General features: G+C 55.0%; 47 protein-coding genes and 2 pseudogenes. 39 read left to right on the top strand and 10 right to left on the bottom strand.

The features are described 5' to 3' along the window. Window positions 1-215 precede the first annotated feature (215 nt). Window positions 216-1,736, bottom strand: coding sequence for a BCCT family transporter (locus tag B4113_RS17935; RefSeq protein ID WP_033023181.1), 1,521 nt, complete (start codon window positions 1,734-1,736; stop codon window positions 216-218). 193 nt (window positions 1,737-1,929) lie between these two features. Here B4113_RS17935 and B4113_RS17940 point away from each other — a divergent pair, with 193 nt between their 5' ends. The 13 genes and pseudogenes from B4113_RS17940 (at window position 1,930) to B4113_RS17995 (ending at window position 16,940) form a co-directional block, all read left to right on the top strand. Further along, window positions 1,930-3,279: an MDR family MFS transporter gene (locus tag B4113_RS17940; protein ID WP_061912724.1), complete on the top strand. Its 1,350-nt coding sequence runs from the start codon at window positions 1,930-1,932 to the stop codon at window positions 3,277-3,279. Window positions 3,280-3,608: 329 nt separating this feature from the next. After that, the gene (locus B4113_RS17945; protein ID WP_033844861.1) at window positions 3,609-5,306 is read left to right on the top strand and encodes a methyl-accepting chemotaxis protein; all 1,698 of its coding nucleotides are present in this window, start codon (window positions 3,609-3,611) and stop codon (window positions 5,304-5,306) included. 439 nt (window positions 5,307-5,745) lie between these two features. Then, window positions 5,746-6,690: a tRNA (adenosine(37)-N6)-dimethylallyltransferase MiaA gene (miaA, locus tag B4113_RS17950; RefSeq protein WP_033843558.1), complete on the top strand. Its 945-nt coding sequence runs from the start codon at window positions 5,746-5,748 to the stop codon at window positions 6,688-6,690. A gap of 36 nt (window positions 6,691-6,726) precedes the next feature. Further along, window positions 6,727-6,954, top strand: coding sequence for an RNA chaperone Hfq (hfq, locus tag B4113_RS17955; RefSeq protein ID WP_033023186.1), 228 nt, complete (start codon window positions 6,727-6,729; stop codon window positions 6,952-6,954). Between the two features lie 699 nt (window positions 6,955-7,653). Next, window positions 7,654-8,586, top strand: coding sequence for a stage V sporulation protein K (spoVK, locus tag B4113_RS17960; RefSeq protein WP_033023188.1), 933 nt, complete (start codon window positions 7,654-7,656; stop codon window positions 8,584-8,586). Window positions 8,587-8,787: 201 nt separating this feature from the next. Then, entirely contained in the window at window positions 8,788-10,362 is a 1,575-nt protein-coding gene (locus B4113_RS17965; RefSeq protein ID WP_061912725.1) for a fatty acid--CoA ligase, read from the top strand. A gap of 24 nt (window positions 10,363-10,386) precedes the next feature. Then, window positions 10,387-11,532, top strand: a complete 1,146-nt coding sequence (locus B4113_RS17970; protein ID WP_033843562.1) for an acyl-CoA dehydrogenase family protein — start codon at window positions 10,387-10,389, stop codon at window positions 11,530-11,532. 15 nt (window positions 11,533-11,547) lie between these two features. Next, the gene (locus B4113_RS17975) at window positions 11,548-12,621 is read left to right on the top strand and encodes a CaiB/BaiF CoA-transferase family protein (RefSeq protein WP_033843563.1); all 1,074 of its coding nucleotides are present in this window, start codon (window positions 11,548-11,550) and stop codon (window positions 12,619-12,621) included. Window positions 12,622-12,624: 3 nt separating this feature from the next. Beyond that, a complete protein-coding gene (locus B4113_RS17980; RefSeq protein WP_033843564.1) occupies window positions 12,625-14,244 on the top strand; it encodes a long-chain fatty acid--CoA ligase in 1,620 nt (539 codons plus the stop codon). A 14-nt stretch (window positions 14,245-14,258) separates the two neighbouring features. Further along, window positions 14,259-14,480: pseudogene (locus tag B4113_RS17985) on the top strand (3-hydroxyacyl-CoA dehydrogenase NAD-binding domain-containing protein); the annotation flags it as partial. Then, window positions 14,474-14,572 (top strand): annotated as a pseudogene (locus tag B4113_RS21325) (3-hydroxyacyl-CoA dehydrogenase family protein); the annotation flags it as partial. The pseudogenes B4113_RS17985 and B4113_RS21325, both read left to right, overlap by 7 nt. Before the next feature lie 195 nt (window positions 14,573-14,767). Further along, the gene (locus B4113_RS17990) at window positions 14,768-15,919 is read left to right on the top strand and encodes a thiolase family protein (protein ID WP_172418812.1); all 1,152 of its coding nucleotides are present in this window, start codon (window positions 14,768-14,770) and stop codon (window positions 15,917-15,919) included. Window positions 15,920-16,061: 142 nt separating this feature from the next. Next, a complete protein-coding gene (locus B4113_RS17995; RefSeq protein WP_033843566.1) occupies window positions 16,062-16,940 on the top strand; it encodes a DMT family transporter in 879 nt (292 codons plus the stop codon). Window positions 16,941-17,032: 92 nt separating this feature from the next. Here B4113_RS17995 and B4113_RS18000 read toward each other — a convergent pair whose 3' ends face one another. Beyond that, window positions 17,033-17,647: a trimeric intracellular cation channel family protein gene (locus B4113_RS18000; RefSeq protein ID WP_033843567.1), complete on the bottom strand. Its 615-nt coding sequence runs from the start codon at window positions 17,645-17,647 to the stop codon at window positions 17,033-17,035. Between the two features lie 265 nt (window positions 17,648-17,912). Between B4113_RS18000 and hflX the strand changes: the two genes are divergently transcribed. The 4 genes from hflX to glnA all read left to right on the top strand — a co-directional run bounded on the left by hflX (window position 17,913) and on the right by glnA (window position 22,297). Further along, window positions 17,913-19,157, top strand: coding sequence for a GTPase HflX (hflX, locus tag B4113_RS18005; RefSeq protein ID WP_033843568.1), 1,245 nt, complete (start codon window positions 17,913-17,915; stop codon window positions 19,155-19,157). A 16-nt stretch (window positions 19,158-19,173) separates the two neighbouring features. Then, window positions 19,174-20,445, top strand: coding sequence for a methionine gamma-lyase family protein (locus tag B4113_RS18010; protein WP_033843569.1), 1,272 nt, complete (start codon window positions 19,174-19,176; stop codon window positions 20,443-20,445). Window positions 20,446-20,521: 76 nt separating this feature from the next. Further along, window positions 20,522-20,923 (top strand): MerR family transcriptional regulator, encoded by a 402-nt coding sequence (locus tag B4113_RS18015; protein WP_033023211.1) that lies wholly within the window; start codon window positions 20,522-20,524, stop codon window positions 20,921-20,923. Between the two features lie 39 nt (window positions 20,924-20,962). Continuing rightward, a complete protein-coding gene (glnA, locus tag B4113_RS18020) occupies window positions 20,963-22,297 on the top strand; it encodes a type I glutamate--ammonia ligase (protein WP_033023213.1) in 1,335 nt (444 codons plus the stop codon). A 496-nt stretch (window positions 22,298-22,793) separates the two neighbouring features. Here glnA and lexA read toward each other — a convergent pair whose 3' ends face one another. Next, window positions 22,794-23,417, bottom strand: a complete 624-nt coding sequence (lexA, locus tag B4113_RS18030; RefSeq protein ID WP_033023215.1) for a transcriptional repressor LexA — start codon at window positions 23,415-23,417, stop codon at window positions 22,794-22,796. 151 nt (window positions 23,418-23,568) lie between these two features. On the opposite strand from lexA, the gene yneA reads away from it, so the two are divergent. The 8 genes from yneA (at window position 23,569) to B4113_RS18070 (ending at window position 31,916) form a co-directional block, all read left to right on the top strand. Beyond that, entirely contained in the window at window positions 23,569-23,874 is a 306-nt protein-coding gene (gene yneA, locus B4113_RS18035; protein ID WP_033023273.1) for a cell division suppressor protein YneA, read from the top strand. Between the two features lie 19 nt (window positions 23,875-23,893). Further along, window positions 23,894-24,625, top strand: a complete 732-nt coding sequence (locus B4113_RS18040; protein WP_231559815.1) for a recombinase family protein — start codon at window positions 23,894-23,896, stop codon at window positions 24,623-24,625. Between the two features lie 105 nt (window positions 24,626-24,730). Further along, window positions 24,731-24,961 carry a DUF896 domain-containing protein gene (locus B4113_RS18045; protein WP_033023217.1) on the top strand — a complete coding sequence of 77 codons (231 nt, stop codon included), beginning with the start codon at window positions 24,731-24,733 and terminating at the stop codon, window positions 24,959-24,961. 117 nt (window positions 24,962-25,078) lie between these two features. Then, complete coding sequence (gene tkt, locus B4113_RS18050) at window positions 25,079-27,085, top strand: transketolase (RefSeq protein ID WP_033843572.1); 2,007 nt, start codon at window positions 25,079-25,081, stop codon at window positions 27,083-27,085. 429 nt (window positions 27,086-27,514) lie between these two features. Next, window positions 27,515-27,952 carry a sporulation inhibitor of replication protein SirA gene (sirA, locus tag B4113_RS18055; RefSeq protein WP_033843573.1) on the top strand — a complete coding sequence of 146 codons (438 nt, stop codon included), beginning with the start codon at window positions 27,515-27,517 and terminating at the stop codon, window positions 27,950-27,952. Between the two features lie 90 nt (window positions 27,953-28,042). Continuing rightward, window positions 28,043-28,255 carry a YneF family protein gene (locus B4113_RS18060; protein WP_033023223.1) on the top strand — a complete coding sequence of 71 codons (213 nt, stop codon included), beginning with the start codon at window positions 28,043-28,045 and terminating at the stop codon, window positions 28,253-28,255. 122 nt (window positions 28,256-28,377) lie between these two features. Further along, complete coding sequence (locus B4113_RS18065) at window positions 28,378-30,141, top strand: ABC transporter transmembrane domain-containing protein (RefSeq protein WP_033844863.1); 1,764 nt, start codon at window positions 28,378-28,380, stop codon at window positions 30,139-30,141. After that, window positions 30,138-31,916 (top strand): ABC transporter ATP-binding protein, encoded by a 1,779-nt coding sequence (locus tag B4113_RS18070; protein WP_033843574.1) that lies wholly within the window; start codon window positions 30,138-30,140, stop codon window positions 31,914-31,916. Before B4113_RS18065 ends, B4113_RS18070 begins: the two co-directional genes overlap by 4 nt. 85 nt (window positions 31,917-32,001) lie before the next feature. Here B4113_RS18070 and B4113_RS18075 read toward each other — a convergent pair whose 3' ends face one another. Next, on the bottom strand, window positions 32,002-32,181 hold the full coding sequence (locus B4113_RS18075) for an aspartyl-phosphate phosphatase Spo0E family protein (RefSeq protein WP_033843575.1): 180 nt from the start codon (window positions 32,179-32,181) through the stop codon (window positions 32,002-32,004). A gap of 357 nt (window positions 32,182-32,538) precedes the next feature. Here B4113_RS18075 and B4113_RS18080 point away from each other — a divergent pair, with 357 nt between their 5' ends. From B4113_RS18080 to B4113_RS18090, 3 genes are all read left to right on the top strand, one after another. Further along, on the top strand, window positions 32,539-33,246 hold the full coding sequence (locus tag B4113_RS18080; protein ID WP_033843576.1) for a cytochrome c biogenesis CcdA family protein: 708 nt from the start codon (window positions 32,539-32,541) through the stop codon (window positions 33,244-33,246). A gap of 105 nt (window positions 33,247-33,351) precedes the next feature. Next, a complete protein-coding gene (locus tag B4113_RS18085) occupies window positions 33,352-33,708 on the top strand; it encodes a response regulator (protein ID WP_033023231.1) in 357 nt (118 codons plus the stop codon). A gap of 115 nt (window positions 33,709-33,823) precedes the next feature. Beyond that, window positions 33,824-34,303, top strand: a complete 480-nt coding sequence (locus B4113_RS18090; protein ID WP_033843578.1) for a cytochrome c biogenesis protein CcdC — start codon at window positions 33,824-33,826, stop codon at window positions 34,301-34,303. 75 nt (window positions 34,304-34,378) lie between these two features. Here the strand turns inward: B4113_RS18090 and B4113_RS18095 are convergent, their stop codons facing one another. After that, complete coding sequence (locus B4113_RS18095) at window positions 34,379-34,813, bottom strand: DUF2621 domain-containing protein (protein WP_033023234.1); 435 nt, start codon at window positions 34,811-34,813, stop codon at window positions 34,379-34,381. A gap of 428 nt (window positions 34,814-35,241) precedes the next feature. On the opposite strand from B4113_RS18095, the gene B4113_RS18105 reads away from it, so the two are divergent. The 6 genes from B4113_RS18105 (at window position 35,242) to B4113_RS18130 (ending at window position 41,934) form a co-directional block, all read left to right on the top strand. Further along, window positions 35,242-35,892 (top strand): cell wall hydrolase, encoded by a 651-nt coding sequence (locus B4113_RS18105; protein ID WP_033843579.1) that lies wholly within the window; start codon window positions 35,242-35,244, stop codon window positions 35,890-35,892. Between the two features lie 148 nt (window positions 35,893-36,040). Then, window positions 36,041-38,974, top strand: a complete 2,934-nt coding sequence (locus B4113_RS18110) for a sigma-54-dependent transcriptional regulator (protein WP_231559816.1) — start codon at window positions 36,041-36,043, stop codon at window positions 38,972-38,974. Between the two features lie 145 nt (window positions 38,975-39,119). Then, window positions 39,120-39,422, top strand: coding sequence for a PTS sugar transporter subunit IIB (locus B4113_RS18115; RefSeq protein ID WP_033843580.1), 303 nt, complete (start codon window positions 39,120-39,122; stop codon window positions 39,420-39,422). A gap of 17 nt (window positions 39,423-39,439) precedes the next feature. Then, a complete protein-coding gene (celB, locus tag B4113_RS18120; protein WP_061912727.1) occupies window positions 39,440-40,792 on the top strand; it encodes a PTS cellobiose transporter subunit IIC in 1,353 nt (450 codons plus the stop codon). Between the two features lie 14 nt (window positions 40,793-40,806). Further along, window positions 40,807-41,547: a chitin disaccharide deacetylase gene (gene chbG / locus B4113_RS18125; protein WP_033843582.1), complete on the top strand. Its 741-nt coding sequence runs from the start codon at window positions 40,807-40,809 to the stop codon at window positions 41,545-41,547. A gap of 75 nt (window positions 41,548-41,622) precedes the next feature. After that, window positions 41,623-41,934, top strand: coding sequence for a PTS lactose/cellobiose transporter subunit IIA (locus B4113_RS18130; protein ID WP_033843583.1), 312 nt, complete (start codon window positions 41,623-41,625; stop codon window positions 41,932-41,934). Window positions 41,935-42,568: 634 nt separating this feature from the next. Here B4113_RS18130 and B4113_RS18135 read toward each other — a convergent pair. Then, the gene (locus B4113_RS18135) at window positions 42,569-42,715 is read right to left on the bottom strand and encodes a small acid-soluble spore protein P (RefSeq protein WP_011230843.1); all 147 of its coding nucleotides are present in this window, start codon (window positions 42,713-42,715) and stop codon (window positions 42,569-42,571) included. A 116-nt stretch (window positions 42,716-42,831) separates the two neighbouring features. Between B4113_RS18135 and B4113_RS18140 the strand changes: the two genes are divergently transcribed. Beyond that, window positions 42,832-43,092 (top strand): hypothetical protein, encoded by a 261-nt coding sequence (locus B4113_RS18140; protein ID WP_033843584.1) that lies wholly within the window; start codon window positions 42,832-42,834, stop codon window positions 43,090-43,092. A 71-nt stretch (window positions 43,093-43,163) separates the two neighbouring features. Here the strand turns inward: B4113_RS18140 and sspO are convergent, their stop codons facing one another. Next, the gene (sspO, locus tag B4113_RS18145; RefSeq protein ID WP_008879509.1) at window positions 43,164-43,313 is read right to left on the bottom strand and encodes a small acid-soluble spore protein O; all 150 of its coding nucleotides are present in this window, start codon (window positions 43,311-43,313) and stop codon (window positions 43,164-43,166) included. 234 nt (window positions 43,314-43,547) lie between these two features. On the opposite strand from sspO, the gene acnA reads away from it, so the two are divergent. Next, complete coding sequence (gene acnA, locus B4113_RS18150; RefSeq protein WP_061912728.1) at window positions 43,548-46,268, top strand: aconitate hydratase AcnA; 2,721 nt, start codon at window positions 43,548-43,550, stop codon at window positions 46,266-46,268. Between the two features lie 36 nt (window positions 46,269-46,304). On the opposite strand, the gene sspL is transcribed toward acnA, so the two are convergent. Then, window positions 46,305-46,442 carry a small, acid-soluble spore protein L gene (gene sspL, locus B4113_RS18155; protein ID WP_061912729.1) on the bottom strand — a complete coding sequence of 46 codons (138 nt, stop codon included), beginning with the start codon at window positions 46,440-46,442 and terminating at the stop codon, window positions 46,305-46,307. Window positions 46,443-46,523: 81 nt separating this feature from the next. Between sspL and B4113_RS18160 the strand changes: the two genes are divergently transcribed. Further along, window positions 46,524-46,967 (top strand): divergent PAP2 family protein, encoded by a 444-nt coding sequence (locus B4113_RS18160; protein WP_061912730.1) that lies wholly within the window; start codon window positions 46,524-46,526, stop codon window positions 46,965-46,967. 337 nt (window positions 46,968-47,304) lie between these two features. On the opposite strand, the gene B4113_RS18165 is transcribed toward B4113_RS18160, so the two are convergent. After that, entirely contained in the window at window positions 47,305-48,231 is a 927-nt protein-coding gene (locus B4113_RS18165; RefSeq protein ID WP_061912731.1) for a DMT family transporter, read from the bottom strand. A gap of 197 nt (window positions 48,232-48,428) precedes the next feature. On the opposite strand from B4113_RS18165, the gene B4113_RS18170 reads away from it, so the two are divergent. Both B4113_RS18170 and B4113_RS18175 read left to right on the top strand, forming a co-directional pair. Continuing rightward, a complete protein-coding gene (locus B4113_RS18170) occupies window positions 48,429-49,094 on the top strand; it encodes a ribonuclease H family protein (RefSeq protein WP_061912732.1) in 666 nt (221 codons plus the stop codon). A gap of 6 nt (window positions 49,095-49,100) precedes the next feature. Continuing rightward, entirely contained in the window at window positions 49,101-49,316 is a 216-nt protein-coding gene (locus B4113_RS18175) for a zinc-finger domain-containing protein (RefSeq protein WP_061912733.1), read from the top strand. A 486-nt stretch (window positions 49,317-49,802) separates the two neighbouring features. On the opposite strand, the gene B4113_RS19265 is transcribed toward B4113_RS18175, so the two are convergent. Continuing rightward, window positions 49,803-49,988 carry a hypothetical protein gene (locus B4113_RS19265; protein ID WP_235598036.1) on the bottom strand — a complete coding sequence of 62 codons (186 nt, stop codon included), beginning with the start codon at window positions 49,986-49,988 and terminating at the stop codon, window positions 49,803-49,805. Window positions 49,989-50,426: the final 438 nt, after the last annotated feature.

Consider the following 50,426-nt stretch of genomic DNA (forward strand, 5'->3'; position numbering starts at 1 on the left):
TAAATCACCGGCCTCCTAAACATATCACCGAAGGCGGTGGAAGGCTGCTCGCATAAAGCGCTTTGTGGCTTTGGCGGGCGGCCTTTTCTTATGCTTTCGGTCTATGACCTTTGCTGTCGCTGTCTATTAGGAGGACGGTGTGAATGATAGCGTTTGACAATCATTAGGTCTATAAATAAGAAAAGGTGTCCTTAAAAGCGGGACACCGTTAGTCATTATTCGATAGGTTTTTGCGTTTTTCGCGCCGTTTCTTGCTGGAAGGAACGGATAAGGGCCAGAACGATCAAAATCATAATGATCGCAAATGGAAACGCGGCGATAATGGATGCTGTCTGCAGCGATTCAAGTCCGCCGACGAACAGAAGGATGGCCGCTATCGCTGATTGGACAATGCCCCAAACGAATTTGACCGAGTTTGGGGGGTTTAAGCTGCCATTGGTCGTCTGCATGCCAAGCACAAACGTTGCCGAGTCGGCCGATGTGACAAAAAACGTGCAAATGAGCAAAATGGCGATGCCCGAAAGCAATGTAGCGAGCGGGAAATGTTCGAATGTAAAAAACAAGGCAGTTTCGATCCCTTTTTCATTCATCACTTTGCCAATGCCCGCATGCTGGAACTGCTCGAGGTAAAGAGCCGAGCCGCCGAAAACAGAAAACCAAAGGGCACTGAAAATCGTTGGAACCGCCAAGACACCGATCATAAATTCACGGATCGTGCGCCCGCGGGAAATGCGAGCGATGAACGTCCCGACAAACGGCGCCCACGCGATCCACCACGCCCAATAAAAAATGGTCCACACTTTCGGCCAATCATTTTGTTCAAACGGGTTCAGCCGAAAACTCATCGACGGGAGGTTTTGTAAGTACGTCCCGATTGTTGTTGTGAACACATCCATAATAAAATTCGTCGGCCCGGCAAACAGCATGAAAACCATGAGCAGCAACGCGAGCGCGATATTTAAGTTACTCAGCCATTTTATGCCTTTGTTAAGGCCGGTTTGCGCCGAAAGCATAAATAGGGCGGTGACAACGACAATGATGAGCAGCTGGGTCGAAAAGCTGTTTGGAATGCGGGGAAACAGCTGATGCAATCCCCCGCTAATTTGAATGGCTCCCAGACCTAGCGAAGTGGCGATGCCAAACACGGTTGCGTAGACGGCCAACGTATCAATGGCTACCCCGAGGCCGCCTTCTATGCGTGTGCCAAACAGCGGGCGCAGTGTGCGGCTAACAACGCCGGCGTCTCGTTTGCGAAACTGGAAGTAAGCGAGCGCTAAGGCCAAGACGCCGTAGATTGCCCATGGATGCAACCCCCAATGGAAAAACGAGTAGCGCATCGCCAGACGGGCCGCTTCCGTTGTCGCCCCTTCCCCGGTTGGCGGCGTGTAATAGTGGGACACCGGTTCGGCCACTCCCCAAAACACTAACCCGATTCCCATTCCGGCGCTAAACAGCATGGCAAACCATGTCATATAGCTGTATTCCGGTTTTTCTTCGTCGCGGCCAAGACGAATATTTCCGTAGCGAGAAAAAATGAGAAATAAACAAAACGCTAAAAACAAGGAAGCGCTGAGCAAATAAAACCAGCTGAATTTATCGATTAGAAACGTGTGCACCGCGCTGCTGACCGCGTTTAAATTGTAGCGCGGCCATAAAGATTCCGGAATCATCCCCCAAATAGTAAACGCAATGGCAATCACAATCGAGATCGAAAAGACAATCGTTGTTTTTTTCATTTCTCTCCTCCTTACTGGTGCAATGATATGATGGGAGTCACGTTAGCGGTTTTGGGGATTTCCATTTATAGGGTAGCAAAATTCGACAACCAACACAAATGATTCAAATGTTCAATGCATATCATTTGGTGCTCTCATTTTTTATCATGTAAAATAAACTGTTCGTAGTTTACTGAAAAAGGAGGTCCTTCGCATGAACAGCCGCTTATCGGTCATGGTCAGCATCGTCTTGGCGATGCTCGTCGCGTCGATGGATACGACCATCATGAATACGACAATGCCGATCATCGCGAACGAACTCGGCGGATTTTCTTTGTACGCGTGGGCGTTCGCATCGTACATGATTACGACGACGGTCTTGTCGCCGATCGCTGGCCGCCTCTCGGACTTGTTTGGCCGCAAAAAAGTATTCAGCTTTGGCATTATGTTCTTTTTCATCGGCTCGCTTCTTTGCGGCTTGTCACAAAGCATGGTGCAGCTGGTGGTGTTCCGCGCCTTGCAAGGGGTGGGGGCCGGGTTTATGATGCCGTTTCCGGCGATTATCGCCGGCGATTTGTTTCCGGTGGAAAAGCGCGGAAAAATCCAAGCGTTTTTTACGGCCATGTGGGGCATTTCGGCCGTGCTCGCCCCGCTGCTCGGCTCGTTGTTTGTCGAGTATGCGACATGGCGCTGGATCTTTTACGTCAACATCCCGATTTGCTTGCTTTCGCTTTTGACCTTGCTTCCGTATCAAGAAGTATATGAACCGAAGCGGGCTTCGGTCGACTATATGGGCGCGGCGCTGTTTGCGGCGGCGATCAGCTTGCTTTTGCTTGTGACGGTCGTTGAACGAGGGCAATGGTGGTACGGTGCGGTCGGGGCGCTGTTGCTTGTCGCCTTTTATTATTTTGAAAAACGGCAGCCATCTCCGCTCGTGCCGCTGTCGCTTGTCCATCATCGGACGCTGAAATGGATGAACATCAACGGCTTTGTCAGCTGTGTCGCTTTGTTTGGGACGTCAAGCTACATTCCGCTGTTTTTGCAAAATGTCGCCCACTTGTCTGTGTTTATGAGCGGCGTGGCGCTGCTTGGCTCGTCGGTCGGCTGGATGATCGCTGCCGTGCCGGCGGGGAAGTGGATTTTGCGCTATGGCTATCGCTTGCTTTTGATCATCGGCAACGTGCTACTTGTCGTTTCCGGCCTTTTGCTTGCCTTGCTGAACGAAAGCCACGGGTTTTGGTACGTCTTTTTCATCATGTTTTTGCAAGGACTGTCGTTCGGCTTGACGTCGACCGTTGGGATCATCGGTTCGCAGCAGCTGGCTGACGTTCATGAAAAAGGAATTGCGACGTCGTTTTTTATGTTTTGCCGCAATATCGGCACGGCGATCGGCGTCACGGTCATGGGGGCGCTTTTGGCCCAGGCTCCGACCTTTATAACCGGCATTCACCACCTGTTTTTGTTTGGCTTCATCGGCAGCATCGTTGCTCTTGCGACGTCGTTTTTGATCCGCGATCAAGCTGAGGCGGGCGGCAACACACGGAAGCCGGAAGAGACGGCGTAGGCGGTTAAGGTGTCCTCCGCCGCGATCGACAGCCAACCCGGCCGAACGAGCCGGAATGGACAGCGTAGGCGGTTAAGCCCGGGAAAAAAGGATTACAGCCGGCGACAGCCAAAAGGGAGCGGCGGTCGCCTTCCGGTGTGCGAACGGGCAGCGCAAGCGCAACGGATAACACGGGTCGGGGTCGTTGGGACCGGACCGCGATGCACCGGCGCGCCGGTTTGGCCGCGAAAAAAAAGAGGCGGCTCTCCTGCTCGAACAGACTAAACATTGCCGGCGCGTGATCCGATAATATAGAAGGAGAGGTAGAAATTTACTCGCAGATGGGGGATATGTCAATGAAATTGACCGTTCGTAAAAAACTGTTCGCCGGCTTTGGCCTCGTTTACGTACTCATCGCACTGTTGGTCGGTTTCGCCTATTACGAAAATTCCGTACTGGACCGTACATATACGGACGTCATCGAAAAAAGGGTGCCCAAGCTAGTCAACACGAAAGAACTTGAGGTGCTTGTCCGCCGCGAGGTTGGCAGCATGCGCGGCTACTTGCTGACTGGGGATGCCACATCCAAAGAAAACTTCGAAAAAGCGCATAAAGCGTACAAACAAACGAGCGAAAAACTGGCCGCTTCGTCAACCCAAGAAGCGACAAAACAGCGGCTGGCCGAACTCGATTTGCTTGAACAGCAGTTTTATGAGCTCGGGCAAAAAACGTTTGAATTAAAGGACCAAAACAAGACTGAGCAATATACGGCGTTGATCGTGACAACCGGCCGCGATTTGACCACGCAGTTTGAACAAAAAATTGATCAATTGGCCGCGTTGCACGAGCGCGAGATGAAACAGGCGAACCGCGATGCGAGCGCATCGGCGGCGGCGGTTCTCCATCTTGTTCTTATCGTCGGCGTCTTGACAATCGCGATGGGGGCGGCTGTCAGCTACTATATCAGCCGCTCGTTGTCCCGCCCGCTGCTTGCTCTCACCGATGCGGCCAAGCGGATTGCGGCCGGTGATTTGCGCGAGGCGAACATAAGCGTGCGCAACCGCGATGAAATCGGCCAGCTGGCTGCCGCGTTCGAACAAATGGCGAACAACTTGCGTCAGGTGATTCAACAAGTGGCGCAAAATGCCGAACAAGTCGCCGCTGCTTCCGAACAGTTGGCGGCTAGCGCCGAGCAGACGAGCAAAGCGACCGAACAAATTGCCATGACCGTCCAGAGCGTCGCCTCGGGGGTCGATCAACAAATGCAAAGCGTTGAAGAAACATCGTCGGTCATTAACGCTATGTCGGAACAAATCGGGAAAGTTTCCGCCCGCGCGCAGAACGTGGTCGCCATCGCCGCCGACACGTCAAAGCGGGCGGCTGACGGTGGAGAAACGATCGATGCGGGCGTCGCGCAAATGGATACTGTGAACCGCACCGTAGAACAGCTTGCTGAGGTGGTCAAAGGGCTCGGCCATCGCTCCGAACAAATCGGTTCCATTATTGAAGCGATCCGCACCATTGCGGCGCAGACGAATTTGCTTGCCTTAAATGCGGCGATTGAAGCGGCGCGCGCCGGTGAGCATGGTCGGGGCTTTGCCGTCGTCGCCGATGAAGTGCGAAAGCTCGCGGAACAATCGGCCGCCTCGGCGCAGCAAATCGCCGAGCTGATCGCCGCGATCCAAGAAGAGACGGCTCATGCCGTGGCATCGATGGAATCGGTCGTCAATGAAGTCGCATCCGGGACGAATGTAATCCGGACTTCTGGAGAAACGTTCGCGCAAATTCGCGCTGCCGTCGACGAAGTCGCCGCGCAAATCCGCGATGTATCCACCGCGGTCGGCGAGATGGCCGCTTCTTCTGAACAAATCGTCCGCTCTGTCCGCCTAGTCGCCGATGTCGCCGAATCGACGTCCGCCAGCGCGCAAGAAGTCTCGGCGGCGACGGAGGAGCAGCTGGCATCGATGGAGGAAATTTCTGCTTCTTCCGCCGCGCTGGCGAGAATGGCCGATGATTTGCAGGCGATTGTCCGCAAATTTTCGCTTTGAGGCGGCTGACCGAAAAGGTGGTGTCCCTTTGAGATAAGGGGGGCATATCGGGCGACAGAAGCAGTCCGCACGTAGATACGGAAACGGAAGAGGGCTGATCCAAAAAGCGATCGCCCCTCAAGAAAGACATAATCTATCGTATGGCAGGGGAGCGGCGGCTGCTTCTATATAGCGATGAGAGAGGGGCTGACCCAAAAGATCGCCTTCTTTCAAGATAGTCACAACATATAGTGCGACGGAAGCAGTCAGTACGTATATATAGCGACGAAAGAGGGCGTCCCGGTCCTTTTGAGCCCCCGTTTGCTGGCAGTGAAAGCGCCATGTATAAAAGAACGGCAGGATGGTGAAAACGATAAGAAAGAAATGGTTTCATGCGTTGCCGTTTTTCAGTATAATGGTGTTTGAACAGGAGTTCTGACATGGAAAGCAGTGAAGCGCTATGGGTGGAAAAGTCGTCGTCATCGTGGGGCCGACGGCGGTCGGCAAAACCAAACTCGGCATTGCGTTGGCCAAAAAGCTGGACGGAGAAATCATCAGCGGCGATTCGATGCAAATTTATAAAGGAATGGACATCGGCACGGCGAAAGTGAAGCCGGATGAAATGGAAGGAATTCCACATCACCTCATCGATATTAAGGAGCCATGCGAACCGTTTTCCGTCGTCGAGTTTCAGCGGCTCGCCCGGACGCTCATCGCCGAGATTTCCGCGCGCGGGCGGTTACCGATCATCGTCGGCGGCACCGGATTGTACATCCAAGCGGCGATCTATGACTATCAGTTTTCTGACGCCCCGTCCGATGAAGCGTATCGCCGGACGCTGAAGCAGCTGGCGGCCGAGCAAGGACCGGAGGCGCTCCATCGGCGGCTTTCGGCCGTCGATCCGGAAAGCGCGGCGCGCATCCATCCGCACAACATTCGCCGCGTCATTCGGGCGCTTGAAGTGCATCATTGCACCGGGAAGCCGTTCAGTGCATGGCAGCGGGGCGAGCGGCGGCTGTTGTATGAGACGGCTATCATCGGTTTGACGGCGGAGCGCGACGTGCTTTACCGCCGCATTAACGAACGAGTCGATGCCATGATCGCCGCAGGGCTGATCGAAGAGGCCAAGTCCCTTTACGATCGCGGATTCCGCGATTGCCAAGCGGTGCAGGCGATCGGCTACAAAGAGCTGTACGACTACTTTGACGGCCGCGTCTCCCTCGAGGAAGCGATCGAACAATTGAAGCAACATTCGCGCCGCTACGCGAAACGGCAGCTGACGTGGTTTCGCAACCAAATGCCGGTGACGTGGTTTGACATGACCGACTTCGCTGCGTTTCCCGCCAGAACGAAGGAAATTTTTCACTACATAGCAGGAAAGCTTCAACTCGAAGCGAATATATAAACCATATCTTTAAGAGAGAAAAGAGGAGGACGTTTGATGAAAAATGTCATCAACATTCAAGATCAGTTTTTGAACCAGCTGCGCAAAGAAGGCATCCAAGTGACGGTCTTCTTGTTAAACGGCTTCCAGCTGCGCGGGTACATTAAAGGGTTTGACAACTTCACCGTGCTGCTCGAAGTGCAAGGGAAGCAGCAGCTCATCTACAAACATGCCATTTCGACGTTTGCGCCGGAGCGGAACATTCATTTCGATGCCGAGCAATAAGCTGTCGGTACATAACGCCGAACGGAAAGACGCCCCATCGAGCGGGGCGTCTTTTCTGTGAATATGCGGAACTGACACAAAGGTTTCATCTCCGTGGAGGGCGGACTGCTGCCCATGGAACTTGCCGTGAACATGCGGAACTGGCGCGCGATGTCCCCCCTCCCCGCGTGGAGGCCAAAACGTTGCCCATGGATTTTTTTCGTGAAAATGCCGAACTGATGCGGATTTTCATCCCTAAGTGGAGGGCAGATCGTGCTGCCCGTGGATTTTTTCCGTGTTTCTCGCTTCGCCGCTTCTTCGCCCCGCAACTGGCGGCAAGGAGCTTTCCACCGTAAACGAGAGCGAAGGAGGACTTCGCATGCGTAAAAGCCTTCCTTGCTGAATAAACATGTATAGACTTTCCTTGTCGCCTTCTTCCCTTTGCCCATTGCTCAGCTGTCCGGCTTCTAGGAGGCTGGTGATTTAACGGGGTATACAGCTTTCCAATGTCATTTCTCAATTAGAAAAACCTTGTTTTATCGGGCCTGCTTTTCAATCATTCTTCCATTGATGAAGGGAATCAGCGGTTTTTCACCGGCCTTCTAGGCGATTGTCACGAATGGACGGCGGCATACGTATATTAATAGCAAAAAGGTGAGGCATCAAAGACGCGGTGAAAATGGTGCGGGGGGAAGAAAACAGGAAGCGAGGTGACGCCCCTTGTCAGAATTGACGATGAATAAGGCGAAAGGGCAAATCAATATCGTGCTCAATTCCAAAACGGTCAACCATCTGATCAAGGAAGAGCCAAGCGACTGGATGGATAGCGAAGAACATCAAGCGCTTCGCAACATTCAGCGGGAGCTTGACCAGCTGATCGGCCTTGAACATGTGAAAAAGATGATCAAGGAAATTTACGCGTGGCTGTACATTAACCGGCTGCGCAAAGAGAACGGGTTAAAATCGAGCCGGCAAGCGCTCCATATGATTTTCAAAGGCAATCCCGGCACCGGCAAAACGACGGTGGCACGCTTGCTCGGCAAATTGTTTTACGAAATGAACGTCCTGTCCAAAGGGCATTTCATTGAAGCGGAGCGGGCCGATTTGGTCGGAGAGTACATCGGGCATACGGCGAACAAAACGCGCGACTTGATTAAAAAAGCGCGCGGGGGGATTTTGTTCATCGATGAAGCGTATTCGCTCGCCCGCGGCGGGGAGAAGGACTTCGGCAAAGAAGCGATTGACACGCTGGTGAAAGGAATGGAAGACTTTTGCGACGACTTGGTCGTGATTTTGGCCGGCTATCCGAAAGAAATGGACTATTTTTTGTCGCTAAATCCGGGCTTGCCGTCGCGCTTTCCGTTGACGATCGAGTTTCCCGATTACACGGTCGAGGAGCTCGTGCAAATCGCCAAGCAAATGCTGCGCGAGCGCGAATATGAAATGACGCCGGAAGCGGAGCGGAAACTATACATTCATCTCGAAGGGACGCTGGAAGCGACCGGCCGCCTCAAGTTCAGCAACGGCCGCTACATCCGCAACTTGATCGAAAAAGCGATCCGCAAACAGGCGGTCCGCCTCCTTCATGAAGGACGCTATGATAAAAAAGAGCTGATGACGATCCGCGATCGCGACCTTGTCATTCAGGCGTAATCTGTCCAGCCGATGCGCTCGTTCTTGGCAAGGACAAGAAACGGGCGCATTTTTTTGCTTTGGAAAAGAGGAATGCTTGAAAAAAAGGCGAATACATAAACAACAAAAGGCTGTTTGTTAAGATAAATAGTCTGAATTATCTGTATTATAAAAACAGCGCCGTTGATTGGCGCAAATCGAACAGAAAAGGAGAGATGCCGCTTGTATATGACGATTGGCGAGATGTTTTCTCAGACCGTGCGAAAGTTTCCAAACCGGGAAGCGGTCGTCGAGGTGGCGACCGGCCGCCGCTATACGTACGCCGAATGGGAGCGGGACGTGAACCGGTGGGCGAATGCGTTTCAGGAAGCCGGCGTGCGCAAGGGAGACCGCGTTTCTACAGTTCTGTACAACACGCTTGAACTCGCCACCGCCCTGTTTGCTTGCGCCAAAATCGGCGCCGTGTTCAATCCGATCAACTTTCGGCTGAAAGCGGAAGAAATCGCTTATATTTTGACCGATGCGGAGCCGAAACTCGTGCTGTTGGAACGGGCGGTTGAGCCGCAGCTCGCCGCGATTCACCACCGGTTTCCGCACGTGTCGTTTTGGTCGATCGACCATGATCCGCCGCCGTTTGCCAAAAGCGCTCATGAACAGGCGGCCCGGGCTTCGGTGGCAGCGCCGCGCGTGCCTGTGGAAGAGAGCGATCTGTACGCCATTATGTATACAAGCGGCACGACCGGGCGTCCAAAAGGGGTGATGCATCGGCACCGCGACATGATCGAGCAAAGCGTCCTTTGCTATGGCGTCATGCGCATCCGCGAGACGGATCGCGGGCTGGCGGCGGCGGCGCTCTTCCATTGCGCCGAACTGCATTGCTGCTTGCTGCCGCGCGTGCATGCAGGAGCGGCGAGCGTCATTTTGCACCATTTTGATGCCAAGCTCGTTCTCGAGACGATCGAACGTGAGCGGATTACGCTCCTGTTTGGCGCCCCGACGATGTGGAACATGATTTTGCAGGAAAATGTAGGCGATTACGACTTATCATCGCTTCGCCTCGGTCTATACGGCGCCGCTCCGATGGCTCCGGCGCTGGTGAGGCAATGCCAAGAGCGGCTCGGCATTGAGCTGATTCAAGCGTACGGGATGACGGAAATGGGGCCGGCGGTGACGTTTTTGTTGGAAGATGAGCAGCTCAAGAAACCGGGTTCCGCCGGGCGCGCCTGCCTCAACCATGACATCCGCGTCGTCCGCGCGCGGGAGGACGGGCCGTCCGACCCAGACGATGTGCTGCCGCCGTATGAAGTCGGCGAAATTGTGATGCGCGGACCGTGCATGATGGTCGGCTACTACAAGCGCGAGGAAGCGACGGAACAAGCGCTGTACAAAGGCTGGTATCATTCCGGCGATCTCGGCTACGTTGATGAAGACGGCTACTTGTATGTCGCCGACCGGGTCGATGACATGGTGATCAGCGGCGGAGAAAACGTCTATCCGCGCGAAGTCGAGGACGTGTTGTATGAGCATCCGAAAGTGCTTGATGTCGCCGTGCTCGGCGAGCCGGATGAGCTGTGGGGCGAAAAAGTCGTCGCCTTCATCGTCAAAAAAGAGGACAGCTTGACCGCCGAGGAGCTCGAGCAGTTTTGCCAAACGAGCGATCGCCTTGCCCCGTACAAGCGGCCGCGCGCCTATTATTTCATCGACGCCCTGCCGCGCAATGCGAGCGGGAAAATCCAAAAGTTTTTGCTGCGTGAACAGCTGAAAAAACAGGCGGCGGGCGGAACGGAGAAAAAGTGACCGAACAGAAGAGAGGGATGAACGGTGGCAGCTCGCTATTTGCGCGAGGAGCACCAGATTTTCCGCGATGCATTCCGCAAGTTTTTAGAGAAAGAAGCGTATCCGTACTACGACGAATGGGAGCGGCGCGGCATCATCCCGCGCTCGTTTTGGGCGAAAATGGGGGAAAACGGCTTTCTTTGCCCATGGGTCGATGAGAAGTACGGGGGATTGAACGCCGATTTTGCCTACTCGGTTGTCATCAATGAGGAGCTGGAAAAAGTCGGTTCCAGCCTTGTCGGCATCGGCTTGCATAACGATATTGTGACGCCGTACATCGCCTCGTACGGAACGGAGGAACAAAAGCAAAAATGGCTGCCGAAATGCGTCAGCGGTGAGCTCATTACCGCCATCGCCATGACCGAGCCGGGGGCCGGGTCGGATTTGGCCAACATTTCGACAACGGCGGTGAAAGACGGCGACGCCTACATCGTCAACGGGCAAAAAACGTTTATCACCAACGGCATTCATGCCGACTTGGTCATCGTCGCCTGCAAAACCGACCCGCACGCGAAACCGCCGCACCGCGGCATCAGCTTGCTCGTCGTGGAGCGGGATACGCCGGGGTTTACGCGCGGGCGGAAGCTTGAGAAAGTCGGGCTGCACGCCCAAGATACGGCCGAGCTGTTTTTCCAAGATGCGAAAGTGCCGGCGTCCAACTTGCTCGGTGAAGAAGGAAAAGGCTTCTATTACTTAATGGAAAAACTCCAGCAGGAGCGGCTTGTTGTCGCCATCGCCGCGCAGACGGCGGCGGAAGTGATGGTTTCCTTGACGAAGCAATATGTCAAACAACGTACGGCGTTCGGCAAACGGGTGAGCGAGTTTCAAACCGTCCAGTTCCGCCTCGCCGAAATGGCGACCGAGATCGCCCTCGGACGCACGTTTGTCGACCGCGTCATTGAAGAGCATATGGCAGGAAAACGGATCGTCACCGAAGTGTCGATGGCGAAATGGTGGATTACCGAGATGGCCAAACGCGTCGCCGCCGAAGCCATGCAGCTGCACGGCGGCTATGGCTATATGGAAGAATACGAGATCGCCCGGCGCTATCGCGACATTCCAGTGAGCGCCATCTACGCCGGGACGAACGAGATGATGAAAACGATCATCGCTCGCGAGCTAGATTTGTAGAAAGAGGGAATGGCCATGTTGAACGGCATCGTTGTGCTTGATTTTTCCCAGTACTTGCCGGGTCCGTTTGCGAGCTGGCGCCTCGCCCAGCTCGGAGCCGAAGTCATCAAAATCGAGCCCCCCTCCGGCGACCGTCTGCGCCCGTTCGCCGGGGGACGGCTGTTTGCCGCCTATAACGCCGGCAAAAAAAGCGTCGCCTTGGACTTAAAGACGGACGAGGGACGCGAGCAAGCGCGGCGGCTCGCTGCCCGCGTCGATGTGGTGATCGAGAGCTTCCGCCCCGGAGTGATGGCTAGGCTTGGGCTCGGGTATGACGATGTGCGCCGCGACAACGAAGGGATCATTTACTGCTCGATCAGCGGCTTTGGCCAGCGGAGCGGCCGCTCCTTGCTCGGCAGCCATGATTTGAACTATATGGCGCTCTCCGGTGTATTGGCGCAGCTCGCCGATGCACGCGGCCGTCCGGTTCATCCGAACGTGACGCTGGCCGATTTTATCGGCGGCATGGCGGCGGCGGAGCGCGTTTTGGCGGCGCTGTTCGCCCGCGAGCGGACCGGCCGAGGCGCCTATTTGGACGTCTCGCTGGTTGACGGCTTGGCGGCGATGATGGCGGGCCATTTTGCCATGGAACACGGCGGCGGGCCGAAACATGGCCTTGCCGAACTGGCCGGGGAGGTGGTGTGCTACCAGCTGTATGAGACGAAAGACGGCCGTTATATGAGCGTAGCGGCGCTTGAACCGCACTTTTGGCGCCAGTTTTGCGAAGCGATCGGCCATCCGGAATGGATCGGAGCGCAGTGGGCGCCGGCGCGGCCGGGAGAGGCGGTGTATGACGGACTTGTCGCTTTGTTTCGCGAAAAAACGTTTTCTGAATGGAGCGCCTTCGCGGAAAGGGTCGACGCTTGCCTTGCTCCGGTGCTTGAAGCAGATGAAGCGAAGCGGCTGTTTGCCGACGACCAAGTTCGCCGCCTTGTCGCGATGCAGCCGGATGGCGTGTGGACGGCTGCGCATGGGCCGGATGGCCGGTGGGACGTCGAAGCGCCGCCTAAAGTCAATGAACATGCTGATTTATTGAAGAGGGAGGAATAACCGATGATGAAAACACCGTTAACCATTTCGATGATGCTCGAGCGGGCGGAGGTGTTTTTTCCGAAAAAACAAGTCATCTCCCGCATGAAAGGCGGTGTCGTCCGCCATACATACAAAGAGATTGGGGAGCGGACGCGCCGGCTGGCCAGCATGTTGAAGCAGCTCGGGGTGGGAGTCGGCGACCGCGTCGGCACGTTCGCCTGGAATCATCACCGCCATTTGGAAGCGTATTTTGCCATTCCCGGCATCGGGGCGGTGCTGCATACGATCAATATCCGCCTCTCGCCGCAGCATATCGCCTACATCATCAACCATGCCGATGACCGGGTTTTGCTGATCGATGATGATTTGCTGCCGGCCATTGAAGCGGTGAAAGACGAGATCCCGAACGTGCGCGCTTTCATCATTATGACCGACGCCGACGAGCTGCCGGAAACGGCGCTGGCGCCGGTGTACCATTACGAGAAACTGCTGGCTGACGGCGATCCGGCATTTCCGTTTTTGAAAGACCTCGATGAATACCAACCGGCCGGAATGTGCTATACATCGGCGACAACAGGCCAGCCCAAGGGGGTTGTGTACACGCACCGGAGCACCGTCTTGCACGCGATGGCGCTAGGTCTAGCTGATACGCTGGGGTTGTGCGAGCGCGATGTCGCCATGCCGATTGTGCCGATGTTTCACGTCAACGCTTGGGGGATGCCGTTTGCCGCCACGTGGTTCGGTTCGACGACCGTCATGCCGGGGCCGGCGTTTACGCCGAACGTGCTTGCCGAGCTGATTGAAACCGAGCGGGTGACGATCGTGGCCGGCGTGCCAACGATTTGGCTCGGGCTGCTGCAAGCATTGGAGAAAGGCCGCTATGATGTCAGCAGCCTGACGCGCGTCATTTGCGGCGGTTCGGCGGCGCCGAAAGGAGTGATCCGCGCCTTTGAAGAAAAATACGGCATTCCGTTCATTCACGCGTACGGCATGACGGAAACGAGCCCGCTTGTGCTCGTCTCGCGCCCGAAAAGCTATCAAGACGAGCTGTCGTACGAGGAGAAACTCGACATTCGCGCCAAACAAGGGCTGCTTGCGCCAGGGCTTGAAATGAAAGTAATCGGCCAAAACGGGCCGGTTCATTGGGACGGGAAGGAAATGGGTGAGCTTTGTTTGCGCGGGCCGTGGATCGCTGCCGAGTACTACAACGATGAGCGAACGAAGGAGACGTTCCGCGACGGCTGGCTCTATACCGGTGATGTCGTCACCGTGGACGAAGAAGGGTTTGTGAAAATCGTCGACCGGACGAAGGACGTCATTAAAAGTGGCGGCGAATGGATTTCATCGGTTGATTTGGAAAATGCGCTTATGGCTCATGAGGCGGTGTTCGAAGCGGCGGTCGTCGCCGTGCCACATCCGAAATGGCAGGAGCGTCCGATTGCCTGCGTCGTGCTGAAAGAAGGCAAAAGCGTGACAAAAGAAGAGCTGTACGACTTTTTGCGCCCGCAATTTGCGAAATGGTGGCTGCCGGATGACATTGTGTTTCTCGATGAAATTCCGAAAACAAGCGTCGGCAAGTTTTTGAAGCGGAAGCTGCGCGATGAGATGGCGGCGCGCTATGCCGATGCGGCGACGGAGTAAAGGAGGCGAACACCGTGGCCGAAACGATTGCAGTCATCGGCGCCGGAGTGATGGGAAGCGGCATCGCGCAAACGGCGGCGATGGCGGGAAAAACGGTGCATTTCTATGACGTGTCCGAAACGGCTTTGCAAAACGGGCTCGCCTCGGTCGAAAAAAGCTTGCGCCGCTTTGTGAAAGCGGGGCAGTTGTCCGAACAAGAGGCGGAGGCGGCGCTCGGCCGCATCCGCCCGGCGACCGGTTCCGCGCGCCGCAGCTTTTGCGCAAGCTCGTTGAAGCCGGGCATTTAGGGCGGAAAACAGGGAAAGGGTTCTATACGTATACAACATGAACAGCCGCTTGAAGGGGAAACAGAGCCGTTTCAAGTTAGCTTCGAGTTCTATACGTATACAACATGAACAGGCGCCGCTCACGGAGAGGTGGACAGAAATGGGCCCATTTGGCGGCGCTGCGGTGCGCCGTTCGATACAACGGTGTGGCCGCCGCGCCGTCAAGGCGTGGCGTTGACAACAACAAGGAGGCGAAGATGATGCGCGAAGCGGTGATTGTGGAAGCCGTCAGAACACCGGTCGGCAAGCGGAACGGTGTCTTCCGCGACGTTCATCCGGTTCATCTGGCCGCGGCGGTGTTGGATGAAGTTGTGCGCCGGGCGGGCATAGAAAAGGGACAGGTGGAAGATATCGTCATGGGCTGTGTGACGCCGATCGCCGAGCAAGGATACAACATCGGGCGGCTCGCGGCGTTGGAGGCTGGATTCCCAATCGAAGTGCCGGCTGTGCAAATCAATCGGATGTGCGGCTCCGGGCAGCAGGCGATCCATTTTGCCGCTCAAGAAATCCGCTCCGGCGATATGGATGTCACCATTGCCGCCGGGGTCGAAAGCATGACGAAAGTCCCGATTTTCAGCGACGGCAATGAGCGGACGATTCCGCCGTCGCTTCATGAAAAGTACGAGTTCATCCACCAAGGCGTTTCAGCCGAGCGGATTGCCAAAAAATACGGCCTGACGCGCGCGGAGGTGGATGCCTACGCCTACGAAAGCCATCGGCGCGCCTTAGCCGCCATGCGCGCACGGAAGTTTCGCGCCGAAATCGTCCCGGTCAAAGGGCTTGACCGCGATGGCCGCGAAATCCTTGTTACCGATGATGAGGGGGCGCGGGCCGATACATCGCCGGAAGCGCTCGCCGCGCTCAAGCCGGTGTTTCAAGAAGACGGCGTCATCACCGCCGGCAATGCGAGCCAAATGAGCGACGGGGCGGCCGCTCTGTTGCTCATGGAGCGGGAGGCGGCGCGTCGGTTCGGACTGAAGCCGAAAGCGCGCATCGTCGCGCAAACGGTCGTCGGCTCCGACCCGACGTATATGCTGGATGGCGTCATTCCGGCGACAAGACAAGTGCTGAAAAAAGCCGGACTTACGATCGAGGATATCGATCTCATTGAAATCAACGAAGTGTTCGCCCCGGTCGTGCTCGCCTGGCAAAAAGAAATCGGCGCCCCGCTTGCGAAAGTGAATGTCAACGGCGGCGCCATCGCGCTTGGCCATCCGCTCGGGGCGACGGGCGTCAAGCTGATGACGTCGCTCGTTCATGAGCTGGAGCGGCGGGAAGGCCGCTATGGGCTATTGACGATTTGCATCGGGCACGGCATGGCGACAGCGACGATCATTGAGCGAATGTAAAGCGCGACAAAACACATAACGTTCGCACCAGCAGCGGGGCGGCCGCCAAGCCTGCTTTTTTTGCTGAAAACCAAGCGGGACGGAAGCCGGTCGGGTGTGATAAGATGAGGAAAAGCGGACGAAAGGGGGAGCGTTGGGCAAGATGAAACAACCGGTTCTTGCCTCCATCTATTTATCGCTCGCCGCCGGCATTTGGGGCGGGATGTATGTCGTAAGCAAGTACGTATTGGACTACATCCCGCCGCTGACGCTCGTCTGGCTGCGCTATGGTGTCGCCTTGATTGCGCTAGTCTTGATCGCGGCAATGAAACGCGAGCGCCCACCAACGCGCGGGCGCGATTGGCTGATGGTGATCGCGATTGGCGTCATCGGCTATGTCATTTCCATTTCGTTGCAATTTGTCGGCACGAAATGGTCGAACGCCCATACGGCTTCGCTCATTACGGCTTCAACACCGGCGTTTGTCGTTTTATTTGCCCGCTGGCTGCTTGGGGAAGCGCTCACGTGGCGGAAGCTTGTGGCGCTGGTGTTGGCGGCGGCGGGAGTGGTCGTCATCGTCGGCCTCGGAGACAGCGGGGAGTCGACGCTGGCTGGAAATACGGCGTTAGTCGGCGCGGCGGTCACTTGGGCGCTGTTGTCGGTGCTGGTGAAAATGGCATCGGCGCGCATGTCCGTTCTTTCCATTACGACCTTCGCCATCTTGGTAGCGTTTGTCGGCATGACGCCGATGTTGATGGTGGAGCGCCCGGGGCTGACGGCCGTTCAATGGAACGCGCCCGTTGCGATGGGCGTGTTGTACCTTGGCATCGTGTCAACGGCGGGCGCGTTTTTCTTGTGGAACAAAGGAATGGAGATGATCGACGCCGGCATCGGCTCGCTCTTTTTCCTTTTTCAGCCGCTCATCGGCTCGCTCTTTGGCTGGCTGTTTTTGCATGAGCGGCTTGACGCGTCCTTTTGGATGGGCGGGGCGCTCATCGTCGCGGGAGTGGCGGTGGCGGTGCGGAGCGGGCAAAGTGCGTAAGGACAGCGAAGCGCCCGCGCAGGGGCGTCCTCTGCTTGCCATTTTTTGGTCATGGTTTGATGCCTAATCACTTGAATCTACGCTGGAAGCGATTACCCGCCCGCTTTTTCCCCCACCGCCCGCCGCGGCAGTTTCCAGCCGTACGTGTATGACAAAATGCGAAGAGCAGCGACGGCAATAAACAGCACATACAGCTCCACGGGCGACTCCGCCCATTTCAGGCCGACGGCGATGCCGGCTAAAATCGCCCAAGCGGCGTAAATTTCCGCATGCAGCACAAGCGGCTTCCGCCCGGCAAGCACGTCCCGGATGATGCCGCCGCCGCTGCCGGTCAACACTGCCGCGACGATGACCGCGCTTAATGGATGGCCCATTTTTGCGGCATACAGCGCCCCTTGGATGGCGAATGCCGATAACCCGAGGGCGTCAAAAAAGTTGCCCCACCGCTTCCATGGCGGGAGCATCTGCTTCGGAAACAAATAGACGATCGTCATCGAGACTAAGGCGACAAGAAAGAGCGAACCTTGTTCCCATAACGCCGATACGGGAACCCCAATCAGCAAATTGCGCACGGCCCCGCCGCCAAACGCCGTGACGATCCCTAAAATATAGACGCCAAGCAAATCATATTCCTCTTCCATCGCGACGATCGCCCCGCTGATGGCAAAGGCGATCGTGCCGATGATGCTCAATATTTCCCACGTCATTCGTGCTGTTCCTTTCCGTGTCGTGTTCTTGTATCATTGTAGAGGCAAAAGCGGCGGGAATCAATCGTTTTTTCGGGAATGAACTAGCCGTGCGCTGCTTGAATTTGGTATGATGAACAAAGAGGACACAGCCGCTTTCGGTCATTCGCGGAAAGCCGAGCGAAGCCCGTGCCGATGGCCGGGATGCGCTCGAGCGTCCGCGCCATAAAAACGGTTGGCGCTCCATGCGGATCACATGGCTGCGCCCGAGAGGAGAAGGAAGGCTATGAGCCGCGAACAAGCCATCATCGTCGGCTGCCAACTTCATGGAATCGATGACGAGCGGTTTCGCTATTCGATGGAGGAGCTCGCTGCGCTCGTTGCGACCGCCAACGGTGAGGTGGTAGCCGAGTTGACACAAAAACGGGAAGCGCCGCACCCGGCGACGTACATCGGCAAAGGAAAAACAGAGGAACTTGCCGCTCTCGTCAAACAGCTGACGCCGGATCTTGTCATTTTCAACAGTGAACTTTCTCCTAGTCAAGCCCGCAATTTGACGAACATGCTTGGCGAGGTGAAAGTGATTGATCGGACGCAGCTCATTTTAGACATTTTTGCAAGGCGCGCCCGTTCGAAAGAAGGAAAGCTGCAAGTGGAGCTCGCGCAGCTCGAGTATCTGTTGCCGCGCCTTGGCGGCCAAGGCGCGGCGCTATCTCGCTTGGGCGGCGGCATCGGCACGCGCGGTCCGGGGGAGACGAAGCTGGAGACCGACCGGCGCCACATTCGCCGCCGCATCGACGACATTAAAGCCGAACTGCGCCGCATCGCCGAACATCGCGAGCGGTACCGCGGGCGCCGGCAAAAAAATCACGCGTTTCAAGTGGCGCTCGTCGGCTATACGAACGCCGGCAAATCGACGATTTTTAATCGGCTGACGGCGGCCGATTCGTTCGAGGAAAATTTGCTGTTTGCGACGCTCGACCCGCTGACGCGCCAATGCGTCCTTCCGTGTGGGTATACGGTGCTTGTCACCGACACGGTCGGGTTCATTCAAGACTTGCCGACGACGCTTGTCGCCGCGTTCCGCTCGACGCTCGAGGAGGTGACGGAAGCGGATCTGTTGCTGCACATCGTCGATTCGTCGCATCCCGATTACGCCGAACATGAGCGAACGGTGTTGCAGCTCGTTGCGGAGTTGGGGGCGTCCTCCATTCCGATGGTCACAGTGTACAATAAACGTGACCGGCAGGCGCCAGAATTCATTCCGACGACAACCGAGGCGCTCGTCATGAGCGCGCTTTCTGCCGCTGATATCGAACGGCTTCGCGCGTTTTTGGAGGAGGCGATCAAGCGGCAAATGGTCCTTTACCACGCCTCGATTCCAAGCGGCCAAGGAAAATGGCTCGCACGGTTAAAAGCGGACACGATTTTGCAGCAATGGCGCTATAATGAACAAGAAGGGACGTACGAATGCGAAGGGTACGTGCTCCCGACTCACCCGCTTTACAGGGAGCTGCAATCATTCCAATGATAGAAAGGGTTCACCAATGTTTTGGACAACATGGAAACACGGAGAGACGATCGCTGCGCTGATCGAAGAAGTGGAGGCGCAAATTGCCCCGATCCATCGCTCGATTGAGAGGCTGGTTGACGGAAACCAGCATCGCGTCCTTGACAGTTTCCGCCGCCATCAAGTGAGCGACGGCCATTTCATCCCGACAACGGGCTACGGCTATGATGATGTCGGCCGTGACACGCTCGATCGCATTTACGCCGATGTATTCGGCGCGGAAGCCGGCCTAGTGCGCCCGCAAATCATTTCCGGCACGCACGCGATTGCCATCGCGCTGTTTGGCGTGCTGCGCCCGGGCGATGAATTGCTCTACATCACGGGCGCCCCCTATGACACGCTTGAGGAGATCGTCGGCGTCCGCGGCCGCGGCGTCGGTTCGCTGAACGAGTTTGGCATTCGTTATCGGAGCGTGCCGCTTACGGCGGACGGAGCCGTTGATTTTCCGGCGGTGCGCGAGGCGATCCACGAGCGGACGAAAATGATCGGCATCCAGCGCTCGCGCGGGTATGCGACGCGCCCGTCGTTTACGGTCGATGAAATCGCCAAGATGATCGCCTTTGTCAAAGCGATCAAGCCGGATGTCGTTGTGTTTGTCGACAATTGCTACGGGGAGTTTGTCGAGGAAAAAGAGCCTTGCCATGTCGGCGCCGATTTGATGGCCGGTTCGTTGATCAAAAACCCTGGAGGGGGATTGGCGAAAACAGGAGGGTATATCGTCGGCAGGCACCAATATGTTGAAGCGTGCGCCTATCGGATGACCTCGCCGGGCATCGGCGCCGAAGTCGGCCCTTCGCTGTACAGCCTGCTTGAGATGTATCAAGGGTTTTTCCTCGCTCCGCACGTCGTCGGCCAAGCGCTCAAAGGGGCGGTGTTCACCGCCGCATTGCTCGAGCGGGTCGGGCTTGAGACTTCGCCGTCATGGAACGCGAAGCGCACCGATTTGGTGCAGTCGGTCCGCTTTAATGATCCAGAGCAAATGGTTGCTTTTTGCCAAGCCATTCAAGCGGCTTCCCCGGTGAACGCCCATTTCACTCCGTACCCGAGCGACATGCCCGGCTACGAGGATCAAGTGATCATGGCGGCGGGCACGTTCGTGCAAGGAGCCAGCATCGAGCTGACGGCGGACGGGCCGCTGCGTCCGCCATACGTGGCGTACGTGCAGGGCGGATTGACGTATTCTCATGTCAAAATCGCCGTTTGCTCCGCTGTTCACCGCTTGCTGGAACAGCAGCTCATTTGTTTGTGAGAAAAGGTAACATATAATTGACTGTTTTCTTCACATTATGATAAAATAAAGGTATGAAAAGCGAGGAGGAATTGGCATGAGCAGCCAAATTCGTCGTTCCATGCCATTGTTTCCGATCGGGATTGTGATGCAGCTGACGGACTTATCGGCCCGGCAAATTCGCTATTACGAAGAGCACGGCCTCGTCACGCCGGCGCGCACCGAAGGCAATCGGCGTCTGTTTTCGCTCAATGACATCGATCGTTTGCTTGAAATTAAAGATTTGATTGATCAAGGCGTCAACCTCGCTGGAATTAAGCGCATTTTTGCCGCGCGGCAGGAAGGGCGTCACGAACAGCCGGAAAAAGTCGACAAGGCAGGAAAGCCGAAGCTGTCGGACGAAGAGCTGCGCGAAATTTTGCGGACGGAGCTGCTTCAGGCCGGGCGGTTTCAGCGCGCATCGCTTCGCCAAGGAGATCTCGCTCGCTTCTTTCACTAACGATGGGAAATGATTTCGGAGCCGGTGAGGAGGTTCAAGATGGCAAAATATACGCGTGAAGACATTATGCGCATCGTCAAGGAAGAAAACGTCAAATACATCCGCCTGCAATTTACCGATATTTTAGGCACGATTAAAAACGTGGAAATTCCGATCAGCCAGCTGGAAAAAGCGCTGAACAACAAAATGATGTTTGACGGGTCGTCGATCGAGGGGTTTGTCCGCATCGAAGAATCGGACATGTATTTGTACCCTGACTTGGACACGTTTGTCATCTTTCCGTGGACGGCGGAAAAAGGGAAAGTCGCCCGCTTTATTTGCGACATTTACAATGCCGACGGCACGCCGTTTGAAGGCTGCCCGCGCTATAACTTAAAACGCGTGCTCAAAGAGATGGAAGCGCTCGGCTTCACGGCGTTCAACTTAGGGGCGGAACCGGAGTTTTTCCTCTTTAAGCTCGATGAAAAAGGGCACCCGACGATGGAGTTGAACGACCGAGGCGGCTATTTCGATTTAGCGCCGACGGATTTGGGGGAAAACTGCCGGCGGGACATCGTGCTTGAGCTCGAAGAAATGGGGTTTGAAATCGAAGCGTCCCATCACGAAGTTGCCCCAGGACAGCATGAAATTGATTTCAAATACGCCCACGCCATCAAAGCGTGCGATGATATTCAGACGTTCAAGCTCGTCGTGAAGACGATCGCCCGCAAGCATGGGCTGCACGCGACGTTCATGCCGAAGCCGATTTTCGGCATCAACGGCTCGGGTATGCACTGCAACTTGTCGCTGTTCCGCAACGGGGAAAACGCCTTTTTTGATCCGAACGGCGAGTTGCAGTTGAGCGAAACGGCCCGCCAGTTTATCGCCGGCGTGCTGAAACACGCGCCGAACTTTACGGCGGTGACGAACCCGACCGTCAACTCGTACAAGCGGCTCGTTCCGGGCTATGAAGCGCCGTGCTATGTCGCTTGGTCGGCGCGCAACCGCAGCCCGCTCATTCGCATTCCGGCTTCGCGCGGCATGAGCACGCGCATTGAGGTGCGCAGTGTTGACCCGTCGGCGAACCCGTACTTAGCGATGGCGGTGCTGTTGGCGGCGGGGCTTGACGGCATTCGCAACAAACTCACCCCTCCGGCACCGGTGGACCGGAACATTTACGTCATGACGAAAGAAGAACGGCTCGAAGAAGGCATTGTCGATTTGCCGGCTACGCTCATTGAGGCGCTTGAAAACTTGAAGTCCGACGAAGTGATCGTCCAAGCGCTCGGCAAGCATTTATTCGAGCACTTCGTTGAAGCGAAAGAAATCGAGTGGGATATGTATCGGACGACCGTCCACCAATGGGAATTGGATCAATACATGGAGCTGTACTAATCAAAAAGAGGGTATCCCAAAAAGATCGGGATACCCTCTTTCGTTGCTCTATATACGTGCTGACTGCTTCGGCCGCACGATCGGTTGCGTCGATCTTGAAGGCAGACAGCCTTTAGGTCAGCCCCTCTTTTATATAGGTACCGGTGCTTCCGGCCCATGATTGGTTGTGCCGATCTTGAAGGCAGGCAATCTTTTGGGTTAGCTCCTCTTTTATATACGTACCGGTGCTTCCGGCCCATGATTGGTTGTGCCTACCCTGAAGCCAGACACCTTGTGGACCGCCCTTTTTTATGCGGTCTAACTTGTTCGGCTCGCGCGCTTCCGCCATGCCGCCTTGTGGACCGGCCCTTTTCCGCGGCCGGCCGCTCACACCCGGCAACCACGCTGTTCGGGTTTTGGCTCAAGCCCCGTCCGCCTCGTTGCGGCGGCGCGCGGCGTCAGCCGACAAGGTGATGGACGTTTGTCCGCCCCGTCCGCCGTCTTCGTTGCGCTTCCGTTAGCCGATCAGGCGATAGACGCCGATCACCTTGCCGAGAATCGTGCAATCGCGGACGATGATCGGCTCGAGATGAGCGTTTTCCGGCTGCAGGCGGATATGATCCTTTTCTTTGAAAAAGCGCTTGACGGTCGCTTCATTGTCTTCGGTCATGGCCACGACGATGTCGCCGTTTTGGGCCGATGATTGCTGGCGGACGATGACGTAGTCGCCGTCCAAAATGCCGGCTTCGATCATGCTGTCGCCCATCACTTCAAGCATAAACAGCTGTTCTTCGCCGGCGGCGAGCCGTTTCGGCAGCGGGAAATAGTCCTCGATGTTTTCTACGGCCGTAATCGGCTGCCCGGCGGTCACTTTCCCGATAATCGGCACCGAGACGATGTCCTCGCCCTCTTTTTCCTTCCCGCCATCGTTGTCCAAAATTTCAATGGCGCGCGGCTTGGTCGGGTCGCGGCGGATGTATCCTTTGCTTTCCAACCGCGCCAAATGCCCATGGACAGTCGAACTCGACGCCAGTCCGACCGCCTCCCCAATCTCCCTCACCGAGGGCGGATAGCCCTTCGTTTTGACTTCCTGCTTAATAAACTCTAAAATTTGCTGCTGCCGTTTCGACAGTTTCGTCATTCCCTGCACCTCCGGCAAGTCATTTGCCTTCATTATATCATGCCGAAAGGGAAAAAACAAACATAAGTTCGAATTTTTTGTTGACACAAACAAACGTTCCTGATTATAATGAAGGAAAGCGAACGAATATTCTCTTTTTGGGGTGGGGAAAATGAAGAAGACGTTTGTGCACTATCTAGTATTTTCGGTTTTGATGACGCTTTTCACAGCCGCGTTCATCTACGCTGGCAGTCCGGTCGATAAACAGGAATATGTGACGGTGACCGTCGCATCAGGCGATACGCTTTGGGGGTTGGCCAAGCAATATGAACAGGAGCACGGCTTATCGCCGGACGAATTCATCCGCTGGGTGGTGGAGGTGAACCATCTTCGCAGTTCCCGTCTCACAGCGGGTGAACAGATCGTCATTCCCGTGTTAAAATCGAAGCGGGGCGGTTCATTGGCCGCCAATCAGTAACAAGAAAGAAGGGATGGCCATGAGGGCGGTCATTTATTGCCGCGTCAGCACGGACAAAAGCGAGCAGGAAACATCGCTGGCTCGGCAGCGGGAGGAGCTTGAACGGCTCGCGGCGGAAAGCGGATTTGAGGTGGTTAAGGTGATCGCCGAACAGGCGAGCGGTTATGAAGCTGACCGTGACGGCGTGCTCGAGCTGCTCGAACTGTGTGAAGAGGGGCTCGTGGACGTCTTGCTCGTTCAAGACGAAACTCGGCTCGGGCGCGGTCATGCGCGCATGGCGCTGCTTCATTGCCTGAAAAAGCGAGGGGTCAAGCTATACAGCGCCAGCCACCGCGGAGAGATGCCGCTGTCCGAGGCCGATGAGATGGTGTTGTCGATCATTGCGATCGTCGAGGAGTATCAGCGGAAACTACATAACGCGAAAATCAAGCGCGGCATGCAGCGAGCCATCGCGCGCGGCTATCGTCCGGAGCGGAACTTGCGGCGCCAAGGAGAGAACGCGGGGCGCGATCGCATCGAACTGCCGATCGAAGAGATCGTCCGCCTGCGCGCGCGCGGTTTCACGTTTGCCGATATCGCCGCCACGCTCCGAAGCTTTGGTTATGAGGCGTCCAAAGCGACCGTTCATCGCCGCTACCAGGAATATATGGACGAGCGGCAAGCCGAACAGTCCAGCGGCTACGAGCTCGGCACCGAGCGCGATCAGGAATATACGGACGAGCGGCAAGGAAGGCGCGCTGCGAAGCGATAGAAAGGCAGAGGAAGGCGGCCGAGGCGTCATTGTTGCCATCTTCGCGTTTTAGCAGATAACATAGAACGGAGAACGATCATCCTAACGAATAGGAGAAGATAACGGATGCTTGCCAAACAGAAATTAGACCGCATCAATGAACTGGCCAAAAAGGCGAAAACGTCTGGGTTGACGGCGGAAGAAACGATCGAACAGGCGAAGTTGCGCCGCGAATACATTCAGGCGTTCCGCAAGGCGATGACCGATATGCTTCATACCGTGACGGTCATCGATCCAAACGGGAACGATGTCACGCCGAAAAAGCTAAAAGAAAGTCAACGGAGGCGCCTCCATTAAGTGTTGGCGCCGCGCGGCGGCGTTCCCATGCTTCGTTGGGAAACTAAACGTTGTACAAGGGAGCCCATTTTCTATATGATAGTAAATGACACCATGTTGATGAAAGGGAGGAAGACGATGGCGCATTCAATCGAAGAATTAGCCATTACCACCATTCGAACGCTGTCGATCGACGCGATCGAAAAGGCGAAATCTGGGCATCCGGGCATGCCGATGGGAGCGGCGCCGATGGCGTATGTGCTTTGGACGAAATGGATGAACCACAATCCGGCCAATCCGAACTGGTTCAACCGCGACCGGTTTGTCCTGTCAGCGGGGCACGGCTCGATGCTGCTGTACAGCCTGCTTCATTTAAGCGGGTACGATGTGTCCATGGACGATCTCAAACAGTTTCGCCAATGGGGAAGCAAGACGCCGGGCCATCCGGAATACGGTCATACGCCAGGAGTGGAAGCAACGACCGGCCCGCTCGGGCAAGGAATTGCGATGGCCGTTGGCATGGCGATGGCCGAGCGGCATTTGGCGGCGACTTACAACCGCGACGGGTTTCCCATCATCGATCACTATACGTACGCGATTTGCGGCGACGGCGATTTCATGGAAGGGGTGGCGAGCGAGGCAGCGTCGCTTGCCGGCCATTTACAGCTCGGCCGCTTGATCGTCCTGTATGACTCGAACGACATTTCCTTGGACGGGGAGCTGAATTTGTCGTTCTCAGAAAACGTCGCCCAACGCTTCCAAGCCTATGGCTGGCAATATTTGCGCGTTGAGGACGGCAACAACATTGAAGAAATCGCAAAAGCGTTGGAAGAAGCGCGGGCCGATCTCAGCCGGCCGACGCTCATTGAAGTCAAAACGACGATCGGCTACGGTGCGCCGACAAAAGCGGGCACATCCGGCGTTCACGGCGCTCCGCTCGGCGCGGAAGAAGCGAAGTTGACGAAGGAAGCGTACCGCTGGACGTTCGCCGAAGATTTCTATGTGCCGGAAGAGGTGTACGCTCATTTCCGGGAGACCGTGCAAGAACCGGGAGCGAAAAAGGAAGCGGAATGGAACGAGCTCTTTGCCGCTTACGAACAGGCGCATCCGGAGCTGGCCGCCCAGTTGAAGCAAGCGATCGCAGGAACGCTTCCTGCCGGCTGGGAAGCTGTGCTGCCGGTGTATGAAGCGGGCAAAAGCCTAGCGACCCGCTCGTCTTCTGGGGAAGTGATCAACGCCATCGCTAAAGCGGTGCCGCAATTGTTTGGCGGTTCGGCCGACTTGGCGAGCTCGAACAAAACGCTCATCAAAGGCGGCGGCAACTTCTTGCCGGGCAGCTACGAGGGCCGCAACATTTGGTTTGGCGTGCGCGAATTTGCCATGGGAGCGGCGTTGAACGGCATGGCGCTCCATGGTGGATTGAAGGTGTTCGGGGGCACGTTCTTCGTGTTTTCCGACTATTTGCGCCCGGCCATTCGACTCGCGGCGCTCATGGGGCTGCCGGTCACGTATGTGTTGACGCATGACAGCATCGCTGTCGGTGAAGATGGTCCGACGCACGAGCCGGTGGAGCATCTTGCTTCGCTTCGCGCCATGCCAAACTTGTCGGTCATCCGACCGGCCGATGCCAATGAAACCGCCGCAGCGTGGCGGCTGGCGCTGGAAGCGACAGACAAGCCGACCGCGCTCGTGTTGACGCGCCAAGATGTGCCAACGTTGCCGCAAACGGCGGAGCTGGCGTATGAAGGCGTGAAAAAAGGCGCTTATGTCGTCTCACCGGCGAAAAACGGCGCTCCGGAGGCGCTGCTCTTGGCGACCGGGTCCGAAGTCAGCCTAGCGGTGAACGCGCAAGAAGCGCTCGCTGCTGAAGGCATTCACGTTTCCGTCATCAGCATGCCATCGTGGGACCGCTTTGAAGCGCAGCCAAAAGCGTACCGTGATGAAGTGATCCCGCCGACCGTAACGAAGCGGCTGGCCATTGAGATGGGCGCCTCGCTCGGCTGGGAGCGCTACGTCGGTCACGAGGGCGATGTGTTAGCCATTGACCGGTTTGGCGCCTCCGCACCGGGAGAAAAAATCATGGCTGAGTACGGCTTTACCGTCGACCACGTTGTTCGCCGCGTCAAAGCGCTGCTTGGAAAATGAGCGGAGAAAGCCGATCTTCCGGACGGATGACGACCTCAACCGCCTAGTTCATTGGGCGGATGACGACCTCCACTGCCTAGTTTATTGAGCGGGTGAGGACATCGACCAGTTTCTTCGTTAGCTTCGGAAGAGAGTCGGGACAGCTGCCCTTGCGCCGCAGCAAGGGCGGCTTGTTTTTTGGCCCGCGGCCGTGCGGCTGAACCGCCTTCGCCGACGTTCGGGGTGTCGCGCGTCAGTTACCCGCTTGTTGTTGGGCCGCGACGGCGCGGCTGAACTGGCTGGGCCAAGCCTTGCCGCAAGCGGCCACAGGTTGAAAGGCTGCGCGCAAAAATCGACAATGTTAGTGAAAAAAATTGCCGGCAATAGACATATTTTTCCCCCTTCTTTTTCTATAATAAAGACAGATGGAACGGAAATGGGGGATCGAACATGGTTCGTTATTGGATTTATTTGTTGAAGGATGAAGTGGCGGCTCATTATCGCCATCGGACGGAAAAAATTGTCGAACTGCTACGGGAGCATCAACACGCGAAAGCGCCGTTAAAAGCGATTTGCCGCAAGCAAGTGGAGTTCATCACCGAACGGTTGTCGTTTTCCCGTCTCGAGCTCGGCTTGAAACAATCGTTCACTGGACGCGTCGGCAAAAATTTGGAACGCAATATGTTCATCTTGCGCCATGAATCTGGCGAGGAAGCGCTCCTTGTCGTCCAAAAACGCCGTCTGTTGCTTGTCGCCGACAGCGCAACGCTGGCTGCCGACATCGGACGGGCGCTCGCCAAACTAGCGCCAACGTTTTTGGCGGTGGCTGCCGATTTTGCGGACTACCATTGGTTATGCGCGCCGGCGCTAGGGAGAAAATTCGCATAATGTGAAGATTTTTGCGGCGGAATATTGTCTAATGGCGCATCGTTTAGTACACTGGTTAAAGAGACAACAAGAAGGAGGAAAATCGCTGCGATGTGGGATACGATTCTCGTTGGCGTGCTGGCGCTCATCGCCGGTGTGGCAATCGGGTTTTTCATCGCCCGCAAAACGATGATCAATTATTTGAAAAAAAATCCGCCGATCAATGAACAGATGATTCGGATGATGATGATGCAAATGGGCATGACGCCTTCGCAGAAGAAAATCAACCAGATGATGAAAATGATGAACAACCAGCTGAAATAAGGAAACATAGACACTCGATGAAGAGTGTCTTTTTATTTTGCGAAAATGTCCTTTCAAAATTTTTTCATTTTTGTTACAATGATATAGCGATTGTTCGGCAATCGAAGGAAGGGGATGGGACTGTGCGCGTGTTTCGTGACTTGTTTTGGTTTTTCCGCCAAGAGAAAAAAGCGTACATGACCGGTGTGTTGTTGCTTGTGGTCGTCGCCTTTTTCGAAACCGTTCCGCCGAAAGTGATCGGCATTTTGGTTGACCATATGAAAAATGGAACGATGACGCGCGGCGTGCTTGTTCGCTGGCTTGCCGTCCTTGCCGTTGTGGCGGCGGCGCTCTATGGGCTTCGCTATGCTTGGCGCATTTGCATTTTCGGAGCGGCCGTCAAGCTCACTCGCCAGCTCCGCAATGAGCTGTATGAACATTTTACGAAGATGTCGCCGTCGTTTTACCAGCGGAAGCGGATCGGCGATCTGATGGCTCACGCGACCAATGACTTGCAAGCGATCCAGCAAACGGCCGGCAGCGGCATTTTGACGCTTGTCGATTCGCTGACGCTCGGCGGATTTGTGCTGGCGACCATGGCGGTTTCGATCAGCTGGAAGCTGACCGTCATCAGTCTATTGCCGCTCCCGGTGATGGCGGTGGCGACGAGCCGCTACGGAGCGATCCTTCATCGGCGGTTTGTTACGGCGCAAGAGGCGTTCTCGTCACTCAACGATAAAGTGCAGGAAAGCATCAGCGGCGTTCGGGTGATCAAAGCGTTTGGGTATGAAAAACAAGATGTGGAGGCGTTTCGCCGTCAATCGGAAGATGTGGTGGCCAAAAATATCGCTGTCGCCAAAATTGATGCGCTCTTTGACCCGACGATCGGCTTCCTTGTCGGGCTGTCGTTTTTCCTCGCCGTCGCGTTTGGAAGCGAAATGGTGTTGACCGGCGAACTGACGATTGGGGAGCTCGTCTCGTTTACCACCTATCTCGGCTTGCTCATTTGGCCGATGTTGGCGTTCGGCTGGCTGTTTAACATCGTTGAGCGCGGGCGCGCCTCGTATGACCGGGTGCGGGCGCTGCTGGCCGAGCAGGATGAAATTCAGGAAGCTTCCGATGCCATTGACGTTCCCCCGCGCGGCGACATCGAGTACGACATCAAGCGGTTCGCCTATCCTGGGGAGATGAGGACGGCGCTTTCGGACATTCGATTTCGGCTCAAGAGCGGGGCGACGCTTGGCGTTGTCGGCAAAACCGGGGCCGGGAAAACGACGCTGCTTCGTCTGTTGCTGCGCGAGTTTGACGGCTATGACGGAGAAATTCGCTTCGGTGGCCACGACATTCGCAGTTACACGCTGTCGGCGCTCCGCTCGGCGATCGGTTACGTCCCGCAAGACCATTTTTTGTTTTCGGCTTCCGTGCGCGACAATATCGCCTTCGCCCAACTGGAGGCTGAGGAAAAGGAAATCGTGCGGGCGGCGCAGCTCGCCCATATTCATGAGGACATTCTTCAATTTCCAGACGGCTATGCGACCGTTGTCGGTGAGCGCGGCGTTTCTTTGTCAGGCGGGCAAAAACAGCGGTTGTCGATCGCACGGGCGCTGTTGACAAATCCGGAAGTGCTCATTTTGGACGACGCGTTGTCGGCGGTTGACGCGAAAACGGAAGCGCGCATTTTAGCCGCCTTAAAACAAGAGCGGCGCGGCAAAACGACAATCATCGCCGCTCATCGTTTAAGCGCGGTCGAGCATGCCGATTGGATCGTGGTGCTCGATGGCGGACGAATCGTGCAGGCCGGAACCCACGAGAAGCTCGTGGCCGAAGACGGCTGGTATCGCGACATGCATCAGCGCCAACAGCTCGAAGCGTTCGTGGAAGGACCACAGATCGGAGGGATGGCATGAACGGGCAGACGTTGACGGCCAAAGAACAGCGGCGGGTGCTTTGGCGGTTGCTTTCTTACATGGGGAGATACAAAAAGGAAGCCGCGCTTGCGCTTTTCCTTCTTCTTTTGTCCACGGCCGGCGAGCTTGCCGGACCGTACTTGGTGAAGGTGTTCATCGATGATTATCTCATGCCGGGCCGCCTGGCTTTTGAGCCGGTGGCGGCGTTGGCTGCCGCTTATCTCGGCATGCTCGGGGCGAAAACCGTGATCACGTACTTTCAGCTTGTTGAATTTCAGCGGCTCGCTTTATATATTATTCAAGCGTTGCGAATGGACGTGTTTTCCAAGGTGCATCGCCTTGGGATGAGCTATTTCGACCGAACGCCAGGCGGCAGCATCGTCTCGCGGGTCACGAATGACACGGAAGCCATCAAAGACATGTTTATTAGCGTTTTAGCGGTGTTTGTGCAAAACGGTCTGTTTGTCATTGGCGTGTTTATCGCCATGTTTGTGCTCAACGTCCGGCTCGCGTTGTTTTGCCTGTTCATTCTGCCGGCCATCGCGCTCATTATGCGCACGTATCGCCGTTACAGCTCGGTATTTTATCAAGACATGCGCGAGCGGCTGAGCGAACTGAATGCCAAATTGAATGAGTCGTTGCAAGGGATGGCCATCATTCAAGCGTTTCGTCAACAGCAGCGCCTCTACCGGGAGTTCGCGGCTGTGAACGAGGCGCACTACCGGGCGGGGATGCGAAACATCCGCCTTGACGGGCTGCTGCTTCGGCCGGCGATCGATGTGATCTATATGGCTTCGATTATGGTTGTGCTTGGCTTTTTTGGCATTTCGGCGCTCGAAAGCCCGGTTGAGATCGGCGTACTCTACGCTTTTGTCAACTATTTGGAGCGCTTTTTTGAGCCGGTGACGCAAATGATGATGCGCCTGTCGCTATATCAACAGGCGATCGTTTCCGCCTCGCGCGTCTTTGCCCTTCTTGACCGCGAAGAGGAGGCGCCGTTTCATCCGGAACAAGCTCCGTATACGATCGAGCGCGGTGAAATTGAGTTTCGCGATGTCAGTTTTTCTTACGATGGCAAACGAGATGTCATCAAGCGCGTGTCATTTGTGATTCACCCCGGACAGACGGTCGCGTTCGTCGGCCATACGGGCAGCGGCAAAAGCTCGATCATCAACTTGCTCATGCGCTTTTACGAGTTTGACCGCGGCGATATTTTGCTTGACGGCCGGTCGATCCGCGATTATTCGCGCACCGAGCTCCGCCGCCGGCTAGGCCTTGTCTTGCAAGATCCGTTTTTGTTTTACGGAACGGTGCGGGACAACATTCGCATGTACAACGAAGCCATCGATGAGGAGCGGGTGAGGGCGGCCGCCCGATTGGTGCAGGCCGAGCCGTTCATTGAGCGGCTGCCGGGGGGCTACGACCATGTGCTCGCTGAGCGCGGGGCGACGTTATCGAGCGGTCAGCGCCAGCTTCTTTCCTTTGCGCGCACGATCGCCGCCGATCCGAAAATTTTAGTGCTCGATGAAGCGACTGCCCATATTGACACAGAAACCGAGGAAGCGATTCAAGAAGCGCTCGCGCGAATGCGAAAAGGGCGGACGACGCTGGTGATCGCCCACCGTTTATCCACCGTTCAAGACGCGGATCAAATTTTCGTCCTAAAGCGCGGCGAAATCGTTGAGCGCGGCACGCACCAGCAGCTCTTGGCGCAACGGGGGATTTATTATCAAATGTATTTGCTGCAAAACGGCCTTGTCGATGCCCGCCGCTAGGCGGAGCATCGGCAAGGTTTTTCGTTTTGGCCGCCGGCAGCGTTCGATGGGCACTTTTGGGCAAAGAAAAAGCGCCGGTTCCGCTTTAGCGGGGGGCGCTTTGCTTTCGCTCGTTTCTTTGCTCGCGCTGATAGGCGTTGAGCAGCGTGTCAAGTTCTTTGCTGATTTTCATAGCGGCCGGCGAGTTCAGTCCGGTTTTGGCGACGATATCGACAAGCTCCATCCGTTTTTGTTCAATCAATGTCAATAAGCTTTGTTTTGGCACGAAAAATCGCCCTTTTCCTCTTGTATTTTATACTATTTTACCAATGAATACAAAAATAGAAAATAGAAAAATTGTCCAAAAAACATGAGAAACGCATTATACGAAAGGGCGGATTTTTGCTAAAATAGAAATATAGATCGGTTGTAATAAACCATTTCCGATCTCCATGTCCCGTCTTTATCATCTAACAAGCTGGCACGGTGACAAGAAGAGCGAACAATGCTACGTAAAACAAAATGAGAATTTCCGATTTTTTGTTGCGGGTTTCATCGAAGTACAAGCCGTTATGAGAGTCATCAGTGGGATGGAAAACAAAATAGCAACTTATTATAGAAACGACTAGGAGTGAATTCGCCCGTGAATCAATTGAATGTGTTTCTCGCATTTGGCGCCGGGTTTTTGTCATTTCTTTCCCCGTGCACTCTGCCGCTTTATCCGGCGTTTTTATCCTATATTACCGGCATGTCGGTCAGCGAGCTGAAAGAAGAAAACGCGATGCTCAATCGCCGCAGCCTATGGCATACGGGTTGTTTTTTGCTCGGATTTTCGCTCATTTTTGTTTCGCTCGGCTTCGGCACCTCGCTAATCGGCCGCTTGTTTGTCGATTACCAAGATGTGATTCGGCAAATCGGCGCTGTGGTGATCGCCGCGCTCGGTCTCGTCGTGGCCGGGGTATGGAAGCCGGGATTTTTGCTGCAAGATCGGCGTGTATCGTTTCGTGAGCGGCCCTCCGGCTATGTCGGCTCGATGCTGATCGGCATGGCGTTTGCCGCTGGTTGGACGCCGTGCATGGGCCCGATTTTAGTGGCTGTCGTGGCGCTGGCGGCCACCCATCCCGGGTCGGGAATCCTCTATATGCTCGCTTATGCGCTCGGTTTTGCCGTCCCGTTTTTCATACTGTCGTTTTTCCTTGGCAAACTGCAATGGATTCATCGCCATAGCGCGTCCATGATGAAAGCGGGCGGCTATGTCATGATCGCGATGGGCGTGATTTTGTATTTTGATTGGATGACGAAACTGATTGGGTATGCGACGAGCTTGTTTGGCGGCTTTACCGGGTTTTGATTTTACAACATTTTCGTGGTAAGCGCTATGTCGCCTTTGACCGAGCAATGAAGGCACTCATGTTTTGCTTTTACAACATTTCCGTGGAAAAGGAGAGAGTGGAATATGGCTTCTGTTTTAGTGGTCGATGACGCGAAGTTCATGCGGGTAACGTTGGCGCGCATTTTGCAGAAGGGTCATCATGAGGTGGCCGGCGAGGCGGAAAACGGCAAGGATGCGGTGGAATTGTACCGTCGTCTGCGCCCCGATCTCGTCATTATGGACATCACGATGCCGGTGATGAACGGCATCGAGGCGGTGCGGGCGATCAAGGAGTTGGATCCGGGAGCGAAAATCATCATCTGCTCGGCGCTCGGCCAGCAGCGCATGGTCGTGGAAGCGGTCGAGGCGGGGGCGGCGGATTTCATCGTCAAGCCATTTGAAGAACAACGCGTGCTGGAAGCGGTCGCCCGCCTTTTATAAAAAGACTTGCACTTGGAAAGGGAGTTTCTGGGTTGTGATCGGTACGTGGTGGTAGGCAAGCGAAACGGTTTTTGCTATAATAACGTTGTCCAGCTACTTTTGTCGGAAGAAGGTGATGGCTTTGACGCTCGTTACTTCGCTCATCGCCGTCGTGATGGCGTTTCTCGTTTTTTTTGTGCGCATAAAAGCGTCGGAAAAGCCGACCAACGCCAAAAAAATCATTTTGCCGCCGCTGTTTATGAGCACCGGCGCGCTGATGTTCATTGATCCGGTGTTCCGGGTCACGCGCGGCGAGCTCATCGAAGCGGTCGTTCTCGGGTTGTTTTTTTCGTTGTTCCTCATCAAAACATCGAAATTTGAAGTTCGCGGCCATGACATTTATTTGAAACGTTCGAAGGCGTTCATTTGGATTTTGCTTGGGTTGATCATCATTCGCCTCGGTTTGAAAACGTATTTAGGGCGGACGATTGATTACCGCCAATTAAGCGGAATGTTTTACTTGCTGGCGTTTTCGATGATCGTCCCGTGGCGAATTGCCATGTACGTTTCATATCGGAAGCTGGCCGCGCGGTTGAAGCCGCCGGTCCTCACATAAATGATGGCGTCCCGAAAAACGAGCGGGGCGCTTTTTTACGCTCGCGAACCGCTTTTTCGGGAAAGCGGCGGACGGTCAGCGGCTTTCTAGCAAATGCTGATAAGGAGCGAGATCGATGTTTTTCGCCTGCAATGTCCGAATCAAAAATTTATGGTCGCGCTTCGGCGTTGCGATGATGTAACCGCGAATCAACAGGTCGCGCGTGATGCGCGGCGCCTGTTCCTTCAAGGCAAGTTCACCGATTTTGCCGGCGATCTTTTGCCGCGCGACGTCACGGAACAATTCGGGCACGGGGCGAACGAGTTCCTCAAGAAGCGCTTTTTCTTCTTCCCCCCATAAATGGCGCGTCTGTTCAATGTAATACTCCTGCCAGTCCAGCTCCGATTTTCCGTCTTCTTTCGGCAGTCGCTTTAAAAACTTGCGAAACATGAAAAAGCCGCCAATGGACATCATAACGAGCAAAAAAACGACCCAAAACAGGATAAACCAGAGAAACCATCCCGTCAGCATGATCCCCACTCCCATGCGTTAATTCGGTGCTATGCGCCCTTTGGCCTGTCAAGCCATTGGATGCGACGGCCGCCGGGTTGTATTCCAACCAAAAGGCGATCCCGCTTTCCGGCCCGATTTGGCGCAAGATTCGTCTATTATTATGTCGAAAAGCGTGCTGTTTGGCAAGTTTGGCGCCGCCTCGTCTCAAAACGCGCTCCCGCTGTTTCGCCACAAAGAAACCGCTAACGGCGCCTGTCATCAATCGTAACGCAACTGTAACGCAACTGTAAAAAAACTTGTCCCGCCTTAGAACAACAAGCGTTCGCAAGGTAAGTCTAGATAGGAATGGAAATGATAGACAGTGACGTCCTTCCCGCCGCCTGCTAATCTATCTAATAGACAAAGAAGCTAGGAGGAACGTGGAGAGCTAGGGAGGGATCGAAGGAATGAAAAAGACGATGATCGCGCTCGCTGCCGCCTGTTTTTTGACGTTCGGCTTTCAGGGGCCGACGACGGAAGCGGCTGGCTCGTATACATACTATCAAGTAAAAAAGGGCGATACGATGTCAGCGATCGCCAAGCGATACCATACGACCGTTTCATCGCTGCGCGCGCTAAACGGCTTAAAGCATGACTTCATTTACGCTGGAGAACGGCTGAAAGTTCCGACGGCAGGGAAACGGACGGCTTCGGCGCCGGCAAAGAAGAAATCGATCACATTAAGCGCCGCTGACCGGAAGCTGCTCGCTCAGTTGGTGCAGGCGGAGACCGGTTCGAGCGAGCCGTTTGCCGGCAAGGTGGAAGTGGCGCTTGTCGTTTTCAATCGCACAACGCATCCGGAGTTTCCAAAAACGGTGCGCGGCGTCATTTATCAAAAGACGAAATGCGGTTATGCGTTTGTGCCGGTCAAAACGGGAAAGTTGACCCGCATTCGGCCGACCAAGCAAGATTACGCGGCCGTTGACAAGGCGTTGGCCTTGTTTCCGAACGACCGCCGCGGCTCGCTTTACTTTTATAATCCAAGGGTGACAAAAGACAAATGGATGTTGTCGCGCCCGGTGACGATTCGCATTGGGCATCACGTCTTTACGAAATAAACGGTTCGGCTTCAAAAAGGATGGCGGTTGAGTAAAGCACAGCCGATCGACAAAGAGGAGAGCGTTTCCCCGTTTTTGGGGACGCTCTTTTTTCTACGAAAATCGCTCTTCGACGAGTTGTGATGTTCATGCTAGGGCGGGGAAAAACATGTTCCGCCGCCATGTTGTTGAGAAAAAAGGGGGGTTTTTCTGGCTTCGTGAGGGTCAACCGTGTTCTCGATGTTTTCGCACTGACGGTCATGACACCGCTGACAAAGGCGGGCGCTTTTCGACCGGTGGAGCGGTGTCCGGCCAAGGAAGGGCGGCAGATCGGTTCAACGTTTCCGCGGGAAGCCGGCAGGAGTTTGCCGGTGCGGTTGCGAATGTGTTGATCAAGGGGGGAGCGGCTGTGAAAAGAGTGGATCTTGTCTACGAAACGCTGCAAGAATGGGAACGGAATGGGAAACGGTGGGTGAGCGCTGAAGAGTTGGCTCTCGCTCTCGGGTTCGACCGAGCCAACGTCAGCCGTGATTTAAACCGCCTTTGGCGGGAGGGAAAAGTGCAAAAGCAAAACGGAAGGCCGGTTCGCTTTGCGCTGGCGCGCGGACCAAAAGCGATGACGCGCCTCGACCGGCTGGCCAAGCAGCAGCCGAGCTTGGCAGCGGCGGTGGAGCAAGGAAAGGCTGCCGTCTTATATCCGCCCAAAGGGCTGCCGATGCTGATTGTCGGCGAGACGGGAACGGGGAAGTCGATGTTCGCGGAGCTGCTTCACGAGTTTGCCGTTGCGGCTGGCCGTTTTCCGCCGGGGGCACCGTTTGTGACGTTTAACTGCGCTGATTACACGAACAACCCCCAGTTGCTGCTCGGCCAGTTATTCGGGATCCGCAAAGGGGCCTATACCGGGGCCCATGAGCAAAAAGGGCTGATTGAAAAGGCGGACGGCGGCATTTTGTTTTTGGATGAGGTGCATCGTCTGCCAGCCGAAGGGCAAGAAATGCTGTTTACGTTTATTGACCGCGGTGTTTACCGCCGGCTTGGCGAGACGGATGTGGAGAGAACAGCGAATGTGCTGCTCATTTGTGCGACAACAGAAAATCCGGAGTCGAATTTGCTGAAAACGTTCCGCCGCCGCATTCCGATGCATATTTTGCTGCCGCCGCTGGAGAAGCGGACGCTTGAGGAACGCTTTCGGCTGGTGATGCAGTTTTTTCAGGAAGAGGCGGTGCGGCTCGGAAAAGAAATTGACGTCTCCGCCAATGCCATGCGCGCGTTTTTGTTTTACCCGTGCCCGAACAACGTCGGGCAGCTGAAGGCTGATGTGCAGCTCGTTTGCGCCAAAGCCTACGCCGACTATGTCACCGGAAAGAAACAAGCGGTGCGCATTCATCGCGCCGATTTGCCATTTCAAGTGCAAAGTGGGCTTTTGCTGGAGAAAAAACATCCGCATGCCGCCTCTTATTCGTTGCCGCGACGGTGGTATGCCTTCCCGCCGCATGGGGGGGAGGCCGATGTTGAGAGCGGGCCGGCGGCGGAATCGGAATCGGTTTACGGCGCGATTGAGCGCAAATACGGAGAACTAAAAGAGCGCGGCATCGCCGGCGACGAACTGGACCTATTGCTAGAAATGGACATTAAGCATTATTTCTCGCAATACATGAAAGGGGTGGACCGGCGCATCCGCGATCGCCGCGATCTCGAGAAAATGGTCGCTCCGGACGTTCTTGAGTTGACCAAAGCGATGGTTGTCTATGCGGAGAAAAAACTTGGACGCCGCCTCGCCGAGAAGGTGATGTATGCGCTTGCCATGCACATTCAAACGGCGATCAACCGCCTGCGGGCCGGGACGATCGTTTCCCATCCGAAACTGAATGAAGTTCGCGCCGCCTATAAGCAGGAATTCGCCGTCGCGCTCGACTGCCTTCAGCTGATGGAAGAAAGGGCGCATATCGACTTCCCGATCGATGAAGCGGGATTTTTGACGATGTTTTTTGCGTTCCACGAGGAGCAAGCCGAAGAGCGGGAGGAACGGGTGGCGATCGTCGTTGTGATGCATGGCAACGGTGTAGCTTCGGCGATGGCGGACGTCGTGAACCAGCTGTTGGCCGCCGCGTGTGTGCATGCGGTCGATATGCCGCTTGATGCCGACCCGAAACGGATTTACGAGCAGGTGAAAGCGGTGCTGCAGCCCGTCGCATCGAAAAAAGGGGCGCTGTTGCTTGTTGACATGGGATCGCTTGTGTCGTTTTCGAACTTTTTGGAAAAAGAGCTCGCCGTTCCGGTGCGGGTGATTTCCGCCGCCAGCACGCCGCACGTGCTCGAAGCGGCCCGCAAAGCGATGCTCGGCTATGCGCTTCAGGAAATTTACGAAGAAGTGAAAGCCGCAGCGCCGTTTTACATTCGCGGGCCGCTTTGGGAGGAGGAGGCCGCGGAGCAGGACATGCTGGCGATCGTCACCGCCTGCTTTACAGGGAAAGGAAGCGCGTTGGCGCTAAAGCATATATTGGAAACGTATTTGCAGCTCGATGAGCGCATGTGGCGCATTATTCCGATTCAAATGGCAGATGCGGAAGAAGCGCGGCAAACCTTGTCCAACGTCGCGAAACATTTCCGCATCGTCTGTATTGTCAGCCACCTTTGCCTTGATGAGCGAATCCCGCACTTTTCTCTTGAGGACGTGCTTAGCTTGAGGGCGCTGAAAGAAATTCAAGCGTTAGCCGATGTCGAGGAAATTCATATGCATATGGCTAGAGAGCTGACCGGTCATCTCCGCCACCTCGCGCCGGCGCGAGCCATTCCTGCCATTCGCGCTGCGCTGGCGGCGATTGGTCGGGAGCTCGGCCTTGAAGCGGATGGCCGCGATCTGGTGGGGCTTGTCTTTCATCTTTGCTGCTTGCTCGATCGTCTGTTGTCCGGAGAGAGAACGGGCGGTGACCGACGAGCAGCGAAAGCTTGCGGGCATGAAGATGAAGATGGCGCGCTGTACAGGGCGGTCAAAGAGGGGTTGTTTCCGCTTGAACAGCAGTACGGTGTCTGCATCGATGAAGATGAACTGTGTCATATCGTTCACTTTTTTCGCTCGCTGCAAGGAAAACGAGATGGATAAGGCGCGATAATTGGAAACGCTTCCATTACACAGTTTCCGTTCGTTGACACACAACCGTTCCATCCGCTTCGGCGCTGTTTTTTTAGATGTTGGCATGAAATTTGCTTAAACAATAATGAATAATCAAAAAAGGAGGAGAAAGCGGATGAACATTTTGCTCATTTGCGCTGCCGGCATGTCGACGAGTTTGCTTGTGACGAAAATGCAAGAGGCAGCCAAGGAACGGGGGATGGAAGCCACTATTTGGGCTGTCTCTGCCGATGAGGCGAAAGACCATCTCGATCGGGCGGATGTTGTGCTCATTGGCCCACAAATCCGCTATAAGTTTGCCGCCTTGAAGAAAGAAGGAGAGGCGCGCGGCATTCCGGTTGACGTCATCAATCCAGCTGACTATGGGCGGGTCAACGGCGCCGGCGTGTTGGACTTTGCGCTGCGGTTAAAAAAATAAACAGGGGGTAGAAGCGGATGGACCGGTTTATTCGGATGTTGGAAGACCGCGTGATGCCTGTCGCCGGCAAGATTGCCGAACAGCGCCATTTGCAGGCGATTCGTGACGGGATTATTTTGTCGATGCCATTGTTGATTATCGGGTCTTTATTTTTAATTCTTGGCTTTTTGCCGATTCCTGGTTACAACGAATGGATGGCGAAATGGTTCGGCGAGCATTGGCTTGATAAGCTTCTTTATCCGGTTGGAGCGACGTTCGATATTATGGCGCTTGTTGTCAGCTTCGGGGTCGCCTATCGGCTGGCGGAAAAGTATAAAGTGGATGCGCTGTCCGCCGGCGCGATTTCACTGGCCGCTTTTTTGCTGGCGACCCCGTATCAAGTGCCGTTCACGCCGGAAGGGGCAAAAGAGGCGATCATGGTCAGCGGCGGCATTCCGGTGCAATGGGTCGGCAGCAAAGGGCTGTTTGTTGCCATGATTTTGGCGATTGTGTCAACCGAAATTTACCGGAAAATCATTCAAAAAAATATTGTCATTAAGCTGCCGGACGGGGTGCCGCCTGCTGTGGCCCGCTCCTTTGTTGCTTTGATCCCGGGAGCAGCTGTTCTCGTCGTTGTCTGGGTAGCCCGGCTGATTTTGGAAATGACACCGTTTGAAAGTTTCCATAACATTGTATCTGTCCTCCTGAACAAACCGCTCAGTGTGCTCGGGGGCAGTGTATTTGGCGCCGTTGTCGCCGTGCTGCTTGTCCAGCTGCTATGGTCGACCGGGCTGCACGGAGCGGCCATCGTCGGCGGCGTCATGGGGCCGATCTGGCTGTCGCTGATGGATGAAAACCGGATGGTGTTCCAGCAAAATCCGAATGCCGAACTGCCCAATGTCATTACGCAACAGTTTTTTGATCTTTGGATTTATATCGGCGGTTCAGGAGCGACATTGGCGTTGGCGCTGACGATGATGCTTCGGGCCCACAGCCGGCAGCTGAAAAGCTTAGGGCGGCTGGCGATCGCGCCCGGCATTTTCAACATTAATGAGCCGATCACGTTCGGCATGCCGATCGTCATGAACCCGTTGCTGATCATTCCGTTCATTCTCGTGCCTGTCGTGCTTGTGGTTGTTTCCGCCGCGATGGCGACCGGGCTTGTCGCCAAACCAAGCGGGGTGGCCGTGCCATGGACGACACCGATCGTGATCAGCGGCTATTTAGCGACGGGAGGCAAAATTTCCGGGAGTATTTTGCAAATCGTTAACTTCTTCATCGCATTTGCCATCTACTATCCATTTTTCTCGATTTGGGACAAACAAAAAGCGGCCGAAGAGCAGGCCGATCCAACGATTTCAAGCGGAGCGGGGGCAACGCACTCGCTGTAAAGGAGAGGAACGAAATGCCGCGCTATTGCATCGTCAACGCCGATGATTTCGGTTACTCGAAAGGGGTCAACTACGGGATTTTGGAAGCGTTTCAGAACGGTGTCGTCACATCGGCGACGCTAATGGCGAATATGCCGGCGGCCGAACACGCCGCCCGGTTGGCGAAGGACCATCCGGAACTCGGCGTCGGCATTCATTTTGTGCTGACGTGCGGCCGGCCGCTGACCAATGTTCCATCGCTGGTGAACGAGAACGGGGAGTTTCCGCGGCGCGCGGAGGCGCTTGCCGGCGCTAGGCGCAGCGATATCGAACGGGAGCTTTGCGCCCAGTTGGAGCGTTTTTTCTCGTTCGGGCTCACTCCGACGCATATTGACAGCCATCATCACGTTCATGAGCACCCGAATGTGTTTCCGGTTGTGGAACAATTGGCCGAACGCTATCGGTTGCCGATCCGCCCGGTGCGGACGGCACGGCCGCATCGGCTGCCGACCGTCGACGTCTTTTTTCCGGATTTTTACGGCGATGGGCTGACGAAAGACCGCTTTTTATCCCTTATCGACCGAATTGGCGACGGGCAGACGGCGGAAGTGATGTGCCACCCGGCGTATATCGATGTTCCGCTCGCGTCAGGAAGTTCCTATTGTCAACAACGAGTCGAAGAGCTGGCGGTGCTGACCGACCCAACGCTCGTTGCCGAGATGACCGAGCGCGGGGTTCAGTTGATCACGTACCGTGAATGTTCATTTCGAGCCTGACAACGAGTGTCGGGCGGATATGAGTGTAAGCGGATCATGTACTGCGAATTTCATCAATATATAGGAGAGGGGCTTATGCAGACACAGGAACAGACGATCTTCCAACTCATTCTCCATGGAGGCAACGGCCGCAGCTATGCCATGGAAGCGATCGCCGCTGCGAAGCAAGGGGAATTTGCCGAAGCACACCGGTTGCTTGAACGGGCCGGCGCAGAGCTGCAAGCTGCCCACGAGCTGCAAACATCGCTGCTGCAACAAGAAGCCGGCGGGCAATCGACCGTTGTGACACTGCTTATGGTGCACGCTCAAGACCATTTAATGACCGCGATGGCGGTCAAAGAGTTGGCCGCGGAATTTATCGAACTGTACGAACGAATGGCTCCGTAAGCCGTTCCCCTTGCCCGCGATCGTCTGGGAGAACGGTGAAAAACGGCTGATTGACTCAATGGGGAGAATAGACGAAAAGCAGAATCGATGCGACAAGGTTTTTCGAATTGAGAAATGACACGGTAAAGCCGTATTTACGATTCAATCACCAGCCTCCTAGAAGGCCGGTGATTGAAGGAAGCAGGCCGTTTACCGGCCTCGTTTCTCAAATAGAAAAGCCCTGTCGCATCGGTATCGCCTTTCACACGCTCCCCCCATCGTTTATAGAGAAACAACCGTTTTTCACCAGTCATCTAGAAGGTTGGTGAAAAACCGCTGTTTGCCTTGATCGATGATGGAACGCGTGAACATAGAAGCTGATACAACCAGTTTTTCTACTTGAGAAACGATTCCGAGAAGCGGTTGCGTGAGTAAATCACCGGCCTTCTAGGCAAGGGGGCAGAAAAGCAAATCGATTTTGTATACCATAATTTTATTACGTAAACTCATTGAGACCGCGGCGAAACACCAGTGTCCAAAAGCAACGCCGGAAGTACAATCCGGTTCAAGGTGTGAACAAGCGACGACAGACGAACAAAACAAGGGAGAGGCGCCCTATGACCGGGCCGAAGCGGTCAGCGCCGCTCCAAGACGTTTACATGTCGTGGCTTGTATTATGCTTTTGCCGCGTATGGTTGCGGTTTTTCACTTTTTTCGAACCGTCAAGCGGCTCCGGCTGCCCGGGATTGTCGCCTTTTGGCGCGTTTTTGCGCATATCTTTGCCATCGTTTTTGTTTGTCATTGGTTGTCCCTCCTTTGTTCGTTAGCATGCGGCGTTGAGCTTTCGCTTATTCAGCGCATAATTTGCGCCCAGTTTGAAACGATAAGTAGTGAACGACCGCGAAGGAGGGACGAGCGATGGTGTATCATAAAACGAAACAGGACGCGTTTCAAGCGGCGCAAAAGGCGACGATGGAAGCGAAAGAATGGCACGATCACTTGGTGCGCGATCAAGCCGACTACGGCCACCAGCTGGCCCATCTGCGTCAGGAAATCAACGAGGCGTTCGCCCAAATTGAAAACGCGCTCGAAGTCGCCTCGGAAACACAGCGCGTGCAGCTCGAGAAATTTCGCAGCGACTTGCAGACCATGGTGGAGGAAATCAATCAAAACGAGTAAGGGAATGCCGGCGGCGGACATTCCCTTTTTTGTGCGCTATGGCAGGCCGGGATGGCGGAGCGGCCGCCATGCTACTGGTTCTTTTTTCGTTTTTTGTTGTTTTGGCGCTGCGCTTCGGTCAGCGGTTCATTGGAAAACTCTTCGTTGTAGCCGGCGCCCATTCCTTGCGCTTTGGCCGCGTTCATGCCGGGAATGACGTGATTGGCTTTTCGTTTGGCCATTTCGTTCACCTCCGGTTGTAGTTTGTGATGAAACAAGGGGATTATTCCGACTAGGGCGTGATAAGAAAACAAGGAGGAAGGTCATTAGAAATCCATGATTTACAGTCCTTCCCGTTTTATAATAAGATAAAGTCGTGCCAAGCTTTGCGAGGAATGCGAGAATGGATACGATTTTTTCGACTTTTGCGCAAAAAAATAGTATAGTATTATTGTGAAGTGAAGGGGGTTGTACATATGGCGAAACAAGATGTATTCAACGCCCGCTCTTCATTCGAAGTCAACGGTAAAAAATACAATTATTACCGCTTGCAAGCGCTTGAAGAAGCGGGCATCGGTCAGGTGAGCCGCCTGCCGTACTCGATCAAAGTGTTGCTTGAATCGGTGCTTCGCCAAGTCGACGGCCGCGTCATTACGAAAGAGCACGTCGAGAACTTGGCGAAATGGGGAACGCCGGAAATGAAAGAGATCGACGTGCCGTTTAAGCCGTCGCGCGTCATTTTGCAAGACTTCACCGGCGTGCCTGCCGTCGTCGATCTAGCTTCCATGCGCAAAGCGATGGCCGATTTGGGCGGAGATCCGTATGAAATTAACCCGGAAATTCCGGTCGATCTCGTCATCGACCACTCGGTGCAAGTCGACCGTTACGGGTCGGACGATGCGCTTGAATACAACATGGACTTGGAATTTCAACGGAACGCCGAGCGGTACAAGTTTTTGAAATGGGCGCAAAAAGCGTTTAACAACTATCGGGCTGTTCCGCCGGCTACAGGAATCGTCCACCAAGTGAACTTGGAATATTTGGCTAGCGTCGTTCATGCAGTCGAAGGGGAAAACGGCGAATACGAAGCGTTCCCGGATACGCTTGTCGGCACGGACTCGCATACGACGATGATCAACGGCATCGGCGTCCTCGGCTGGGGCGTCGGCGGCATCGAAGCGGAAGCTGGCATGCTCGGCCAACCGTCCTACTTCCCAGTGCCAGAAGTCGTCGGCGTCCGCCTGACGGGCAAGTTGCCGGACGGAGCGACGGCCACCGACTTGGCGCTTAAGGTGACGCAAGTGCTCCGGAAAAAAGGCGTTGTCGGTAAATTCGTCGAATTTTTCGGACCGGGCGTGGCGACCTTGCCGCTTGCCGACCGGGCGACGATCGCCAACATGGCACCGGAGTACGGAGCGACGTGCGGCTTCTTCCCGGTCGATGCTGAAGCGCTCGACTATTTGCGCTTGACCGGCCGCGACGAGCATCACGTTCAAGTCGTTGAAGCGTACTGCAAAGCGAACGGCTTGTTCTACACGCCGGACGCGCCGGAGCCGGTGTTTACGGACGTCGTCGAAATCAATTTGTCGGAAATCGAAACGAACTTGTCCGGACCGAAACGGCCGCAAGATTTGATCCCGCTCTCGAAAATGAAACCATCGTTCCGCGAAGCGGTGAAAGCGCCGCAAGGCAACCAAGGCTTCGGCCTGACGGAAGCGGATTTGGAGCGGGAAATTACCGTCGAGCTGAACGGTGAACAAGTCAAGCTGAAAACGGGCGCGGTCGTCATCGCGGCGATCACGAGCTGTACGAATACGTCCAACCCATACGTCCTTGTGGCGGCTGGTTTGGTGGCGAAAAAAGCGGTCGAAAAAGGCTTGCAAGTGCCGAAATACGTGAAAACGTCGCTTGCGCCGGGCTCGAAAGTCGTTACCGGCTACTTGCGTGACTCGGGCTTGCTGCCGTATCTCCAGCAGCTCGGCTTCAACATCGTCGGCTACGGTTGCACCACATGTATCGGCAACTCCGGCCCGCTTGCGCCGGAGCTCGAAAAAGCGCTCGCGGAAAGCGATTTGCTTGTCACAAGCGTTCTGTCTGGCAACCGGAACTTTGAAGGCCGCATCCATCCGCTAGTGAAAGGCAACTATTTGGCGTCGCCGCCGCTGGTCGTCGCCTATGCGCTCGCCGGCACGGTCGACATCGATCTGCTCAACGAGCCGATCGGCAAAGACAAAGACGGCAATGACGTTTACTTCCGCGACATTTGGCCGTCGATGGAAGAAGTGAAAGACGTCGTCAAGCAAGCGGTCGATCCGGAACTGTTCCGCAAAGAATATGAGCGCGTGTTCGACGGCAATCCGCGCTGGAACGCCATCGAAACGACGGATGAGCCGCTTTACCAATGGGACGAAAACTCGACGTACATCCAAAATCCGCCGTTCTTTGAAGGGCTGTCCCCGGATGTGCGCCAAGTCGAACCGCTTACCGGCTTGCGCGTCGTCGGCAAATTCGGCGATTCGGTCACGACCGACCATATTTCACCAGCCGGTTCGATCGGCAAAAACACGCCAGCCGGCCAATATTTGATCTCGAAAGGCGTCGAGCCGAAAGACTTCAACTCGTACGGTTCGCGGCGCGGTAACCATGAAGTGATGATGCGCGGCACGTTCGCCAACATCCGCATCCGCAACCAAATCGCGCCGGGCACAGAAGGCGGCTACACGACGTACTGGCCGACCGGTGAAGTGATGTCGATTTATGACGCGTGTATGAAATACAAACAGGATGGCACTGGGCTTGTCGTCGTCGCCGGCAAAGACTACGGCATGGGCAGCTCGCGCGACTGGGCGGCGAAAGGAACGTTCTTGCTCGGCATCAAGACGGTCATCGCCGAAAGCTTTGAGCGCATCCACCGCTCGAACCTCGTGTTGATGGGCGTCCTGCCGCTGCAATTCAAAGAAGGCGAAAACGCGGAAACGCTCGGCTTGACGGGCAAAGAAGTGTTTGACATTCACATCGATGAAAACGTCAAACCGCGCGATCTTGTCAAAGTGACGGCGACGAACCCAGAGACGGGTGAGAAAAAAGAGTTTGACGTGATCGTCCGCTTTGACAGCGAAGTCGAAATCGACTACTACCGCCACGGCGGCATTTTGCAAATGGTGCTGCGCGAAAAACTGGCGAAAGTGAAGCAATAACGACAAAACGCAGGCTTCCGCACCGGGAAGCCTGCTTTATTTTGTGTTCCGCTTTTTCGCCGCGTTTTCGAGCTTGCTTTTTGGATCCGGGGTGAACGTTCCGTCTTGACCAAAGCCTTGCGGGTTGACGCCCGGTGCCTTCGTCCCGCGATTGCGGCCGCCGTTTTTCGCCATCGTTTTCACCTCCACTTGGATAGTATGGCCGGTCTAGGTGAAAATATAAGCAAAGCACGGCCGGCAAAGGAGAGAAGAGCGATGAACAAAGGGCTAAAAACGGCGCTCGCAACGATCGTGCTAGCACAGTTTTTAAAGATCCCGATCAAACAGCTTGAGACAGGCCGATGGGATTGGCGGTTGTTTTTCGAAACAGGGGGAATGCCGAGCTCCCACTCCGCCGGCGTTTCGGCGTTGGCGACGTTTATCGCGTTAGAGCGGGAGATGCGGACGATTGATTTTGCGCTCGCCGCGCTGTTCGGATTAATCGTCATGTACGATGCCCAAGGGGTGCGGCGCCAGGCGGGCGAACTCGCCTTGCGCCTGAACGAGCTTGCCGAAGAGGTGAAAAAGCTCGAAGACGATCCGCAACAGGCCGTATACAAAAAACGGCAGCAACAGCTCCGCGCCCGCCTCGGCCACGAGCCGATCGAAGTCGTCGGCGGAGCGCTTCTTGGGATCGCGACTGGCGCTGTTTCCCATTAGGCGTGCCGCCGCCGGCGAAAGGCTAGACGGTGAAGCGAATGAGGCATCGGCACTTCAGGAGGATGAGATGGACCGGACAATGAAGCTGCATTATGCCATTTCTTAATTTGGAAAGCAGGATGGACGCCATGTTTCTTTTTCCCTTAGAAAAACGTGTTTTTCACCGTCTTTTGGGAAGGTTGGCAAGTGAACGAGCAAGGAAGCGCCGTCCCTTTCGTTTTTCAAGCGGAGAAACGTTGCAGACGTGGATCGGTTCGCTGCCGGGATGATGGACAGTGACGCCCAATGCGACGAAGAAAAAAGCTGTCCCACCTTTCATGCAGGACAGCTTTTGTTGCTATGAGGAGATGTTCCGTTTTTCCCGCCACCGTTTCCCCCATAAGCGTGCACTTGGAAGTTCAGAGAGGATCATGCCGGCCAAAATGGCGAAGCCGCCGAGCCAAGCGGATGGCGACAGCCGTTCCCCCACCCAAAGATACGCCGTCAAAGCGGCGAACACCGGCTCCGTAGCGAAAATGAGCGCCACGCGGGTTGGCGTCGTATATTTTTGCACCTTTGTCTGGATGAAAAAGGCGGCTGTCGTCGCCAATAGCGAGGTGATCGCGAGCGCCCCCCACACTTCCGGACGGCGGAGCACCGCCGTGTTCCATATGTTTGTCGCCTCCTCAAACCAAAAAGCAAAGATGAAACAGAGGACAGCGACGGTAAAAATTTGCACCATCGTTAACAGCAATGTCGAATAACGTGACGAATATTGACCGGTGATAAGAATGTGCATGGCAAAGGAAATGGCGCAAAAGAAGACGAAAACGTCGCCGCGGTTGAATGACAGCTCGGCTCCGCCCGTCAGCCAATATAAACCGAAGGCGGCGAGCACCGCTCCGACAGCTGCATTTGCGGTCGGTTTTTGCTTTAGCATCAAAAACGAAAACAGCGGCACGAGCACGACGCTCAGCCCGGTAATAAAGCCTGCTTTCGAGGAAGTTGTATACAAAAGCCCGACCGTTTGGAATGCATAGCCGCTAAACAGCCATAGCCCCATCCAAGCCCCGGCGCCGACGATCCGCCATGATAACTGGCCGAGCAGCGGGCGGGAAACGATGGCTGTCCATGCGAACAAGGACAAGCCGGCCAAACTGAAGCGGACGGCGTTAAACGATAACGGCTCTAAAAAGGAAATGGCGTTTTGGACGACGACAAACGTCGCCCCCCAGACGAACGCCACCGCCAGCAAACTAAGATCGGCGACGGTTTGCTGCTTCAATTCGATCCCCCCTTGTTTGTCTGTTCACGTCGAGCCATTTGATCGGCTGCTAGCCGCTAGTGTATCATAAATGCGCCGAAAAAAACATACTTTTTTGAAACAGAGCGATCGAGGCGGAAAACGATGAACAGACGGGAACGAGTGTGGTAAAATAAAAAGCAGCCTCAATCATCGTGATGCGAAAGGGTGGCAGAACGTTGGAGGTGCAAATTCATTGGACGTACGTCACGCCCAACAAACAGGCGGTGCGGTTGACTTCGGAATGGCTCGAGGCGAAAGACGCGCTCGCCGTCGCGGGCGATTTTGAAAAAACCGGGCGGACGAAGGCGCTCGAGTTCATGGATCGAAACGGCACGGCATGGTCGAAAAAGGAGCTTGGCAAACTTCTTGAAGAAATCGCGGCCGAACCGCATGAAGTCGTCGTTTATTTCGACGGCGGGTTCGATCATCAAACTTCCCAAGGTGGTGTCGGCGCGGTCGTGTATTACAAGCAAAACGACCGGCGCTACCGGCTGCGCGCCAACCGCCGCCTCAGCGAAATCAAATCGAACAACGAGGCCGAATATGCGGCGTTTTGGTTTGTGATGCAGCTGCTTGAGGAGCTTGGCGTCCATCATTTGCCGGTGACGTTTCGCGGCGATTCTCACGTCGTCTTGAAGCAGCTGTCGGGCGACTGGCCTTGCTTTGAAGACGATTACAACGCTTGGCTCGACCGTATCGAGGCAAAACTGCGCGAGCTTCACATCGACCCGTTGTATGAACCGATTTCCCGCAAGCAAAATAAAGAGGCGGACGCGCTCGCCCGCCAAGCGCTTGCCGGGCAGCTGATCACAAGCCGGATGGAATTGACAGAGAAAGGGTAAGGTTCGATGGGAAAGAAGCGAAACCGACGGAAAGAAATATTGGAACAAATCGCTCAGCTTGAAGAAATGTACTGCGATGGCTGTTTTTTAAAGAGCACGTTCCGCAAAGAGTACGGAAAAACGTACGCCCAGGCGTTTTGCATTCAGCGCTGCACGGTGGGCGAACAGATGCGGCAGTACGGGGAAATGCTGCTTTCCGCCCCGCCCCGTCCACGTCAATAGGGCGACGGAACGGCACCGCTTCTACCCTATCCCTCATTTCGTTAAGATATCCGATGCCGTTTCTTTCCCTTTCCTTCGATCTTTCTTGGCATGTTTTCGCAACAGGGAAAGGAGAGAGGAAAGGTTGATTTCCGCCCTAGGCGAACGTAAAAGCAACTGGTGCCAATACGATTGGAGAAGATCGAGTGCTTTCCGTTCACTGATTTGAATGTCTTCCTTTTGATGCCAATACATCCGAGCTTGAAACAGAAACGTCTGGGTGACCACAAAATGGCAATCAACGTCTCGTATAAATGGCATTCGAAACGTTCTTTCTTCATCTTCTTGACTTTCTGCAAATCAAATACAGATTTCTAGGGGGCGGTGATTTACTCACGCAACCGCTTCTCGCAATCGTTTCTCAAATAGAAAAACCGTTTGCATCAGCTTCTATGTTCACGCGTTCCATCATCGATCAAGGCAAACAGCGATTTTTCACCAGCCTTTCTAGGCTTTAAACAACAATTCAATTGGCCAGCGCAGGGAATAGAGCTCATAAACCTGTTGACCAAACGACTCTTGTGGTAAATTCGTCGGTAAGATGTGGTATTTCTTTTGTTCAAGGGTTTGGCGTGTCAGCGCCTTCCCTTTTCTTTTTTTCTTTTTTGCACATACGCCATCCGTTTTTGCCATTCTTCCGCCGTCAGACGGCGGAAAATCAACCGTGGAACAGACAAGCGCTCATGGCCGATGTATACGTGTTCCACCTTCTTTGTGTAAAAAATAGGTAAATATAACTAATCAATTCATGAAAAAATGGGGCTCTTCACCAAAAGTTGTACTTGATATTTTCATCACTTACCTGACTTATGCAACCAAGAAAGAACAGGAAACCAATCATGTTTTGCATACACTTGTGCAGAGAAGTGAACCGTCTGTCAAGTACATGTTGTGGTGATGAGCCAAAATGGTATAAAAATTTATACCTTTATTACTTATGTTACCATTTATGGTGAACGTAAATGAAGGAGTGAAGCGAGATGCTGAGCGTGTCAGACACGATGGATACAAACAAATGCGGGATAGAGGAGCCGACGAATGAGGAGGTTGATCGAACGAGCCTATACATCG

Source organism: Geobacillus sp. B4113_201601 (assembly GCF_001587475.1).
Taxonomy (GTDB): domain Bacteria; phylum Bacillota; class Bacilli; order Bacillales; family Anoxybacillaceae; genus Geobacillus; species Geobacillus icigianus.

What these genes read in the sequence shown, in the direction of transcription:
- B4113_RS17935 (WP_033023181.1), bottom strand. Translation starts at nt 1,736, where the DNA reads ATGAAAAAAACAACGATTGTCTTTTCGATCTCGATTGTGATTGCCATT.
- B4113_RS17940 (WP_061912724.1), top strand. Translation starts at nt 1,930, where the DNA reads ATGAACAGCCGCTTATCGGTCATGGTCAGCATCGTCTTGGCGATGCTC.
- B4113_RS17945 (WP_033844861.1), top strand. Translation starts at nt 3,609, where the DNA reads ATGTCAATGAAATTGACCGTTCGTAAAAAACTGTTCGCCGGCTTTGGC.
- miaA (WP_033843558.1), top strand. Translation starts at nt 5,746, where the DNA reads ATGGGTGGAAAAGTCGTCGTCATCGTGGGGCCGACGGCGGTCGGCAAA.
- hfq (WP_033023186.1), top strand. Translation starts at nt 6,727, where the DNA reads ATGAAAAATGTCATCAACATTCAAGATCAGTTTTTGAACCAGCTGCGC.
- B4113_RS17975 (WP_033843563.1), top strand. Translation starts at nt 11,548, where the DNA reads ATGTTGAACGGCATCGTTGTGCTTGATTTTTCCCAGTACTTGCCGGGT.
- B4113_RS17980 (WP_033843564.1), top strand. Translation starts at nt 12,625, where the DNA reads ATGATGAAAACACCGTTAACCATTTCGATGATGCTCGAGCGGGCGGAG.
- B4113_RS17990 (WP_172418812.1), top strand. Translation starts at nt 14,768, where the DNA reads ATGATGCGCGAAGCGGTGATTGTGGAAGCCGTCAGAACACCGGTCGGC.
- B4113_RS17995 (WP_033843566.1), top strand. Translation starts at nt 16,062, where the DNA reads ATGAAACAACCGGTTCTTGCCTCCATCTATTTATCGCTCGCCGCCGGC.
- B4113_RS18000 (WP_033843567.1), bottom strand. Translation starts at nt 17,647, where the DNA reads ATGACGTGGGAAATATTGAGCATCATCGGCACGATCGCCTTTGCCATC.
- hflX (WP_033843568.1), top strand. Translation starts at nt 17,913, where the DNA reads ATGAGCCGCGAACAAGCCATCATCGTCGGCTGCCAACTTCATGGAATC.
- B4113_RS18010 (WP_033843569.1), top strand. Translation starts at nt 19,174, where the DNA reads ATGTTTTGGACAACATGGAAACACGGAGAGACGATCGCTGCGCTGATC.
- B4113_RS18015 (WP_033023211.1), top strand. Translation starts at nt 20,522, where the DNA reads ATGAGCAGCCAAATTCGTCGTTCCATGCCATTGTTTCCGATCGGGATT.
- glnA (WP_033023213.1), top strand. Translation starts at nt 20,963, where the DNA reads ATGGCAAAATATACGCGTGAAGACATTATGCGCATCGTCAAGGAAGAA.
- lexA (WP_033023215.1), bottom strand. Translation starts at nt 23,417, where the DNA reads ATGACGAAACTGTCGAAACGGCAGCAGCAAATTTTAGAGTTTATTAAG.
- yneA (WP_033023273.1), top strand. Translation starts at nt 23,569, where the DNA reads ATGAAGAAGACGTTTGTGCACTATCTAGTATTTTCGGTTTTGATGACG.
- B4113_RS18040 (WP_231559815.1), top strand. Translation starts at nt 23,894, where the DNA reads ATGAGGGCGGTCATTTATTGCCGCGTCAGCACGGACAAAAGCGAGCAG.
- B4113_RS18045 (WP_033023217.1), top strand. Translation starts at nt 24,731, where the DNA reads ATGCTTGCCAAACAGAAATTAGACCGCATCAATGAACTGGCCAAAAAG.
- tkt (WP_033843572.1), top strand. Translation starts at nt 25,079, where the DNA reads ATGGCGCATTCAATCGAAGAATTAGCCATTACCACCATTCGAACGCTG.
- sirA (WP_033843573.1), top strand. Translation starts at nt 27,515, where the DNA reads ATGGTTCGTTATTGGATTTATTTGTTGAAGGATGAAGTGGCGGCTCAT.
- B4113_RS18060 (WP_033023223.1), top strand. Translation starts at nt 28,043, where the DNA reads ATGTGGGATACGATTCTCGTTGGCGTGCTGGCGCTCATCGCCGGTGTG.
- B4113_RS18070 (WP_033843574.1), top strand. Translation starts at nt 30,138, where the DNA reads ATGAACGGGCAGACGTTGACGGCCAAAGAACAGCGGCGGGTGCTTTGG.
- B4113_RS18085 (WP_033023231.1), top strand. Translation starts at nt 33,352, where the DNA reads ATGGCTTCTGTTTTAGTGGTCGATGACGCGAAGTTCATGCGGGTAACG.
- B4113_RS18090 (WP_033843578.1), top strand. Translation starts at nt 33,824, where the DNA reads ATGGCTTTGACGCTCGTTACTTCGCTCATCGCCGTCGTGATGGCGTTT.
- B4113_RS18095 (WP_033023234.1), bottom strand. Translation starts at nt 34,813, where the DNA reads ATGCTGACGGGATGGTTTCTCTGGTTTATCCTGTTTTGGGTCGTTTTT.
- B4113_RS18105 (WP_033843579.1), top strand. Translation starts at nt 35,242, where the DNA reads ATGAAAAAGACGATGATCGCGCTCGCTGCCGCCTGTTTTTTGACGTTC.
- B4113_RS18110 (WP_231559816.1), top strand. Translation starts at nt 36,041, where the DNA reads ATGTTCCGCCGCCATGTTGTTGAGAAAAAAGGGGGGTTTTTCTGGCTT.
- B4113_RS18115 (WP_033843580.1), top strand. Translation starts at nt 39,120, where the DNA reads ATGAACATTTTGCTCATTTGCGCTGCCGGCATGTCGACGAGTTTGCTT.
- celB (WP_061912727.1), top strand. Translation starts at nt 39,440, where the DNA reads ATGGACCGGTTTATTCGGATGTTGGAAGACCGCGTGATGCCTGTCGCC.
- chbG (WP_033843582.1), top strand. Translation starts at nt 40,807, where the DNA reads ATGCCGCGCTATTGCATCGTCAACGCCGATGATTTCGGTTACTCGAAA.
- B4113_RS18130 (WP_033843583.1), top strand. Translation starts at nt 41,623, where the DNA reads ATGCAGACACAGGAACAGACGATCTTCCAACTCATTCTCCATGGAGGC.
- B4113_RS18135 (WP_011230843.1), bottom strand. Translation starts at nt 42,715, where the DNA reads ATGACAAACAAAAACGATGGCAAAGATATGCGCAAAAACGCGCCAAAA.
- B4113_RS18140 (WP_033843584.1), top strand. Translation starts at nt 42,832, where the DNA reads ATGGTGTATCATAAAACGAAACAGGACGCGTTTCAAGCGGCGCAAAAG.
- sspO (WP_008879509.1), bottom strand. Translation starts at nt 43,313, where the DNA reads ATGGCCAAACGAAAAGCCAATCACGTCATTCCCGGCATGAACGCGGCC.
- acnA (WP_061912728.1), top strand. Translation starts at nt 43,548, where the DNA reads ATGGCGAAACAAGATGTATTCAACGCCCGCTCTTCATTCGAAGTCAAC.
- sspL (WP_061912729.1), bottom strand. Translation starts at nt 46,442, where the DNA reads ATGGCGAAAAACGGCGGCCGCAATCGCGGGACGAAGGCACCGGGCGTC.
- B4113_RS18160 (WP_061912730.1), top strand. Translation starts at nt 46,524, where the DNA reads ATGAACAAAGGGCTAAAAACGGCGCTCGCAACGATCGTGCTAGCACAG.
- B4113_RS18175 (WP_061912733.1), top strand. Translation starts at nt 49,101, where the DNA reads ATGGGAAAGAAGCGAAACCGACGGAAAGAAATATTGGAACAAATCGCT.
- B4113_RS19265 (WP_235598036.1), bottom strand. Translation starts at nt 49,988, where the DNA reads ATGGCAAAAACGGATGGCGTATGTGCAAAAAAGAAAAAAAGAAAAGGG.